This window comes from Amycolatopsis lurida (assembly GCF_900105055.1).
In the GTDB taxonomy this organism is placed as follows: Bacteria; Actinomycetota; Actinomycetes; order Mycobacteriales; family Pseudonocardiaceae; genus Amycolatopsis; species Amycolatopsis lurida.
The window spans coordinates 4,004,949-4,060,115 of the sequence record NZ_FNTA01000004.1; the positions used below are offsets into that span (position 1 = coordinate 4,004,949).

The window sequence follows — 55,167 nt, forward strand, 5'->3', positions numbered from 1 at the left end:
AGGAGATCACGCGCTCGCGCAAGATCATCGCGGCGTTCGAGGAGGCGCAGGCGGCCGGGCAGGGCGTCGTGACCGTGGACGGGCGGATGATCGAGAACCTGCACGTGGACAACGCGCGGCGGATCCTGGCGCTGGCCGAAGCGATCGGCGGCTAGGCGGGACGGGTGGCCAACAGCCGCGCGCATGAGCTGTTGGCCGCGATGTAAGCGGCGACTTGGGGAGAGATGAGCGCGGCGAGGTCTTGTACGTCCTTCCAGTGCCCCTGCAGGTCGACGGCGAGTAGGGGCTCATGGTGAGCCACTCGGTTGCGAAGCCGGTGCAAGCGCTCGACGTGCTTGTCGACGTCACGGCGATCGGCACCGGCTCGAAAAGCCAGGTGCAGGTAAGGAATCCACAGCGGGTCGTGGTGACGTCTCGCGGAGAGATATCGCCAGAAGCCGAAACTCAGCTCGGCGATCACCTTTCCTGGCGACGGTGACGCATTCGCGGCGCAGGGACGTTTGGCCTTCGGGGTTGCGTTCTTGATGGCCTCGGCCAGCAACCTCCGGCTCGTCTCGTTGACGTCGTACCGCGTACCGTTCGCCGCCTTCTGCCACCGCGACGGGAAGAGCGTCGTCGCTTGGAAGACCCAGTGTGGCTTCCCTGCCGGGACAGCGCGGCCCAATGCCCGGTCGTAGGCGTTGCGCAGGGCCACCTCCAGGTGGCACAGGTCGTGGTGGAACGCCGCGGATAGCGCCGTGTTCCACTCGTACAACCGCATGGCCTGCTCCCGGTCCTGATTCGCCGCTTGCAAGTAGACCGCGAACCTCGGCTTCGACAACCAGGCCTCGATCCAATCCCCCGCGCGAGCGCTGGTCACTCTCGTAGCTCCTCTGCTAAGCTGACCGACGAATAGCCCCGGATGGCCCCTGACCTGTTGGTCATGTCACCGGGGCTTTGATCTTTCTGATGCCGGTCGGCAAAGCAACTGACTCATGGTCAGGGCCAGGGGCGTGGAGTGGGCCGAAGGGTTTCGTAGGCGGCAGCGGCGCGAAGGACGTCGAGGTCGGCGAAGCGGCGGCCGCTGATCTGGAGGCCGATGGGCTGGTCGTCGCTCGTGTAGCCGCAGTTGATCGAGACGGCGGGCTGGCCGGACATGTTGTACGGCACGGTGAACGCGATGTGCTCGAACGGGCGGCGCGGGTCGTTGGTCGGCGAGGGCCATTCGGCGGGCGGGGCCGAGACCGGGCAGGTCGGGGACAGGACGACGTCGAAGCGTTCGGTCGCGCGCAGGGTCGCGACGGCGATTGCGTCGATCTGCGCGAAACCGCGGTAGGCGTCGACTCCGCTGACGTCGGCGCCGCCGGCGGCCCAGTCGGCGATATACGGCAGGACCTTCGCGCGGCGGTCTTCGGGCAGGGCCGCCATGTCCGACCAGGCGCGGACGCGCCAGAAGGTGTCGAGGCCGTCGAGCATTTCGCGGCGCAGGAACGGCGAAACCGGCTCCACGACGGCGCCCGCGGCCTCGAAGACACGCGCGGCTTCGGTGACGGCGGCGATCGTCTCCGGCAGCACCGGAAGCCCGACACCGGGATCGAGGTGCAGCCCGATCCGCAGGCCCTTGACCTCGGCCGCAAGGGAAGACCAGTCAAGAGACGATGGTGGCAGCGAGAGGTGATCGCGACCGTCCACACCGGACAGAACGCTCATCAGCAACGCGGTGTCGGCCACGGTCCGCGTCATCGGCCCGGCGACGCGGCCGAGGAACGGCGGATCCACCGGTACCCGGCCGAAACTCGGCTTCAGCCCGACCAGGCCGCACCAGCCGGCGGGCAGCCGGATCGAGCCGCCGATGTCGGTGCCGACGTGCAGCGGGCCGTACCCGGCGGCGGCCGCCGAACCGGCACCGGCGCTGGAGCCGCCGGGCGTACGCGTGGTGTCCCACGGATTCCGCGACGCGGTATGGAAACTCGACAACCCGGACGTCAGCATCCCGTAGTCCGGCATGGTCGTCTTGCCCAGCAGGACCCCGCCGGACTCGCGCACGCGAGCGCCCGCCGGGGCGTCTTCGGGCGCGGGTGCCAGCGAGGAGGCGGCCGTGCCGAGCGGGACCGGGGTGCCGCGAGTCGCGATGTTCTCCTTGAGCGTCAGCGGAACGCCGTCGATCGGGCCGAGCGGTTCCCCGGCGTGCCAACGGCTTTCGGATGCCTTCGCGTCCTCGCGTGCGCCGCTCGGGTCGTACGCGTAGAGCGCGTGCAGCTCGGATTCGCGCGCCTCGATACGCGTGAGGACGGCTTCGGTGACCTCGACCGGCGACAGCGTCCCGGCCCGGTACTGCGCGACCAGTTCGACAGCGGTCAGATCAGGCAACTCCGGCACAGCGGGCCTCCTCAAGTCGCGGGTGGTTCGAAGCGGCCGTCGACCGCGGTCCAGCCGCCATCCACCGCCAGCACGGAGCCGGTGACGAACGACGCCGCGTCCGACGCCAGGTAGACGACGGCGCCCGCGAGTTCGTCCGGACGCGCCCATCGGCCGAGCGCGCCTTTGGTCGCGTACGCGTCGTACCAGGCCGGGTCGGCCTTGATCTGCGCTGTCAGCGGGGTCTCGACGACACCGGGCGCGATCGCGTTCACCCGCACCCCGGCCGGGCCGAACTCCGCCGCGGCCGTGCGGAACAGCTGCACCAGCCCGGCTTTCGTCGCCGCGTACGGCCCTTGGCCGGGCTCGACGGTGGTGCCGCGGATCGACGAGAACCCGATGATGCTCCCCCGCCCGCGTTCGACCATCCCGGCGCCGAACGCGCGGACGACCTCGAAGGTGGCGCCGAGGTTCAGCGCGATCACCCGGTCGAATTCCTCGCGCGTGTACTCCAGCAGCCGTTTGCGCACGTTGGTCGCGGCGGTCAGCACCACGATGTCGATCTCGCCGAGTTCCGCCGCCGTGCGCGCTGCCGCGCCGTCCGAGAGCAGATCGATCTCGTACGCCTCGCCGACGCCGGTTTCCTTGGCCGCGGCGACGTCGCGGTCCGCGACGATCACTTCGGCGCCGTGCGCGGCCAGCGCCTTCGCGGATTCGCGGCCGATCCCACTGCCGCCACCGAGGACGACGGCTCGTTTTCCGTCGAGCCGGAACAGATTCTCGTAGCTCACGGGCGCAGCACCGCCATCCTCGTCACGGTCAGTTCTTCGACCGCGAACCGCGGCCCTTCCCGCCCGATCCCGGAGTCCTTCACGCCGCCGTACGGCATGGTGTCGGACCGGAATCCGGGCACCTCGTTGACCACCACACCGCCGACTTCGAGCTCGTCGAGCGCACGGAACGCCGTCTTCAGGGACGTGCTGAACACCGAGGCGTGCAGTCCGTAGCGCGACGCGTTGACCGCGTCGAACGCTTCGTCCACAGAGGACACAGTGCGGACGCAGACCACGGGACCGAAGATCTCTTCGTCCCAGCATTCGACACCGTCGGGCACGTCGAGCAGCACGGTCGGCCGGATCACCGTGCCGTCGACACCGCCCCCGACCAGCCTCGCACCCGCCGAAGTCGCTTTGTCGACCCACTCCTGGACGCGCCTAGTGGAGCCCGGGTCGATCAGCGCCGAGACCCGCGTCTTCTCGTCTCGAGGGTCGCCGATGACGACCTCGCCGAGCCGCGCCAGCACCCGTTCGGTGAATTCCTCGGCGACCGCGTCGACGACCAGCACGCGCTGCACCGAGATGCAGGCCTGCCCGGACGCGTAGAACCCGCCGCGCAGCACGGCGTCCGCGGCCGCGTCGAGATCCGCGTCCTCGGAGACCACCAGAGCGGCGTTGGAACCCAGCTCCAGCAACGTCTTCGTAGGCGCGGCGTCGCGCGCGATCCGGTGCCCGACCAGCGCGGATCCGGTGAACGACACCGCACCGACCCGCCGGTCCGTGACCAGCGCCGAGCCGACGGCCGCGTCGCCGGTGACCAGCTGGACCATCGCGGGCAGGTCGGTCAGCGAGCGCACCAGATGCACGAGCCACAACGTCGCCAGCGGTGTCTGCGGCGCGGGTTTCACCACCACCGGGCAACCCGCGGCGATGGCGGGCGCGATCTTGTGCGACGCCAGCAGCAGCGGATAGTTGAACCCGGCGATGCCGACCACGACACCGATCGGCTTGCGTTTCCAGAACCCGACCAGCCCGTCGCCGGACGGCAGCAGGTCGAGCGGCACGGTCTCGCCGTGCAGCCGCGAGACCTCCTCCGCGGCGGCCTGCCAGGTGACGATCGTGCGCGCGACCTCGACCCGGCAGTCGACCAGCGGCTTGCCGGTCTCGAGGACCAGAAGCTGCTCGAAGTCCGAGCGCCGCGCCTCCAGAGCCGCGGCGACGTCGTTCAGGAGCGAACGCCGGGTCCGCGACGGCATCGCCGCGACCTGCTTGAACACCGCGATGGCCTCGTCGATCGCCCGCGTGGCCAGCTCCGGCGTCCCGACCGGCGACCGGCCGATCTCGCTCCCGTCATACGGGAAGCTCACCGACGAATAGTCCACTGTGGACACCCAGTCGCTACCGATCGGCAGTCCCTCCGGGTATTCAGCCATCGTCCCCTCCCCGCAGCCTTGCCAGCTCGGCCCGCAGATTCGGCGCGGCCGCCAGCAGTTCCCTGGTGTACTCGTGTTCCGGCGCGTCGTAGACCTGGCCGACGTCTCCGATCTCGACGATCTCGCCGTGCCGCATCACCGCGACCCGGTCGCAGACGTGCCGCACCACGCCGAGGTCGTGCGAGACGAAGACCAGCGTCAGCGAGTACAGCTCCACCAAAGACGCGAGCAGGTCGAGGATCTGCTTCCGCACCGAGACGTCGAGCGCGCTCACGGGCTCGTCCGCGATGAGGACGCTCGGTTTCGGCGCGAGCGCCCGCGCGATCGAGATGCGTTGCCGTTGCCCACCGGAGAACTGGTGCGGATAGCGGCCGGCGGCGTCTTCCGGCAGGCCGACGGCCTTCAGCAGCTCCGAAACCCGCGAAGGATCCCGGCGGCCCAACGGTTCGGAGATGATGTCGCGCACCCGCATCCGCGGATCGAGCGAACCCATCGGGTCCTGGAAGACGATCTGCAGTTCCGACCGCAGGAAGCCGAGCCGGCGTTCGGGCAGGTTGTCGATGCGCCGGCCTTGGAACGAGACGCTGCCCGCCGTCGGCTTGTCCAGCGCGGCCAGCAGTCTGACCAAAGTGGACTTTCCGGAGCCCGACTCGCCCACGATCCCGAACCGCTGACCTGCTTCGACGTCGAAAGTGACACCGCGCAAGGCGTGCACATCGCGACGCGTGTAGCGGCGCTCCAGGTCCCGTACGGAGATCATCATCGGCTCGCCTCCAGATCCGAAGCGGCCAGAAGCTTCTTCGTGTACTCGTGCTTCGGCTCGGTGAGCACCTCGCGGGTGGTGCCTGCTTCGACGATCTCGCCGTCCAGCATCACCAGCACCCGCTCGCAGACCGACGCCACGACGGCGAGGTCGTGCGTGATGAACAGCAGCGCACTCTCCCGCTCCCGCACGCCGTCGAGGATCAGTTCCAGGATCTGCGCCTGCACGGTGACGTCGAGCGCCGTCGTCGGTTCGTCGCAGATCAGCAGCTTCGGGTCGTTGGCCAGCGCGATCGCGAGGACGACACGTTGCCGCTGCCCACCGGACAGTTGGTGCGGATACGCACGAGCGACGCCGGGCAGTCCCACGGATGCCAGCAAAGCCTCGGGATCCTTCCCGCCTTTTCGATGGATTCGCATCGGTTCGGCCACCTGCGCGCCGACCCGCATCGCCGGGTTGAGCGCGGTCATCGGTTCCTGGAACACCATCGACATCTCGTTGCCGCGCAGCCGCGACAGGTCCTTCTCCGGCGCGCCCAGCAGTTCGCGTCCGTCGAGTGTCACCGATCCGGACGCCGCGAGTTCTTCGGGCAGCAGCCCCATGATCGACAGCGCCGTCAGCGACTTCCCGGAACCCGACTCGCCGATCAGCCCGACCCGCTCACCGCGTGCGATACCGAACGAGACGCCGCGAACCAGGCCGCCGATACCGAGACCGTGTACTTCGAGTGTCATAGCCGGGCCGCCAATCGGGGATCGAGACGATCGCGGAGGCCGTCACCGAGCAGGTTGAAGCCGAGGACGGCGATGGCGATCGCGACGCCGGGCACGAGCGCGAGCCTCGGGTGCAGGGTCAGGAACATCTGCGATTCCTGGAGCATCCGGCCCCACGACGGCGTCGGCGGCCGCGTGCCGAACCCGAGGAACGACAGCGCCGCTTCCGCGAGCACGGCGATCGCGAACGACACCGACGCCTGCACGATCAGCAACCCGGAAATGTTCGGCAGTACGTGCCGCGCCGCGATGTTCAGCCGCGAACGCCCGGCCGACCGCGCGGCCAGCACGAACTCGCTGCTCATCACCTGCAACGTGCCCGAACGCGCGATCCGCGCGAACGACGGGATGGTCGCGATGCCGATCGCCACCATCGCGGTCAGCGTGTCCGCCCCGAACACCGCGCCGAACATGATGGCCAGCAGCAACGCGGGGAACGCGAGCACGAGATCGTTGACCCGCATGACGAACTCGCCGAGCCAGCGCGACGACATCCCCGCGAGGATGCCCAGCGGGGTCCCGATCACCGCGGCGATGCCGACCGCGACCACACCGACGTACAGCGTCGTCCGCGCGCCGACCATGAGCTGGCTGAGCACGTCGCGGCCGAAACTGTCCGTGCCCAGCGGATTGGCGCCGCTGAAGTCGTGCAGCCGGTTGGCCGCGTCGACCTTCACCGGGTCGAACGGCGTCCACACGAACGAAAGCAGCGCGGCGACGACGATCAACGCGACGAGCACACCACCGATCACGAGACTGCGGCTACGCATCAGGAACCCCGCAATCTCGGGTCGAGCACCGTGTAGAGGACGTCGACCACGAAGTTCACCAGCAGCACGCCGACCACCAGGACCAGCACGATCCCCTGCACGGACAGCAGATCCCGCGACGCCACCGAATCGAGCAGCATGCTGCCGAGCCCCGGCAGGACGAACACGCGCTCGACGACGACGGCGCCGATCAGCAGGGTCGACAGTTGCAGGCCGAGCACCGTCACCACGGGCACGGCGGCGTTGCGCAGACCATGGCGGAACAACGCCGGGAACGGCCGCAGGCCCTTGGACCGCGCTGTGCGCAGATAGTCCTGGCCGAGCGTGTCGAGCACCGCGGACCGGACATAGCGCGTGAGCACGGCGCCCTGCACGAGTCCCAGCGACAAGGCGGGAAGAACGAGTCCGCGGAGGAATTCGCCCGGGTCCTGCACGGGCGGTGTCCAGCCGCCGGAGGGCAGCCAGCGCAGCTGCACCGCGAAGATCTGCACCAGGATGATGCCGGCGAGGAACGCGGGGATCGCGACGCCGATCTGCGACAGCCCGGAAACCGCGGTGCCGTCGGCACTCCGATGCCGCACCGCGGCGAACGTCCCGGCCGGGACGGCGATCAGCAGCGCCACCAGCATCCCGGCGCCGACCAGCCACAACGTCACGCCGAGGCGGTCGGTCAGCGCGGGCCCGATCTCCTCGCGCGTGACGTACGAGCGGCCGAAGTCGCCTTGCAGGACACCGCCGATCCAGTCGAAGTACTGCGTCACCAAGGGCCTGTCGATACCGAATTCGGCGCGTGTCTTCGCGACCAGCTCCGGAGTCGCGTTGACGCCGAGCGCGACCTGCGCCGGATCACCCGGCAGCACGGCCATGAACAGGAACACCACGATGGACGCGACCAGCACACTGGCCACGAGGATCCCCAGGCGGCGGAGCACCTTGACCGTCATCGCGGCGCCAATCCCGTGAGATCGAAGGACTCGCTGACCTGGTTGCGGACGAACCCGGTCACCTTGTTCTTCGCCACGATCACGTTGGGGAACAGGAAGAGCCAGTCCGCGGCGGCGTCCTCGGTCAGCCGCCGGGCGACCTGGCGCATCGCGTCGACCTGCTCCTGGGGCGTTCCGGCGTCGGCCTTCGCGAGGTTCTGCTGAACGGGCTTGCTGTCGTAACCCCAGTAGTACTTCGGCCTGCCGAAGGTGACGATGTCGCGCGCCTCGACGTGCTGGATGATCGACAGGTCGTAGTCGCGGTCGGTGAAGACCTGCTTGAGCCACACCGCCGGGAAGTCCAGCGGCTCGATCGTCACCGTGACCCCGACGTCCGCCAGCTGCGACGCCACCACCTGCGCGGACGAGACGGCGTACGGCAGGTTGGGAATCCTCAGCCGCAGCGAGGGATTGGGCTGCCCTGCTTCGGCGAGCAGCGCTTTCGCCTTCGCGGGATCGAACGGGTACGCGTTCGAAAGGTCCTCGTACCAGGGATCCGTCGGCGGGACCATACTGCCGATGAGCGTGCCGCGACCGCCCCAAGCCGTGTCCAGCAAGGCCTTCCGGTCGATGGCGTACGACAGCGCTTTTCGTACCCGGACGTCGTTCAACGGCGGGCGCGAGTTGTTGAACGCGAGCGTGACCTCGCTGTTCGTCGTGCCTTCGACGACGGTGAACCGGTCGTCGCTCTGGAACTGCGGGATCGAATCCGGCACGGTGATCGCGGAGATGACGTCGATCCCGTTGCTGAGCAAGGCGTTGTTGAGCGCCGTCGGATCCTTGATGTACTTGAGGACCACCGTCGAGTAGGCCGGTTTCCTGCCCCAGTACGCGGGATTCTCCTTGAGCACGATCGAATCGCCACGCCTGCGCGAGGACACCGTGTACGGCCCGGTGCCGATCGGTTCGTTCGCCAGATCCGCGACACCGGTACGGCTGAACATCGCGCCGAGACGGCTGGTGAGGCTGAACAGCCAGCCGTTGCTGGGCTTGGTGAGCACGACCCGCGCGTGGTCCGGGGCCACGACGTCCACCCGGTCCACGACGTCCATTGTGGACTTGATCGACACGGTCCAGTCGGTCTTCACGCGCATCAGCGAGAACTTGACGTCCTCGGCGGTGAACGGTGCTCCGTCGCTGAACATCGCGTTCTTCCGGAGCTTGAAGTCGTAGGTCTTACGGTCTTCCGAGACCGTCCACGATTCGGCCAGCAGCGGCACGATCTTCGCGTCCGCGTCGAGTTTCACCAGGCCCTCGTAGACGTTGTAGAGCAAGGCCTGCGGGATGGCGGCGCCGTCCGTGCGGGTGAAGTCGAAGTTCGCGGGTTCGGCGGTGTAGCCGATGGCGAGCGTGCCGGGATCCTTGGCGACCGTGGCACTCGATCCGGCGGAGCAGCCGGACGCCACCAGCAGTAACGCCCACACTGCCGCGTGAATCCGGGCTTTCATCCTGCCCCCTGACCGGTAGACTGGTCTGACCAGTAAACCAGACGAGACGGCAGGGTCAAGATGGAATTCGAGCCGGTCGCCCCTGTCCGCGCGTACCAGCGTGTCGTCGAACAGATCGAGGAAGCCGTGTTCAGCGGCCGGATCAAACCGGGCGACCGGCTGCCGAGCGAACGCGAGCTGATGGTCCAGTTCGACGTCGGCCGCTCGACCGTGCGCGAGGCTCTGCGCGTGCTGCAAGCAGCGGAAATGATCCGCTCGCGCCCGGGCGACCCGCGCGGGCCCGAGGTACTGGCCGCCTCCCCCGCCGCGTTGCACCGGTCGATGCACCGGCTCGCGCGCGCCGACCACATCGGCCTTTCCGAGCTGTTGCAGTTCCGCATGGTCCTCGACGGTTCGGCACATCTGCTCGCCGCGCAGCTCAGGACCGATGACCATCTCGCCGAGCTCGGCGCGGCGCTGGAGGCGATGGGCGAGGGCGTGTCGAAGGGGTTCGCTGAGTTCTCCCACGCGGACGTCACGTTCCACGAGGCCATCGCCCGCGCGACCGGGAATCCGCTGCTGGTGATCAGCGGCGAGGTCGTCCGCGGTGTCGTACTGGAACTCATCGAGGACAAGCTGGAACACGCCGACGACCGGACGGCACTGATGCGCAACTGGCTGGCGCACCACGAAGAGGTGCTGGGAGCCATCCGCGACTCCGACGGCGAGCGTGCGTCGCGTCTCGCGAAACAGGCGCTGTACGACAACTACGCCGAGTACGTCCCCGAAGAGCAACGTCGCCTCTTGCGCCCATTGCTCGCTTGACCCGCCTCTACACTCGCTCAGGTGGGGGATGTCAAAAAGCCTTCGACAGCACGCCAAGGTGTCGGTCTCGCCCTGTCCGGCGGCGGTTACCGCGCGATGTTGTTCCACACCGGGGCCCTGTGGCGGCTCAACGAACTCGGCTGGCTGTCGAAGATCTCGACGTTTTCGAGTGTCTCCGGCGGCTCGATCGCCGCAGGCGTGCTCGCGTACGCGTGGTCGGACCTGAAGTTCGAAAACGGTGTCGCGGACAACTTCTCCGACAAGGTCGTCGCGCCGGTCCGGAACCTGGCACGCACCCGGCTCGACATCCCGGTCACCTTGCTGGCCATGGCGATTCCCTGGCGGAGCGCCGGCGAGGAACTGGCGCGGGTGTACGCGAAGCACCTTTTCGGCGACTGTTGCCTCAAGGACATCGACCCCGCCGGCCCGCAGTTCGTCTTCACCGCGACGAACCTCCAGGACGGCGCGCTGTGGTGGTTCTTCCGGCAGAACGGACCGCACGGGAACATCCCGCTCGCGACCGCGGTGGCCGCGTCTTCCGCGTTCCCGCCCATCCTTTCGCCCGTCGTGATCCAGGATCCGCATTCGGACGACCGGAAACGCAAGATCGTGCTCAGCGACGCCGGCGTCTACGACAACCTCGGCCTGGACCCGGTCGAGGGGCACGCGACGGTGCTCGTCAGCGACGCGGGCAAGCGGATGAAGGTCAGGCGGAAGGTCCCCCGCGACTGGGGGCGGCAGCTGCTGCGCGTCCTCGACGTGATCGACAACCAGGTGCGCGAGCTGCGGCGGGGCGCGCTGCTGAAGTCCTATGTGGAGAAGGATTTCGGTGGCGCCTACTGGGGTGCCTACGTCGATCTGGAGAACTTCGAGCTCAAGGATTCGTTGACGGCGCCGGTGGATCTCACGCACAAGCTGGCGGAGACGCCGACGCGCCTCACGAAACTGCCGGAAGTGCTGCAGGAGCGGTTGATCAACTGGGGTTACGCGGCCTGTGACGCGGGGATGCGGAAGTGGGTCGACACCGAGGCGGCCGCTCCCGACGGGTTCCCGTTCCCCGCTGCGGGCCTGGGCTGAAAGCGTCCTTCACCGCGTCAGACGTGACGAAAGGGCCCTTCACCGCATCGGATGCGGTGAAGGGCCCTTTCAGCCCACGTCAGGCGACGAGGTTCGCGTAGACGATGATGTTGTCCTTGTAGCTGTGCTCTTCCTGGTCGAAGACACCGCCACAGGTGATCAGCCGCAGCTGCGGCTTGTCCGTGTTGCCGTAGACCGCTTCCTCGGGGAACTGGTCCTTGGGGACCTGGTCCTTCTTCTCGACCACGAACTTCAGGCTCTTGCCGTCGCTGCGGTCGACGAGGACCTCGTCACCCGGGTTGACGTCCTTGAGCTTGTAGAAGATGCCCGGCTGCTTGTTGCCGTCGACGTGGCCGAGCAGGATCGCCGGGCCGACGTCACCCGGCACCGGGGAGAGCTGGTACCAGGCTGCCTGCATCGGCTTCTTCGCCGAGGGGACGGCCATCTTGCCGTCCTTGTTGACCGCGACGGCGATCAGGTTCGACTCCGCGCCGATCTTGGGGATCTTCACGTTCGTCGGCCTGGTGCCGCTGAAGGGCTTCGTGACCGGGACGGTCGATTCCGCCGGAGCCTGCTGTGCCGCGGGCGCCGGGTCGTCGGAACCACAACCGGTCAGTGCGAGGGAAAGGACCAGGGTGGCCGCGACCGCGCGGCCACCCCTCCTCAGGAACTTCATCGACATCGATCAGGCCGCGGTGGCGCCGAAACCGGTCTCGATGCCGCCCTTGGGGGCGTACTTGACCTGCTTCTCCGGCTTGCCCGGGGTGGCCGCGCCGCCGCCGATGGGCGCCTCGAACTCGATGTCCGCCTTGCCCGGCTTGCCGTCGCAGGTCCAGGTGAAGGTGCTGGAGTTGCCCTTGAAGGACTTCTTGACCTTCACGATGTAGACCCAGTACCGGCCGTCGTCCTCGGCCTGGTTGCCGTACACGGTGTCGAAGTCCGGCGCCGAAACGTTCGTCGGCTCGCCCGACTCGCAGGCGATGACCAGCGCGCCGATACCGTTCTCACCGATGTAGCCGGCGCCGACGTTGTCGACGTAGGGCTCCTCCGGCGGGGCGGTGGTGGTGGTCGGCTTCTCCGAGGTGGAGGTCGGCGACGGCTTGCCGGAAGTCGGCTTGCCGCTGCTGGTCGGCGTCGGCTCGTGCGAGGACGACGAGGCCGGGGCGCTCGACTCCGTCGGCGTCGAGGTCACGTCGCCACCCGGCGACGAAGGCGAGGGCGCCGAGGAGGGCGCTTCGCTCGACGGAGCCGGAGGCGTGGTCGTCGATTCGGTCTGCGCCATCGCGACCGGCGTCACGGCCAGCGAGATGACGGCGCCGGCCAGCACCGCGCCCGCGAGGCGGCCCAACGTCTTCTTCAAAGTGATCTCCCAGTGGAAACATCGCAACACAGGGTGACCCCCACCCTGCGACCACCCGAAAGGAATCCCACGTTCGGGTGACAGCGTGATCCTGCCGGAAAAGTACAGCGGGCCGTAGCGGAAAAGTCGTGACAAGAACCACGGGGAAAACCGGTAACACGGGAATGTCCCAGCTCGATACAGGGGCCCGAAAGTCGCTCAGCAGAAGGAAATCCCGCAGCGCTGAAGGAATGTTAACACCCGGAGGGCCCGAACGGTTGCAGTGCGGAAGTATTTTTTCGCCGACCGAGGACCGGCCTGGAATCGCCGGTTTTCCTGGCCGGGTCTCCCTTTTTCGAAGACTCTCCGCAGGCGCGCCACCGAAGGTTCACACGTTCGGACCACGTTTCGGTGAAGTTCTGACCATTCATTGCCGGATATCGGTGCCGGGCAACCCGAAGGTCACGATCAGAACACCAGGAACAAGGCCACGGCGAGGGAGAGCGCTCCGAGAAGGCCCGCGCCGAACAGCCAGGCCTTCGGCGACGTCCGGTTCCGCACCGCCCGGCCGCCGCCCACGACCGCGATCAGGAGACCGAGGCCGAACCCGATGGCGGGCAGGAAGGTGGCGAAGGTCCGGTTTTCCGCGGCGCAGGCCCAGACCGTGTCGCTCGGGCAAGGCGACGCCGCGAGTTCGGCCAGCAGGCCCGCCGCGACGATCGCGAGGAAGCCGAGCACCAGGAGCCAGAACAGGCCCCACAGCAACTGACCGAGCCGCCGCGGTGGTTTCGTCTCGTCCACGTGCTCAAGCTAGCCGAGCGCCGAGGCCAGATCCGTCCACAGATCTTCCGGATCTTCGAGCCCGACGCTGAACCGGACGAGCCCGGCGGGCACGTGGGCGTCACCTGCCAGCCACGCCCGCCGCTCGACCAGGCTCTCCACGCCGCCGAGGCTGGTGGCGGCACGGATCAGCCGCAGCGAACCGATGACCTTGTCCGCGATCTGGGCGTCCGGGAGTTCGAACGCGATCATCGTGCCGGAGCCGGGATAACGCACCCGGGTGACGGCAGGGTGGTCGACCAGGCGCGCCGCCAGCAGCGCGGCCGTGCGCGTCTGCTCGGCGAGCCGGACCGGGAGCGTCCGCAGCCCCCGCAGGGCCAGCCACGCTTCGAGCGCTCCTGGCGTCGCCCCCAACCTGGTGCGCGCGTCGCGCAGGTCCTTCGCGACGCCTTCGTCGGCCGCGATGGTCAGGCCGAGCAGCAGATCGCTGTGACCGCCGATGAGTTTCGTCGCGCTGTGCACGACGATGTCGGCGCCGAGCTCCAGCGGCCGCTGCCCGAGCGGGGTGGCGAACGTGTTGTCCACGGCGACCAGGCCGTTCGCGGCGGCGGTGATCGTCTCGATGTCGATGACGTCGAGCGTCGGGTTGGTCGGCGATTCGAGCCAGAGCAGGTCGGCGTCCGCGGCGGCGACCCACGCGGCCGTGTCGTCCGGCGCGATCTCGGTCACCACCAGGCGTCCCGTGCGCTGCGCGTGCGCGAGCAGGCCGCGTGACCCCGCGTAGGAGAACGTCGGGACACAGACCCTCGCGCCGACCGGCAGGGTGTCGGCGACCGCGCTGAGCGTCGCGATCCCCGAGGCGAACGCGGTGGCGTGCCCACCTTCGAGCGCGCCGATCGCGGCTTCGAGGGCCTCCCAGGTCGGGGTGCCGTCCTCCCTCGAATACGCGCGATCGGCGCCGGCGTCGAAAGTGCTCGCGGCGACGATCGGCACGTTCAGCGGTTCGCCGGGGCCCTCCGGGCGTCCGGCGGCGACGGCGAGGGTGCGGGGTGACCAGTCGTTCGTGTCCACCCCGCCACCGTAACCTTCCCCCGCTAGTGGGCGTACACCTCGAACTCGTAGAGGGAGTAGCCGTACTTCGTGCCGCGCTGGACACCGGCCATCCGGACATGGCGGGCGTCCACGGCTTCGAAGGCGACGTTGTCCTGTCCGCCGTCTCCGTCCACTATGGACGCCACGTCCCGCCAGTTCGTCCCGTCGGACGAGACCTGCACCTTGTACGCCTTGCCGTACGCCGATTCCCACCGCAGGACCACCCGGGAGACGCGCTGCACCGAGCCGAGGTCCACGGTGATCGACTGATCGTCGCTCCAGCCGCTGGCCCAGCGCGTCGACAGGTTCACGTCGATGGCGTTGGACGGCGGCGAGTTGTACCAGCCCGTCTCGTGGCTGGTCGCGCTCACCGAGCGGCCGGTGGCGAGATTGGCGATGTTGTCGCCGCGTTTCGCCGGGAATTCGACGACCTGCTGGAAGGTCGGCCGGTTCTGGGTGCTGATCTTGTCCTGCGTGATGCCGCCGAGGGCGCGGTGGATGATCGTGTCGGCGCACCACTGATCGCCCGCGGCGCAGTCGCCGTCACCGGGGTAAACGGTGTTGGCCGGCTGCGCGGCCGCCTGCGTCAGCGAGTCGAGCAGCACCTGACGGCAGGCAGTGACGTCACCACCGCCGCAGTACTTCACGGCGAGCGGACCGGCGACGGGCTGGCCGAGCACCGAACGGATGTCCTTGTGGACGTAGCCCCACCAACCCGCCTGGTACGACGAACCCGCGTGCGACTGGCCGACGTGCTTGCCGGGGACCTCGTTCTGCCAGCCCGACGGCGACTCGTTGATCTTCAGCACCCCGACCATGGCGCCGTAAGCGTCGCCCATGCCGGGTTTGAACTGGGCGTTCACCAGCAGGGGCCACCAGGCGTCCATGATGCGGATCGCGTCGGCGTTGGCGTAGACCTTGCTGCCCGGCGAGGTCTCCGACCGCAGCCCGCCCGCCGCGAGCCAGGTCTTCAGCTTCGCCACCGCGTCCGCGGCCGGACCCGTCACCGGCGCCTTGTCGATCACCTTGAACAGTTCCGGCAGCACCTTCTCCGCGCGGAGGTCGGCGAGCGCGGCCTCCTCCATGGCCTGCGTGAGGTTCACCCGCGTCACCTTGGTGCCGCTGGAGATCATCTTCTTGACCCGCGCGTCGATCAGATCGCCGCGGTGCACGGAACTCTTGTCCGCGCCGCTGGCCGCGTACCCGTTGGCCTGCGCGTTGTTCCAGCTGATGTAGTAGTCCTGGTTGATCGACTGCGGATGCTGCGACGACGGCGTGTAGTTCGCGAGGTTGCCGTCGGGGTTCCAGCCCTGCCAGTCGAATCCGGCGTCGCCCCGCACCGGCATGGCCGGGTCGACGTTCGGATTGCGGACCGGGTTCGAGCCCGAGTTGAAGTACGCGACGTCACGGGAGTCGGCGTAGAACCAGTTGTAGGTCTGGTTGACGTCGGCCGCCGCGGCCTGGAAGTCCTGCGCGGATTTGATCGCGTCCGGATCGTTGAACTTCTGGAAGCCGATGATCGTGTCGATCTCGTGCTGGAACGTCGACCGCAGCGAGGCGTACGCCACCGGCTTGCCACCGACCAGCGCCCGGCTCGTCACCGGCCCGTATTTGGTCCGGAAACTGCGCAAGGTGTACGAACCCGCCGCCGTACCGTCGGCGACGGTGGGCTTCCAGGCGTTCTTGCGTTCGACGATCTCGAACGGCAGGCACTGGCCGCGGAACCGGTAGAAGTTGGAGTTCTTCGTCGGCACGGAACCGTTCTGCTCGCACAGTTCGACGGCGTAGGTGTCGACGATGTCCTGCGACGCCGAGGTCGCGCTCCACGAGTAGTCCTTGCCGCGGCCGAGCAGCACGTACATGCTGATCCCCGCGAACGAGGCACCGCGGGCACTGATGCCCGGACCCTGGATTTCCTGCAGCATCAGCAATTGCGGCGCGAAATAGCCGGCCTGCGGGCCGAAGACGGCGACCGGGTGACCACTCGCGGTCTTGGCGCCGGAGACCACCAGTGCGTTGGACATGCCGTGCTTCTCCGACAGCATGTTTCCCGGCAGGACGCCGTCGTCGAAGATGCCGCGGACGGCCTTCTGGTCCTCGGGGGCGGGCACGTCCACCTTGGCGGGTGTCGCCGTCCCGGCGGAACCGGTCGGATCGAAGACCAGCTGCTGCCCGGTGACCGAACCCTTGTCCGGCATCGCGGCGCCCTGCGGGTTCGACGGCGCCTTGCCATAGTCGAAGGTCTGTCCATTGTGGAGCGTCTTGACGGTCTCGGGGTCGTCCTCGGACCGGAGGCTCTTCCAGACCTTGTCGCCCTGTTCGAGACCGTACTTCTCCTGCATCGCCAGCTTCGCGATGGCGTTCTGCACCTCCCCGCCGCCGCCGGCGCCGAACTGCGCTCCGACGACCGCGGCGAGGACGACGAGGTCGGTGAGCTTGAACGGCTCGATGGTCCCGGCGTTCGTGATCGCGTCGACGTGCCCGGTGAGCACGTACTCGCCGGGGAAGTAGCGGCCGCCGTGCGCGTCGGAGATGTACTTGTTGACGCCTTGGACGTAGGCCTCGGCGTCGGCCTTGCCCTGCGCGCCGCGCGGACCGCTGGCCGCGGCGTTGTCGATCTGCTTCTGCAGTTCCTGTTCGGTGTACGGCGCCGAGGAGAAGAAACTCTGCTCGAGTTCGCGGTTGCCCTGGGCGCCCCCGGCGAACGAGGTCAGCTGACCTCGGCCGACGCGGCGCATGATGTCCATCAGCCACAGGCGGTCCTGGGCGGCGGCGTACCCGGCGCCGTACATCGTGCCCGGCCGCGTCGTGCCGACGATCCGGGGCACGCCGGTCGCCTTGTCGCGGGTGATCGTCACGTCCGACCGCGGTTTGATCGTGCTCTCGACCTGCCCGGACGGAATCCCGAACGAAGCATCGTTGAAGAACTGGTTGATCTTGTCCGTGGTCAGCGTCTTGTAGCCGTCGGCGAGCGAGGCGTATTTGCCGAGCTGATCGGCCGAATGCGCGGGCCGGGTGCCGAACGCCTTGTGCGCCAGGATCTCCGCGAGGGTGGCGTTCCCCTTGGTGCCGGGCGGGAGGATGTCACCGCACTGGCCGCCGCAGTAGTCGTCGAGCGCGGCCGCCACCACCGAGTTCGGTGGTGCTTCCGCGGCGTTCGCCTGAAGTGCCGGGACGGTGCCCGCCACCAGCGTCAGCCCCGCCAGCGTCGTCAAGACCCGTATGCCTCGTCGCATGAAAGACCTCCGTCGTCGGAGAGTGACGAGGCGCACACTACCCACGGGTATCCAAATTTGTGAAGACTATTCGCGTTCTTGCCACCGTTCGGCGGAACACTCGACCTGCGGACCCCGGACCTGCACAGGTAGCTTGTGGGCATGTCTTCGCAGAAGCCCCAGATCGACCGCCCCGAGGGGCCCGCACCCTCCGAGCTGGAGACGACCGACATCTCCGTCGGCGACGGCCAGGAGGCCAAGTCCGGCGACACCGTCACGGTGCACTACGTCGGCGTCTCGCACTCGACCGGCGAACAGTTCGACGCGTCGTGGGACCGCGGCGAGCCGCTTCGCTTCGGCCTCGGCGCCGGCCAGGTCATCCCCGGCTGGGACCAGGGCGTGGCCGGAATGAAGGTCGGCGGCCGTCGCAAGCTGACCATCCCGCCGCATCTCGCTTACGGCGAGCGCGGCGCGGGCGGCGTCATCAAGCCGAACGAAACCCTGATCTTCGTCGTCGACCTCGTCGGCGTGAACTGACCCACACCCCCGCACCACCAAGACCCGGCCCCCGGCCGGGTCTTTCTTATTTGAAGCCCCCACCATGCCAACCCCAACCGACCGCACCGTGGGGGGACCGGGGGGCTCGGCCCCCCGGGTACTGACGACCGACGACCTCACGAAAGAGGCCCCCGTCGCGGAGCGAGGGGGGCCTCGAACAAGAGTGGGCGAGGAGGGAGTTGAACCCTCACGTCCTTTCGGACACACGGACCTGAACCGTGCGCGTCTGCCATTCCGCCACTCGCCCGAGTGCTTCGTTCTCTGACAGCTCGCAAAGCTTAGCAGGCGGATTTCACGGGTTTCACCGGGGGCCGTGTCCGACTGGCCGTACCCGGATAGGATCGACGGGGAAGCACACGTGTGAGGAGGTTGCCCGGTGGGCCGCGTTGAGCGCTTTGATAGGCGGCTCGAGAACCTCGTGGGCAATACCTTCGCGCGCATGTTCGGTGGCAACGTCGTCACGCAGGAAGTGGCGGTGGCGCTTGAGCGCGAGAGCGAGGAGAACGTTCGTGAGCTGGCCGGTGGTCGACAGCTCGCTCCCAATCACTACATCGTGTCGTTGGGGCAAGCTGATCACGAACGTATGGCCGGCGACGAGCGTCGGGTCACCACGGTGCTGGCGGAGGCGGTCAAGGAACACCTCGCCGAGCACGGATGGGACACCTATGGTGACGTCGTAGTTTCGCTCGAGCGCAACGAGGCGCTGCATACTGGACAGTTCAAGACCCGTTCGTCCGTCGATCCCGACGTCAAGCCCCACGGCGCCGAAGGTTCGCCACGGTCGGCACGACCCAGCAACGCAGGAGACCCAGCAATGAGCCAGCCCCCCGGCTACGGCCAATACGACCAGGGTGACCCGTACGGCCAGCAGGGCCAGTACGGCTACGGACAGCAGGCTGGCCAGCAGCAGCCCGGGTACGACCAGGGTTATGGCGGCCAGCAGCAGGGCGGCTACGACCAGGGTTACGGCGGCGCGCAGCAGCCCGGCTACGACCAATACGGCGGTGCCCAGCAGCCCGGCTACGACCAGGGCTACGGCGGCGGCGCCGCGCAGCAGCCCGGCTACGACCAATACGGCGGTGCCCAGCAGCCCGGGTACGACCAGGGTTATGGCGGCGCGCAGCAGCCGGGTTACGACCAGTACGGCGGCGCCGCGCAGCAGCCCGGGTACGACCAGGGTTACGGCGGTGCCGCGCAGCAGCCCGGCTACGACCAGTACGGCGGCCAGCCGCAGCAGGGCGGGTACGACCAGTACGGCGGTGGCCAGCAGCAGTACGGCCAGCCCGCCGCGGACCCGTACGCGCAGGGCGGCGGTTACGGCGGCCAGCCGGCGGCCGGTCGTCAGCTCTCCGCGAGCCTCCAGCTGGACGACGGCTCGAACCGTTCGTACTCGCTGAAGCAGGGCGGGAACGTCGTGGGCCGCGGCCAGGACGCCGACTTCCGGCTCCCGGACACCGGCGTCTCGCGCCGTCACCTGGAGATCACCTGGGACGGCCAGAGCGCGACGCTCGCGGACATCGGTTCGACCAACGGCACGACCGTCAACGGCACCCCGGTGCAGACCTGGCAGCTGGCCGACGGCGACGTGATCCGCGTGGGCCACTCGTCTCTCGTGTTCCGTACGCAGGGCTGACCGGCGGCGTCCGGAGGGGGTATCGCAGAATTGCGGTGCGGGACCTGTGGTGGATCGGCACCTCGGGTCGTACGCGGAGAGCAGCGCTGTCCGGAGCCGACCATCCCGGACGGCACGGGCTCTCCGCGGCGTACAGGAGAAACGGGAGCGGACACAACAAGTGCCAGAGCTGGTCGTTCAACTCACCAGGGTGGGCTTTCTCGTGCTGCTCTGGCTCTTCGTGTTCGCCGCGTTGCGTGTCGTCCGGTCGGATCTGTACGCGGCCTCCGGGCTGCGAGTCGCCGTCCCGACCTTCGGCCGCAAGAAGAAGAAGGAAACCAAGAAGCCGCGCGGCGGGAAATCGCCGCAGCAGCTGCTCGTGACCCATGGTGCGCTGGCAGGAACCAGGATCGCCTTGGACGGCAGGCCTATCCTGATCGGCCGCGCCGACGACTCGACCCTGGTGCTGGACGACGACTACGCGTCGACCCGCCACGCCCGGATCGCCCTGCGCGGGGAGGATTGGTACGTGGAAGATCTGGGCTCGACGAACGGGACGTACCTCGACCGGGCTAAGGTCACGGCACCCCTCCGGGTCCCGCTCGGAGTCCCCATCCGGATCGGCAAAACGGTGATCGAGCTTCGCCCATGACTCTCGTCCTCCGCTACGCGGCTCGCAGCGACCGGGGCCTGGTGCGTTCCAGCAACCAGGACTCCGTGTACGCCGGTCCCCGCCTGCTCGCCCTCGCCGACGGCATGGGCGGTCACGCCGCGGGTGAGGTGGCCAGCAAGGTCGTCATCGCCTCCCTCGCCCCACTCGACGACGACGATCCGAGCGACGACCTTCTCGCTCAACTGCGCGAGGCCGTCCAGAACGGCAACGCCGCCATCGCCGAGCTCGTCCAGCAGGACCCGGACCTCGACGGGATGGGCACCACCCTGACCGCCGTGCTGTTCGCCGGTTCGCGGATGGGTGTCGTGCACGTCGGCGACTCGCGGGCGTATCTGATGCGCGGCGGTCAGTTCTCGCAGATCACGCGGGACGACAGCTTCGTCAACGAACTTCTCGAACAGGGCCGGATCACGCCGGAAGAGGCCGCGGTGCACCCGCAGCGGTCGCTGCTGCTGAAGGCGCTCACCGGGCACGAGGTCGAGCCGAGCCTGACCGTGCGCGAGGCCCGCGCCGGTGACCGATACCTGATCTGCTCGGACGGCCTGTCCGGCATGGTCAGCGACGAGACGCTGTCCGAGGCGATCCAGATCCCGGATCCGCAGGCCTGCGCCGACCGGATGATCGAGCTGGCGCTCAAGGGCGGCGGCACCGACAACGTCACGGTGATCATCGCCGACGTCGTCGACGTCGACTTCGGTGAGGACGCGCCCATCGTGGGCGGCGCCGCCGGGGACGGCAGTGACGAGTTCCACCAGGGCGACTCCCCCGCCGCCCGTGCCCGCGCGCTGACCCAGCCCGCGCCGCAGCCGCGGCCCGAGGTCCAGCCCCAGCAGGAGGACCCGAAGGTCAAGCGCCGGAGGCGATTTCGCTGGCTGGCGGGAGCTGTGGTCGTCCTGATCGTGCTGGCCGCGGCGGCGATCGCCACGCGGTATTTCGTGCTGAGCCAGTACTACGTCGGCGAGGGTCCCGGCGAGGAGGTCGTGATCTACCGCGGCGTCCCCGGCAGCGTCCTCGGCATCGACCTGCACGCCTTCGAGCAGGGTTCGTGCCCGCCGGGCGGGCTGTGCACCGACAAGCTCTTGGTGCCGGCGCTGCAGGAGGACGCGCGGATCGCGGTGAAGAACGGCGTCAAGAAGGACAACCTCGACGACGCCCGCAAGTACATCGACGACTTCCTGCGGCCGCACAAGCAGCTGGCCGACTGCAAACCCAACTCCAGCTCGACTTCCACGCCGCCCACCGAATCGGCCGCCCCTTCTACCCCCGCCTCGCCGAGTTCGGCGAATCAGCCAGCGGGGAGGGACTGCTCGACGCCGACCACGGCAGCACCAGGGGGCGGTAACTGATGAGCACGCCGCTCGCCGATCCGGCTTCGGCCCAGTTCGCCACGAACCCTCCGCGCGAGCTGCCCAAGCGGCGCGGCACCGAACTCGTCCTCCTCGCGTTCGCGACCTTCATCGTCACCGTCGCGCTCGTGCTGGTGGAGGCGAACCAGGAGCAGGAACTCACCAGCTCGATCATCTGGCTGGGACTGTCGTACCTCGCGGTGCTGACGGCGGCGCATCTGGCGGTCCGCCGCTGGGCGCCGTACGCGGATCCGGTGATCCTGCCGTGTGTCGCGCTGCTGAACGGGCTCGGCCTGGTGATGATCCACCGGATCGACCTGGCGCTCGCGGAACGCGCGATCCAGCAGGGCAAGGAGTACACGCCGGACGTCACCAAGCAGGTGCTGTTCACGGCGATCTCGCTGGTGCTGTTCGTGGTGGTGCTGGTCGTGATCAGCGATCACCGCACGCTGACCCGCTACGGCTACACGTGTGGCCTGGTCGGGATCGTGGCGCTCGCGCTGCCCGCGGTGCTGCCGTCGAGTCTGTCGGAGGTCAACGGCGCGAAGGTCTGGATCAAGCTGCCGTTCTTCTCGATCCAGCCGGGCGAGTTCGCGAAGATCCTGCTGATGATCTTCTTCGCCTCGTTCCTGGTGACGAAACGCGACCTGTTCATGGTCGCGGGCAAGCGGATCGTCGGTGTCGAGCTGCCGCGTGCCCGTGACCTCGGCCCGATCCTCATCGCGGCGGCCGCCTGCCTCGGCGTGCTGGTGTTCGAGAAGGACCTCGGCACGTCGCTGCTGTTCTTCGGTGTCACGCTGGTGATGCTGTACGTCGCCACCGAACGGGTCATCTGGGTCGTGCTGGGGGTCGGCTTCTTCGCCGCCGGCGCGATCATCGCCTACAACCTGTTCACGCACGTCCAGCAGCGCGTCCGGAACTGGATCGACCCGCTGGCCACCTACGACGACCCCGGCGGCGGCTACCAGGTCGCGCAGGGGCTGTTCGGGCTCGGCACCGGCGGCGTCGGCGGAACCGGCCTCGGCGCCGGACGGCCGGACATGGTCCCCGAGGCCAAGACGGACTTCATCACCACCGCGATCGGCGAGGAACTCGGCCTCATCGGGCTCACGGCGATGCTGATGTTGTACCTGATCCTGGCGATGCGCGGGATGCGCAGCGCCCTCGCCGTGCGCGACACCTTCGGCAAACTCCTCGGTGGCGGTCTGTCGTTCGCCCTGGTCATGCAGATCTTCGTCGTCGTCGGCGGTGTCACGAACCTGATCCCGAACACCGGGATCACCGCCCCGTTCCTCTCCCGCGGTGGTTCTTCACTGCTCGCGAACTACATCCTGGTGGCCCTCCTGCTCCGAATCTCCGACGCCGCCCGCAAACCCGCCGTGCGGCCGAAGCCGCAGCAGCCGCAGGCGCCGCTCGCCGAAGCGCACACGGTGATGGTCCAGCGGCCGCCCGCGACCGGTGAGGGGAGCCCCTCGTGAACACCCCGCTCCGCAAGGTCGGTGTCGCCATGCTCGTCATGGTGGTGCTCCTGATGGCCAACGCCACCTACATCCAGGTGGTCAAGGCCGACGACTACCGCACCGACTCGCGCAACGTGCGCGTGCTCTACGACGAGTACTCCCGCCAGCGCGGGCTGATCGTGACGCCCGACGGCGCCGCGCTCGCGAAGGTCGACCCGTCGAACGACAAGTACAAGTTCATCCGGACCTACGCCGACGGCCCGATGTACGCGCCGGTCACCGGCTACTACTCGATCAACTACGGCTCGGGCGGCCTGGAGCGGTCCGAGGACGACGTCCTCAACGGTTCCGACCCTCGGCTGTTCGTGCGGCGCCTTTCGGACATGGTCACCGGCCGCGACCCGCGCGGCGGGAACGTGCGGCTGACGATCAACCCGGCCGTGCAGAAGGCCGCGTACGACCTGATGACGCAGAAGGGCTACACCGGCGCGGTGGTCGCGCTGGAGCCCAAGACCGGGCGCATCCTCGCGATGGTGTCGACGCCGTCGTTCGACCCGAACAAGCTGGCCTCGCACACCACGAAGGAGCAGGTCGCGGCCTGGTCGCAGTGGCGCGACGATCCGAAGAAGCCGATGCTGAACCGCGCGATCTCGGAGACGTACCCGCCGGGTTCGACGGCCAAGCTGCTGGTGACCGCGGCCGCGCTCGAGGACGGCAAGACCGCCGACATGCCGGTCAACACCGCGCCCAACGTCAAGCTCCCCGGCACGCAGACGACGCTGGAGAACTACGGCGGCGCGGCCTGCAAGGGCAGCACGCTGAAGGAAGCGCTGCGGTACTCGTGCAACGTGCCCTTCGCCGAGATCGCGGGCGAGCTCGGCAAGGACAAGCTGAACGCCACGGCCAAGAACTTCGGCATCGGCGAGGATCTGACCGTGCCGATGCGGGTCGCCGGCTCCTCCCTCGGCCCGCTGGAATCGAAGGCGGCCCTGTACCAGAGCGCCATCGGCCAGCGCGACGTGCGGCTGACCCCGATTCAGGACGCCCTGCTTTCGGCGACCATCGCGAACAACGGGATGGCGATGAAACCGCAGCTCGTGCAGTCGCTGCTGGCGCCGAACCTGTCGACCATCGAGGACTACACCCCGACCGAACTGACCGGTGACGCCGCGATGTCCAGCGCGAACGCCGCGATCCTGCGCGACATGATGCTGGCGTCGGAAGAGAACACGAAGGGCGCCGGCAAACGCGGCGACATCCAGATCGCCTCCAAGACCGGCACCGCCGAGCACGGCAACGACCCGAAGAACACCCCGCCGCACGCCTGGTACACCGGGTTCGCGCCGGCGATGGACCCGAAGATCGCCGTCTCGGTGATCGTCGAGTCCGGGGGTAACCGCGGGCTCGAAGCGACCGGTGGCACCGTGGCCGCGGAAATCGGCCGCGCCGCCGTCAACGCCATGCTCGGGGGTGGATAGCGGATGCTGTCCTCGGGTCAGCTGCTGGCCGACCGGTACAAGCTGACGAACCGGATCGCCGTCGGCGGGATGGGCGAGGTCTGGCAGGCCAGTGACACGCGGCTGGACCGGACGGTCGCGATCAAGATCCTCAAGGCGGAGCTGTCCGGCGACGCGGAGTTCCTGCACCGGTTCCGGACCGAGGCGCGGATGACGGCGTCGCTGAACCACCCCGGCATCGCCGCGGTGCACGACTACGGCGAGACGGTCGCGGACGAGCTGTCGATCGCGTATCTGGTGATGGAGCTGGTCGAAGGCGATCCGCTGGCCGCGATCATCTCCCGCGAAGGACGGCTGAACGCCGAGCGCACCCTGGACATCCTCGAGCAGGCCGGTAACGCGCTGCAGGCCGCGCACGAAACGGGTCTCGTGCACCGCGATGTCAAACCGGGCAACATCATGGTGACCCCGGCCGGGCAGGTGAAGATCACGGACTTCGGTGTCGCGAAGGCCGCCGACGCCGCCCCCGTGACCAGGTCCGGCATGGTGATGGGCACCGCCCACTACATCGCTCCCGAGCAGGCGCTCGGGCACAACGCCGAACCGGCGAGCGACGTCTACTCGCTGGCCGTGTGCGGCTACGAATGCCTCACCGGGCACCGGCCGTTCCTTTCGGAGAACGCGGTGACCGTCGCGATGATGCACATCCGCGACCTCCCGCCGCCGTTGCCGCCGGACGTGCCACCGGGTGCCCGCGCGGTCATCGAAGCGACCCTGATCAAGGATCCGAGACAGCGGTACAACAGCGGTGGCGAGTTCGCCGCCGCGGTGGCCGCGGTCCGCGCCGGGCTTCCGCTGCCGACCCCGTCGGGGCTGGTGAATGTGGCGTACTCGGCGGGACAGCCCGTGCTGCCGCAGCAGGTGCCGCCCGGCCCGCATTCGCCGCCGAACCCGATGGTGGCCGTCGGGCCGGCGTCGCATCCGGCGATGCACCCGGTCGGGGGCCCGCCGCCGATGGCGGTCAGCCGTCTGCCGGGCAGACGGCCACAATGGGGCTGGTGGCTGCTGCTCGCGGTGATCCTGATCGCAGTACTGGTGGCAGGAGCCTTCCTCATCGTGAGACTGGTCGGTTCGGGCAACGGACCGCAGTCGGGCGGCGTGGAAACGAGTGAACAGGTGCCGGCTCCGGGTAAGAAGTCTGAAGGTCCTCCGCCGACATCCGCATACCCAGCGGTGCCGACGGAGGGCGGCACCGAGGAGCCGGCCGGACAGGCGAATCCGGGAATGATGAGCAGCAAACCTTGGACGGAATGGAACGGCACGCAGAGATGAGCACACCAAGACTGCTCAGCAACCGCTACGAGCTGGGCGAAACGCTCGGCTACGGAGGCATGTCGGAGGTCCACCACGGCCACGACGTGCGCCTGGGCCGGGAGGTGGCGATCAAGATCCTGCGTGCCGACCTGGCGCGGGATCCCCAGTTCCAAGAACGATTCCGTCGCGAGGCACAGAACGCGGCGGCACTGAACCATCCGGCGATCGTCGCCGTCTACGACACCGGCGAGACGAACACCGAGTTCGGCCCGCTGCCCTACATCGTCATGGAGTACGTCGAAGGACGGACTCTGCGCGACATCGTGAAGACCGAAGGGCCGATGTCGCAGAAGCGGGCGATGGAGGTCATGGCCGACGTCTGCGCGGCACTGGACTTCTCGCACCGGCACGGCATCGTGCACCGCGACGTCAAACCGGCGAACGTGATGATCACGAAGAACGGCGCCGTCAAGGTGATGGACTTCGGCATCGCGCGCGCCATGCACGACGGGCAGTCGGCGATGACGCAGACCGCCGCGGTGATCGGCACGGCGCAGTACCTCTCGCCGGAGCAGGCGCGCGGTGAGTCCGTCGACGCGCGTTCCGACGTCTACGCCGCCGGTTGCGTGCTGTACGAACTCGTCACCGGCGAGCCGCCATTCACCGGCGACTCGCCCGTGGCGGTGGCGTACCAGCACGTCCGGGAAGACCCGAATCCGCCGTCGTCGGTGAACCCCGCCGTGGCGCCCGAGCTCGACGCCGTCGTGCTCAAGGCGCTCGCGAAGGGCCCGGCGAACCGCTACCAGTCGTCGGCGGAGATGCGTTCGGACCTGGTCCGGACGCTGTCCGGCCAGCGTCCGGCCGCGCCGATGGTGATGTCGGAGGACGAGCGCACCCAGGTCATGGACTCCGACCGCCGGGTGCCGCCGCGCTACGACCAGTACGAGGACGACGAAGAGGACCCGGCCGCGAAGAAGAAGCGGCGTGCCTGGCTCATCGCCGGTCTCGTGGTCTCGCTGGCCGCCGTGGTGCTGCTGATCATGTGGCTGTCGAACGCCTTCAACAGCACCGGCGCGGAGAGCAAGGCGATCCCGAAGGTCACGGGCCAGTCCGAGGCCTCGGCGAAGGACACACTCCGGGGTGCGGGGTTCAATTCGTTCGAGCCCACCAAGAAGATCCCTTGCACCGGTGAAGCCGTCAACGGTTTGCCCGCCTGCGACGAGAACATGATCGACAAGGTCATCGCGATCAGTCCGGCCGAGGGCCAGGTGGCGCCGACCACGGACAAGATCACGCTGACCGTCGGCGCGAAGCCGGGCAAGGTCAAGACCCCGGACCTCAAGGGCAAGAGCGTGGCCGAGGCCACGGCCGCGCTGACCGAAGCCGGTCTGAAGCTCGGCGCGACCACCGAGGAAGAGACCGAAGACACGAACGAGGCCGGCAAGGTCATCTCGCAGAACCCGGCTTCGCAGGCCGAGGTCGACCAGGGTTCGAAGGTCGACATCACGGTCGGCAAGTCCAAGGAACTGAAGACGGTCCCGAACTACAAGGGCAAACTCCAGTCCGAGGCCGAAGCCGGGTTGAAGGCGGCCGGGTTCACCCCGTCGGTCACCAACGTGGACTCCGACCAGCCCAAGGGCACGGTGCTCGAGCAGACCCCGAACGGCGGAAAGCTCGCTGTCGGCAGCGTGGTCAAGCTGTCGGTGTCGAACGGCAGCCAGGAGACCTTCGACATGCCGAACCTGAAGGGCATGACGGACGACCAGGCGATCCGGCAGTTGCAGCAGCTGGGGTGGTCGGGGCAACTCGACACTCAAGCCGACAAGAACGGTGACCGGGATCAGGCGGGCAAGGTCAGCAAGACCAACCCGCAGGCCGGGTCGAAGGTCGCGAAGAACGCGCCGATCACGCTGTTCATCGTCGAAGGCGATGAGACGCCGACGTCGACGTCGAGCTCACGGCTGTTCCCGCCTGGATGATCGATCTCTGAGCAAGAGGGCCCCGCACGGATTCCATGCGGGGCCCTTCTCACGCCGCCGGCGGGCAAGGGACACCTAGCACTCGCATGTCCGGCTATCGCACGGGTCGTGAGTGGCAAAGAGCGTTAGAACGACACTTGCCACTCACGACCCCGCCACGCTTGCCTCTCATCAGGACGTCAGGCTGTCGAGCAGTCCTTGGTAGGCCTCCTGAATCCGCCCGGCGCTGGTGTGCACCACGACCGCCTTCGGCCGCATCGCGATGAGCGCCACGAGCCTGTCGTACATGACCGCGAGCTGTTCGGGGTCGCCCAGCATCTCGTGCGCCTCGACGTGTTCGGGTTCGGCCGCGGCTCGGGTGCGCTCGGCGAACCGCCGGAGCACGTTGTCCTTGGTGTCGAGGAGGATGATCTCGTGGAACCCCGCGGCCGTCTCCCCGGCGAGCGTTTCCAGTCGTTCGAGGAACTCGGCGCGGCCGAGGAACTGCGGGACGATCACGTCGTGGTCCGCGAGCAGATGGGTCCGCGCGGCGCTCACGGCGAGTTCGCGGGCGAGCGTTCCGGCTTGCGCGGGGTCGTCGCGCCAGGCACCGAGGAGGCCGCGGATCCGGTCGATGTCGAGATTCAAGGTCAACGGGTGATCTTCGGCGTATCGCCGGGCGAGCGTCGACTTCCCGCAGGCGGGCGGGCCGTTGAGCACGATGAGACGCGGCATCAGGCGTTGCGCCGCAGCAGGTGCCCGACGGCCGTCGCGCTCAGCAGCAGGCAGGCGAACGCCGCCACCGCGGCCACCGTGAACGGGATGACCAGCGGTTCCTGCGAGGTCAGGGCGCGCAGCAGCGGGTTGGCCAGCGGCAGCCACTTGACCAGGAGCACGGCCGCCAGCGCGAAAATCGCCGCCAAGACCGACCAGCCGATGCGCGGGACCAGCAGCCGCGAACAGGGCAGGCCGATCGCGATCCCGAACAGCGCGCACAGCGCGTGCGCCGCGGCCCCGAGGGCGAGGGCGCCGATCGGGAAGCCGCCGGAGCGGAGGCCCGACCAGACCAGCGTGACGACAGTCAGCACCGCCGCGCAGCCGAAGACGGCGAGCGTGGCACCGGCGAGGACCGATCGCCAGCGTCGTGCGTGGCTGAAGGTCACCAGGCGCTGGACCGGGTCTTCGACGTCGAGCATCGCGATGGTCAGCCAGCACGAGACCACCAGGAGCGAACCGGCGCTGATCCCGTACTGCGGCAGCAGCGGCGACTTCGGATCCGTGTAGAGCACGGTGTTCACCGCGAGGTAGGCGAGGATCGCGGGCAGGTAGCGCTGGGAATGGCCGAGCAGCGCGAGGTAGTAGCGGGTCATGGCGAGCACGGCGCCACCTCCCGGACCGAGAAGCCGCGGTTGAGCGCGCGCAGCAGGACCGCGTCCGTGTGCCCGGCTTCGACGGTCAAGATGACTTTCCCGCCTTCGGCCACGGCTTGGCTGACGCCCGGTTCCGAGGACCAGTCACCGTCGGGCCCGTGCAGGACGATCCTTGTCGCGCCTGCTTCGACCGGGGTCAGGAGGCCGCCGTCCATCCGGTAGGCGACGTCGGCATGGGCGTGCACGACGGCCGCGCGGTGGTCGGTGAAGACCACGCTCGCACCCCGGTCCTTGGTCTCGGCGACGAGTTCGCCGAGCACCGCGTGGGCTTCGACGTCGAGCCCGGACCAAGGCTCGTCGAGGATCAGCAGTTCCGGCCCGGCGAGGACCGCTTGCGCGAGACCGACTTTCTGGGCGTTGCCCTTCGACAGGGTCCGCAAGGGCGCGTCCGGCCCGCCGACCAGCGCCAGCCGGTCCAACAGCGGGTCGATCGCCGACAAGTCGACATGACCGTCGATGCGAGCCATATGCCGCAGGTACGCCCGGGCGCTCATCCGCTGTCCCGCCGGGAAGCGGTCCGGCAGGTAGCCGACCCGCGGGCTGCCCACGACGTTTCCCGAAGTAACCCGCGAAAGTGCCGCGAGGATCCTGAGCAGCGTCGACTTTCCCGAACCGTTCGAGCCGAGGACACCGATCACGCGACCGGCAGGGACGTCGAGGTCGACGTCGACGAGCACGGGTTCACCGCGGCCGTAGCGCTTACCGACTCCTTCGAGCCGGATCAGCGTGGTCACGCAGCAGCGGCCTTCTGCAGCGCGCGAGTCGCCTCTTCGAGTTCGTTGACCGTGGCGTCGGGGACCGGGTGCCCGGCCGCAGCCATCCAGTTCGCCAGCATCCGGTGCCCGCCCTGGGTGAGCACGGATTCGGGATGGAACTGGACCCCTTCGAGCGGCAGCTCGCGGTGCCGCATGCCCATCACGACCCCGGAGTCCGTGCGACCTGTGATCTCGAACACGGCTTCGTCGATGGTTTCGGGCAGAACGGTCAGCGAGTGGTACCGCGTGGCGGTGAATTCCGCGGGGAGCCCGGCGAGCACTCCGTCGCCCGAATGGTGGACTTGACTGGTCTTGCCGTGCAGCAGTTCCGGGGCGCGGTCGACCGTGGCGCCGAAGACGACGCCGAGGGCCTGGTGGCCGAGGCAGACGCCGAGCATCGGGATGCGCTTCTCCGCGCATTCGCGGATGACGTCCATGCTCTGACCAGCGCGTTCCGGGGTTCCGGGGCCGGGAGAGACGAGTACCGCGTCGAACTCGCCGAGCTTGCCGACGTCCACCACGTCGTTCCGCCAGACGGTGCAGTCGGCGCCGAGCTGGGCCAGATACTGGACCAGGTTGTAGACAAAACTGTCGTAGTTGTCGACGACGAGCACGCGCATGAAGCCAGCTTAGCGGCTCCCACCAGGTGGACCGTACGCCAGATCACAATGATTGTTAGGGCTGCCTAACTTACCGTGGTAGGAGTGAGCCGTTCTCTTCGTGTAGCCATCGTGGGTGCCGGTCCGGCCGGCATCTACGCCGCCGACATCCTCGACAAGTCCGACGCCGACGTGACGATCGACCTGTTCGAGCGCATGCCGGCGCCGTTCGGGCTGATCCGGTACGGCGTCGCGCCCGACCACCCCCGGATCAAGGGCATCGTCACCGCCCTGCACAAGGTCCTCGACAAGCCGAACATCCGGCTGCTGGGCAACGTCGACTACGGGACCGACCTGAAGCTCGACGACCTGCGCCAGTTCTACGACGCGGTGATCTTCTCGACCGGCGCCATGGCCGACCGCGCGCTCGACATCCCCGGGATCGACCTCGACGGCAGCTACGGCGCCGCCGACTTCGTCTCCTGGTACGACGGGCACCCGGACGTGCCGCGCACCTGGCCGCTGAACGCGACCTCGGTCGCGGTCCTCGGGGTCGGGAACGTGGCGCTCGACGTGGCGCGGATCCTCGCGAAGACCGCCGACGAGCTGCTCAGCACCGACATCCCGGACAACGTCTACCAGGGTCTGAAGGCCAGCCCGGTCACCGACGTGCACGTGTTCGGCCGCCGCGGCCCGGCACAGGCGAAGTTCACGCCGCTGGAGCTGCGGGAGCTGGACCACTCGCCGAACGTCGAGGTCATCGTCTACCCCGAGGACATCGAGTTCGACGAGGGCAGCATCGCCGCGCTGCGGGCGTCGAAGCAGATCGACATGGTCGTGAAGACGCTGCAGGAGTGGGCGATCCGCGACCAGGGCGACCGGCCGAAGCGGCTCCACCTGCACTTCCTGCACTCGCCGTGCGAGATCGTCGGCGAGGACGGCAAGGTGACCGGTCTGCGGACCGAGCGCACCGAACTGACCGGTGACGGCAACGTGCGCGGCACCGGCGAATTCCACGACTGGGACGTCCAGGCCGTCTACCGCGCGGTGGGCTACCTGTCGTCGCATCTGCCGGAAATCCCGTTCGACCACACCACCGGGACCGTGCCGAACCAGGCGGGCCGGGTGCTGGACATCGACGAGGAGCAGGTGCCGGGCGTCTACGTGACCGGCTGGATCAAGCGCGGTCCGGTCGGCCTCATCGGCCACACCAAGGGCGACGCGGCCGAAACCATCGCGAGCCTGCTGGCCGACGCCGACAACCTCACGGCCCCGGCCGTCGAGGACCCTGATGCGATCCTCGGTTTCCTGACCGAACGCGGCGTTCCCTTCACCACTTGGGAAGGCTGGGGCAAGCTCGACGCCCACGAGAAGTCGTTGGGCGCCCCGCACGGCCGTGACCGCGTGAAGGTCGTGGAACGCGACGAGATGACCCGCATCTCGCGCTCCTGAAAACTGCGCGTGAAGGCCCCCTTCCCTCGGCTGAGTCGAGGGAAGGGGGCCTTCACGCGCTTTGGTCAGGAGCCCAGGTAGGCCAGGACCGCCAGGACGCGGCGGTTCGTGTCGTCCGAGGCGACGATGCCGAGTTTCGCGAAGATGTTCGCGGTGTGCTTCCCCACCGCACCCTCGCTGAAGTGCAGCCGCGAAGCGATGGCGGCGTTGGAACAACCCTCGGCCATGAGCCCGAGCACCTCGCGTTCGCGCGGGGTCAACGCCGCGAGGGGGTCGGAGGCGTTGCCCGCCACCAGTTTCGCGATCACTTCGGGATCCATCGCGGTCCCGCCGCCCGCCACTCGCCGCACCGCGTCGATGAACTGGCCGGCGTTGAAGACGCGGTCCTTCAGCAGATAGCCGATCGCGCCCGCGCCGTCGGCGAGCAGCTCACGCGCGTAGAGCTGCTCGACGTGTTGTGACAGAACGAGAATCGGCAAGCCGGGGATATCCCGCCGCACCGCCAGCGCGACCTGAAGCCCCTCGTCGGTGAGCGTCGGCGGCATGCGGACGTCGACGACCGAAACGTCGGGCCGGTGTGTGCGCAGCGCCCGGTCCAGTTCCGGCCCGGTGCCCACCGCCTCGACGACGTCGAAACCGTGCGCGGTCAGCAAATGCGTCAAGCCGTCTCGGAGGAGGTACTGGTCCTCGGCGACGACGCAACGGGGTCGAGCTGGCACGGGAGCTCCATGATCGCCTTCGTCGGCCCGCCGAGCGGGCTGGTCAGGGCAAAAGTACCGTCGAACGCGCCCAGCCTGCGCTCGATCCCGCGAATCCCGCTCCCCCGCGCCGCGTTCGCGCCGCCCTTCCCGTCGTCGGTCACCTCGATCCGCAACAGACCGTCGTCGTAGTCCAGGTCGATCGACACTCGCCGCGCCTCGCCGTGCTTCGCCGCGTTGCCCAACAGCTCGCTGATCGCGAAGTACGCGCACGCCTCCGCGGGCTGCTCCAGCCGAGGCAGGGCGCCGTTCACCGAGGCCCGCAGCGGACTGTCGAGCGCCATCGCCCGCACCGCGTCACCGAGCCCGCGCTCGGACAACACCGGCGGGTGAATCCCGCGCACCAGCAGCCGGAGCTCGGTCAGCGTCTCGGACGACGTCTGCCGAAGCTCGGCCGCCAGCCGTTTCGCCGCGGCCGGATCGCTGTCGATCAGCGCTTCGACCGCCCCCAGCTTCATGCCCATCGCGACCAGCCGCGACTGGACGCCGTCGTGCAGATCGCGCTCGATACGCCGCAGCTCGGCGGCCTGCGCGACCGACGCGTCGGTCCGCGTCTGCTTCAGCCGTTCGACACGCTGCGCCAGCCGCGAAGCCTCTGTCGGCCCGAGAAGCAGCTTCGCGAAGCGCGCTCCCGAGCGGGCCAGCCACGGTGTCGCAAGTAGTCCGGCGATGGTCGCGGCCACCGCGACGGGAGTCAGCGCGAGCGCTTGCCCGAACGGACGCGAGATCCAAAGGGCGGCCAAGCCTCCGATACCGCCGAACACCAGCGCCGCCGTCGGCACCACCATCAGCAGCAGCACCACGGAGTTGACCACCGCGGCCGCCAGGTCACGCCAGGTCGCGCGGTCGAACATCGCCCAGCGGAAGCGCGCCAGCCGCGCCGGCCACCACGGCGTGTCGTACAGCTGCCGTCCGTGCTGGTACATCCCGTCTGCTCGGGGGACGGGGAACGGCGGCTCCGGCAGGTACGGGCGGTCGATCCGCACACCGGTCCAGATCTTGGCCTCGCGGCGCAGGGTGTCGGTCACCGAGCGGCCGGCGACGACCATCGTCGGGAACAGCGGCGACGGCCAGATCAGGCTGAGCAGCGTCGGGATCGCCATCCCCAGTTGCGCGACCGAAAGCGCGAACAGGCCCAGCTGGAACCCCAGCGCCTTCAGCCCGCCTTTGACCCGGCCGTCCCTGGCGCGGGAGGGGCGAGGTCCGAGCCACCAGCGCGTCCACTTCCCGTACAGCCGGAGCGCGCGCGGCCCGGTCAGCAGGACCGCGGGCACCAGCAGCAGGCCCGCGAGCGGATTCCACAGCTGCCAGCCGAGGTCGCGGCCGGTCGCCGGATCGTCGGAGATCCACTCGAACCGTTTGGTCCACTTGATGAACCACGACCGCTTGAACAGGCTGTTTCCGTCGCGGTACCAGCCGTCGCGCTCACGTTCGGGCTCCGGCGGCGCCGGCCGGTAGGGCGGTTCGACGTCGACACCGCACCAGCGTCCGGCCAGCCGCCTGGTGAGCGCGGCGCGCGGACGCGTTCCTTCGAGCGCCAGCGTGTAGGCGAAGACCAGGCCGACACAGAGCAGGCAGAAACCCACCAGTTCGAGCAGCAGGTCCAGCCAGCTCACCAGCGCCAAGCCCGCGAGCGCGAAGCCCCGGCGCACTGAGGTGAGGTAGGTGCGGATCATGCGACGAAGTCTTCCCCACCGCCCCGGCCCGCCACAGTGACCGCAGACCCCCGATCAGGGTGGGTCCAGCCCCACCCCGGTTGTGGGTTCAGCGCCATTCTGGCCAAGTCCGTTGCGCCATAACGTTTTTCGCATGCCACTCATCGAAGTCAGCAACCTCCGCAAGACGTACGGGGAGCACGTCGCGGTCGACGACGTTTCGTTCCACGTGGAACAGGGCGAGATCTTCGGGATCCTCGGGACCAACGGCGCGGGCAAGACCACCACGGTCGAATGCCTCCAGGGCCTGCGGACGCCGGACTCCGGCACCATGTCGGTCCTCGGTCTCGACCCCGGCAAGGACCACACCGCGCTGCGGCAGCGCCTCGGCTCCCAGCTCCAGGAGAGCCGACTGCCGGACAAGATCAAGGTCCACGAGGCGCTGGAGCTCTACGCGTCCTTCTACGCGAACCACGCCGACACCGGTGACCTGCTCGCGAAGCTGGGTCTCACCGGGCAGCGGGATCAGTACTTCGGCAAGCTTTCCGGCGGGCAGAAGCAGCGCGTCTCGATCGCGCTCGCGCTGGTCGGCCGTCCCGAGGTCGCCGTCCTCGACGAGCTGACCACCGGACTGGACCCGCATGCCCGCCGCGACACCTGGAAGCTCGTCGAGACCGTGCGCGACACCGGCGTCACCGTCCTCCTCGTCACGCACTTCATGGACGAGGCCGAACGCCTCTGCGACCGCCTGGCGATCTTCGACGCCGGCCGCGTGGTCGCCACCGGCACCCCCGGCGAACTTCGCGACCGCGCCGGTAAATCCACTTTGGATGAAGCCTTCGTGGCCCTGACCGGCCGCGACCGAGAGCAGGAGACGAAATGAACACGCTCGCCAAGATCACCCTCACCGAAACGAAAATCGCCCTCCGCACGCCGGGATTCGTCATCGGCGGGCTTCTCCTGCCGACGGCCATCACGGCCGTGCTCGGGGCGATCCCCGGCATTCGCGCGGAGAGCGGGACGACGACGGGCATGCGTTTCCTCGACGCCTGGGTGCCGTCGATGATCGTGCTCACCATGGCCATGATGGGCCTGCAGGCGATCCCCGGGATCATCGCGTCCTACCGCGAACAGGGCATCCTCCGCCGCTTCGCCACCACCCCGGTGCACCCGGTCCAGTTGCTGCTGGCGCAGCTGATCATCAACGTCACCGTGACGATCGGCGGGGTCGGCATCCTCCTCGTGACGGCGGGCGTCGTCTTCGACGTCCCCAGCCCACGTCACCCGCTCGGCTTCCTGCTGACGTTCGTCCTCGGCACGATCGCGATCTTCGGCCTCGGCCTGATCGCCGCGGCGGTCGCCAAGACCAGCCGCGCCGCGGGCGGGATCGCGCTGATCGCCTACCTCCCGGTCATGTTCCTCGGCGGCGTCTGGTTGCCGCGTCCGTTGCTTCCGGAGGTCATCCGGGACCTCGGCGCGTACGTCCCGCCGGGCGTCAAAGCCCTCGAAGACGCCTGGACCGGCACTGGCGCCCAACCGCTGCAACTCGCCGTTCTGGCGGCTTTCGCGCTGGGCAGTTGTGTCTTGGCGGCGAAGCTTTTTCGCTGGGAGTGACGGCCGCTTCCGCCAAAGTGGTGATGATGATCGTTTTCTCTTGTGGCTCGGGCCGAGGGTGAGTAGTCAGGTAGATGGCCCACGTTCACCGTGTCTCTCTCGGAGGTTCGATGTCTCTGGATGTATCGCCCGCGCTGCTGGAGAAGGCCGAGCGCGGGGAGGTCTCCGACGCCGAATTCGTCGCCTGTGTCCGGGAGTCCCTGCCCTACGCCTGGACCGTGATCACCGGTGTCATCGCGGAGGCCGAAGGCGCGGCCGACGGGTTCGCCGACAACGAGACGCCGCCGCCGAGCGAGGCCGAACGCGGCCAGCTGCTGCGGGCGCTGGCCTCGGACTCCATCCGCGGCGGACTGGAACGGCACTTCGGGGTGAAGCTGGCGTTCCAGAACTGCCACCGGGTCGCCGCGTTCAAACCGTCCCAAGTGGACAGTGACCGCTACCGCGCGTTCATCTCGGTGCGCGGCCAGCTGCTGAACCAGAGCCCGGAACTCCGCGACTGCTAACCCCTGCGCAGCGCGGGCAGGACCTCTTCCCCGATCCGCGCGATGTTCTCGAGCGTTCCCTCCGGCGTACCGGACGCTTCCACCATCATGATCACGTGGGAGACCCCGGTACGCCGGATGCTCGTTCCCAGCCGGTCGACGCAGTACTCCACGCCGCCGATCGGGTGCATCTCGCACAGCCGGTCGGTGTAGGAGACCGGATCCTTGTCGAGCCCCCGCTTGCCGTCGAGGTACACGTGTCCGGCGAAGCCCTCCTTGAGGGAGCCCGGCAACGCGGACCGCACGACGTCCAGCGCGTCGTCTCCGACCTGGCACATCACCGTCGAGACATGCCCGGCGGCGGAATCGCCGTACGCGGCAAGGGTTTCGATCTTGCCGTCGTCGTCGGTGTGCAGCCCGAGCAGCATCGGCAGCCCGCGATCGGCGGCGAGCCGGACCGCGCGGGAGCCGGCGTCCCCGCAGGCCACGACCATGCGCGGAGCCCGCTCCGGCCGCGGCACCATCGGCACCTCGCGGAACGCGAAGTGCTCCCCCTCGGCCGAGACGGTCTTCGACGTCATCGCGGCGAGTAGCAGGTCGAGGCTCTCCTCGAACCCGGTTTCGTAGCGGGACGCGCCGGTGCCGAAGATCTCCAGGTCCTGCCACGGCCCGCCCCGGCCGACGCCGATCCGCAGCCGTCCGCCGGAAACCGCGTCGAGCAGCGACCACTGCTCGGCGAGCGCCACCGGATGCGCGACCGACAGCACGCTCACCGCGGTACCGACGGCGATCCGCTCGGTACGGCCCAGCACGTGCGCGGCGAGGGTGATCGCGGACGGGCAGACGCCGTACGGCATGAAGTGGTGCTCGGCGAACCACACGTCGTCGAACCCGGCCCGCTCCGCGGCGATGGCGGCGTCGACCGACCGGCGCAGGACATCGGCGTCCTCCTGGCCCGGAAACCGCCCGGAGACCAGGAAGACGCCGAACCGCGCGTCTACTGGACGCTCACTTCGTTGAACCACAGGCGCGGTTCCAGCCACGGGAAGACGACGAACATCAGCAGCGCCACGATCCCCAGCGCCAGCACGACCGCCGTCACCAGCTTCACCGCGAAGGGGCCCGGCAGCTTGCGCCAGATCCAGCCGTACATCAGCGCGCCTCCGAGATCTTGGGCAGGAGTTCGGCGTAGGTGCCGACCTGGTTCTTCGGCACCTGCTGAGCCAGCACCGCGTGGATGATGAGCCGTTCCTTCGCCGAGAACTTCGGGTGACACGTCGTCAGCGTGAGCAGCGAGACCTGATCGGCCTTCGGCAGGATGTCCGGGTCCTTGTACGGCACCGGGTTCACCGTGTCGCCCTTGGTCGGGAACACGATACGGCGGCCGTTGGTCTCGCCGTAGGCACCGCCGTCGGCGGCGTTCGGGTCACGCAGCGTCCCGACGTTCTTGCACTTCGGCTGCGCGCCCTTGCCCGCGGCCCAGCCTTCGACCTCGTCCTTGTACGGCAGCACCTTGTAGATGTAGAAGTCGGTCTGCGTCTCGATGATGATCTGGTCGCACGAGCTCAGGTTGTCCAGATCGTTGAACGGCGCGCCCTTGCCGACCCGGTGGCCCGCGATGGCGAAGTTGCCCGGCTCGCCCGGCAGCGCCGTGCCCTTGTAGTGACCGGGGCCGACTTCGAGCGCCGCCTCGGTGGTGCCTTCCTGGATGGTGAAGTTGAAGTCGGCACCGAACACCGGGATGTGGATCCTGGCGAACGCCTTCCCGTCGACCAGGTCGGGATGCAGCTGCCGGTCCTTGCCCCACTCACCGTCCAGTTCCGAACTCGCCTCGGACTGCTTGCCCGCGGAGAAGAGGTCGGTCACGTAGACCTCGTAGACCATGAACAGCAGCACCACCAGGCCCGCGGTGATGAGGAGCTCGCCGACGGTCCGGATGGCGGCGCCGCCCTTGCCCAGTTCATGCGGAGGCGGCCGTTCCTCGGTCGCGGTGCCACCGCCGACCGGTTCGAAGATGACGGTCTCCTCGGTCGACCCCGGCGGCGGCGCGGGACGACGGCGCGGCGGCGGCGCGTCCGCCCGGCGGCGCGGCGGAGGTCCGTCGTACGCCCTTCCGTCCGGCGGCCTCCGTCGAGGCGTCGGCGCCTCTCCCGGGGCCCGGCGCGGCGGAATTGCGTCCTCCGGCCTACGCCGGGGGGCCGGACGGCCCCCACCGGGCGGTCGTTCGGAGTACCGCCGCCGGTCTCCGCCCGGCTCTTCCCGATCAGCCACCACGCAAAGCTCCTCAGTCTCGGACCAAGCCGCAGTATCGAACCGGCACAGTGTGTCGAACCGTGTGTGACACCATTGTCACAGTGCGGGAAATCGACCGGTCCCGGACGGTGCCCAGCGGCGCTCGTTTACGTTAACGTGTGCACGTGGCGCTGGTTGCGCACCCGAAAGCGGGTCATCGCCACCAGGGAAGCCGAACAGTACGCGAGGAACACGATGCCGAAGTCCAAGGTCCGTAAGAAGACGGCGTACACCCCGCCGACCGACCGCCGCACCCCGGTGAAGGTCAAGGCCGCGGGCCCGTCGAACCTGTTCTACAAGATCGTGATGTTCGGCCTCATGTTGATCGGCCTGATGTGGCTGGTCGTCAACTACATCGCGGGCGACAAGATCCCCTTCATGGCGGATCTGGGCAACACGAACTTCGCCATCGGCTTCGTGCTGATGATCGCCGGGTTGCTCATGACGATGCGGTGGCGGTGAGCATTACCCCGGATGGCGGCTTGACGCCTAATTACACCGGTGTGACTCATCCCCAGTGTGGATAACCCCTGTGGATAACTACCCCACCTCTTGGGCGCCGCAGCAGAACGTTGTGGTAGTGGCCTGGATGATCACCCTGTTCTTGCTGGCAGGCGTGCTGTGGCTGGCCATCGGCGGGGACACCGGCGGCACGATCCTGACCGGACTCGCGATGCTCTCCGTGGGCGCGCTCGCGCTGCACGGCACCCTGCTCCGTCCCCGGCTGGCCGCCGGACCCGACGGAATCCTGGCCAGGACCGTCGGCGGAGCGCGCCGCTACTCCTGGTCCGAAGCCCGGCTGCGGGTGCGCACGACGCGACGGCTCGGCCGGGACAGCCTGACCCTCGAGGTCGAATCCGGCGACCACCTGCTGGTGTTCGGCCGGATCGACCTCGGTGAGGACCCCAGGGACGTCCTGGAGGTCCTCACCGCCCTCAAGGGTCAGGCGTTGTCGTAGTAGTGGACGTCGCCGTTCGGGCCATGTGACCAGCCCGGAACCGCCGGGCCGACCGCGGGCGGCGCGTACTCCCCGAAGATCTCGTACGGCGCGGCCGGCGAGCAGATCGGGTTGATCTTGACGACGCAGGTCCGCAGCGACCCGCTGAACTTCGCTTTGACGTGCCGAGGCCGCTGGTCCTCGACCACGGCCGGGCCCGCGGTGATCTCCCAGCCGGTGGCCGCACCCGGCCCGGTGGTGCCGACGGTCTGCGTCGCCGCCGCCGAAGTGACCCCGGGATCACCGAAGCAGATTTTCAACGCCGCGTCGACGTAGGCGACACGCAGCGTGATCGCGCTGCCGGAGCCGAGGAAATAGCGTTTGGTGTAGGTCTGGCAGGTCTCGGCGGCTTGCCCTGCCTGCGCGACGGACGGCGCCAAGGCCGACGCCATCAGGGCGGCGGCGGCGAGAGCTGCTGCTTTCCGGATCTTCATCTCAACCCCCAAGTTGATGATGTCAATGATCAACTCGAAGGTACCCGGACCTGTTGCTTCTCCACCGGGTATTCGGATAACCCACTCGGGGGGACCGGGACTACTCCGGGTAGCAGACGTACGTGGGCGCGCCCCGGCTGGTGGTGAGCTCACAGGACGCGGAAATCGTCTGCGAGTCCTTCCAGACGATGAGCCCGATCATCGCCACCACGACGATCACGATCCCGCCGAGCTGCCACTTCAGCCGGTTCTTTTCCGGGGCGTACAGCAGCGCGAAGGTGGCCACCAGACCGGCGACGAAGCCACCGGCGTGGCCGAGGATCGAGATGCCGGGTACCTGGAAGGTGATGAAGACGTTCAGGCCGAGGATGATCAGCAACCAGGTCGGATTGAGTCTCAGCTTGATGATGATGACCGTGTACGCGCCGATGAGCCCGAAGATGGCACCGGACGCGCCGACGACCGGGCGGGCGTCGAGACCGTTGAAGACCAGGTTCGCGGCCGAGCCACCGAGCATCGAAACGAAATAGAGCACCGTGAACGGGACGCGGCCGAGCGCGGTCTCCAGCGGGCGGCCGACGAACCACAGCGAGAACGCGTTGCTCGCGATGTGCAGCAGGCCGTACTGCAGGAAGCCCGAGGTGACGATCCGCCACCATTCGTCGCCGGCCAGCGTGGCCGGATTCCACAGGTGGCCGAGCTGGAAGAGCTCGGAGAAGTTGTTGTTCACGATGCTGCCGGACTGGGCGACCGTGATGAAGAAGATGATGACGTTGAGCGCCAGGAGAACAGGCGTCACGACAGCCGTTCGAACGGGCTGGGCGCCCGCGAGGGTGCGCGCGCCGTAACCCGCGTCGCGGTACTGCTTCTGCTGGGCGCGGTCCTGTTGACGCCCTGCCTGGACGCAGTCGGTGCAATGGAAGCCGACGGCGGCTTCGCGCAGGCAATCCGGGCAGGCCGGACGCTCGCAGCGTGAACAGCTCAGCCCGGTCGGCCGGTTCGGGTGCCACCAGCAACCGGGCATGGCGGCCTGCTGGTACTGGGGATTCGGTGGTTGGCTCACGATGCCACCAACCTACCGAAATCCCCCGTAACCGGCTCTACGGTCAGCCCTCGCGGCTGATGCTGACCTTCTCGATGACGATGTCCTGCAGCGGACGGTCGGCCGGACCGGTCGCCGTGCGGCCGATGGCGTCGACGACGTCGCGGGAAGCCTGGTCCGCGACCTCACCGAAGATGGTGTGCTTGAAGTTCAGGTGCGTCGTCGGCGCGACGGTGATGAAGAACTGCGAGCCGTTGGTGCCGGGTCCGGCGTTGGCCATGGCCAGCAGGTACGGCTTGGAGAACTGGAGCTCCGGGTGGAACTCGTCGCCGAACTTGTAGCCGGGGCCGCCGCGGCCGGTACCGGTCGGGTCGCCGCCCTGGAGCATGAAGCCGTCGATGACGCGGTGGAAGATCGACCCGTCGTAGAACGGGCCCGAGTTCGTGCCCTGCGCGTTGGGCTGGGTGTACTCCTTGCTGCCCTCGGCGAGCCCGACGAAGTTCGCGACCGTCTTCGGCGCGTGGTCGGGGAACAGGTTCAGGTTGATGTCACCCTGGTTGGTGTGCAGAGTGGCCTTCAGCGCGCCACCAATGAGGGATCCCTTGCTTTCAGTCACGAGCTTCATCGTGCCATCTACGGCAAGATCTGGGGAAAAGGGGCACGATAGGTTACAAGCAACGAAGCAGAATCAAAACGATTGATGAGGTGAAGGCCATGACCCGGGCCGCAGATTCGGTGAGCGAGTCGGCGAAGGCCGGCGCGCTCGGCCTGCGCAAACGTGCCGTCGAGGCGGGTAAGGAAGCCACCGCCCACGCCGTCGAGGTAGCCGAGCAGAAGCTCTCCGAGAGCGCCGGTGAGATCGCTAAGACCAGCCGTCGCGCGCGCAAGAAGCTCGCGAAGAAGACGGAACTGACCCGCAAGGAGCTCAAGCGCAGCTCCAAGGCGGCTCGCAAGGAGGCGATGGCCAGGATTTCCGAGATGCGGAAGCCGGGCCGCAAGGCCCGCAAGGCCGCCATCCAGGCCGCGAAGTCCGCCGGTGAGTCCAAGCGCCGGGGCAAGAGGGACTTCAAGGCCGCGAAGAAGGACTTCAAGGCCGCGCTCGTCGAGGCGAAGGCGGCGGCCAAGGGGACGCGCAAGCGTCGTCGCTGGCCGTGGGTGATCGGTATCGCGGTCGTCGGCGCCGGTGCCGCGTACGCGCTGCGTTCCAAGCAGGAGCCGCCGGTCGCGCCCGCGCCGCCGAAGGCTCCGCCCGCTCCGCCGGCCAAGCCCGCTGCTCCGGCCGCGGCCGCGCCGACACCCGCACCGGCGAAGCCGGCCGCTCCCGCGAAGCCCGCTGCTTCCGGTCCGGCCGGAGGTTCAGGTGCGGCGAAGCCCGCGGCTCCGAAGAACGGGCACCAGGCTTCGAACGCCAGCTCCGCCGACAAGAAGAACTGACGCCTCACTCTTTTCTGCTTGTCGCGAAGGGTCGCCCAGGACCACTCATCGGTCCTGGGCGGCCCTTTCACGTTTTGGGGACGAACTCGTAGCCCGCTTCTTCGACCGCGACGCGGACGACCGCGACGTCGAGGACTTCGTCGCTGGTGACGGTCACCGTCCCGGACTCGACGTCCACGGCCACGCCGGTGACGCCCGCGATGGTCTCGAGTTCCTCGGTGACGAAAGCCGCGCAGTGCCCGCAGGCCATTCCGCGCACGACGTAGGTGCTCGCGCTCATGTCGCCGGCACGGTGCGGGTCAGCGTATGTCCCCGGCGCATCCGGCCGTCGGCGGCGAACTCCCCGAAGAAGTAGACCTCCATCGCCGTTCGCCATCGCCTCGTGTACTTCCATCCGACCGGTGGGCCGGTTCTTGCCGACCGGGCGGGTGTGCGCGATGAGCTTGTCCCGGTTCATCCGGTGCCCGTCGGCGATCTGCACGATGTCCGGCGTGTGATAGCGGTCGACGATCACGCCCGCGTCTTCGTCGCTGTTCATCAGTTCGTCGTGGAAGGACTCGTGGAAGTCCGCGATGAACTTCTTCGGATCGGTGCCGTGAAAGGGCCTCATCGTGCTCCCCAAGCCGCCTGAGTTAACTCTTACACGGCGTAAGATATCTACGGAGCACTAGTTCTGACAAGGTGTCAGAACTACGAAGAGGCGCCGCCGCTCCCGACTTGATGTCGAGAGCGGGCGGCGCCCCTTCGGGTGTTCGGCTCAGCGCGTGGCTGAACGGGTCACGCGTTCGCGGCGTGCTTGTCGATCAGCTGGCCGAGGCGGGGAAGGGCCTCCTCGACGTTCTTCTTGCCGTTCGGGCGCAGCTTCGAGTAGACCTTCTTGATGCTGTCGCGGCTGCTCTTCTCGGCGCGCGAGTCGGTGACCGACAGGAGCGCGTCCGAGGCCTCGTCGCTGCGGCTGACCAGGTAGGCACCGAAGTCGTTGCCGCCCTTGGCCTTGTAGTCGCCGTAGAACGGCTCGAGCGCACCGGTGAAGTCGTCGAGCAGGGTGTCGACGGCGGCGGGGATGATGCCCGGCTTGATCTTCTTGACGGCGGCGAAGCCGGTCTTCACGACGGCACCCGAAACGCCGCCCTTGTCCGAGACCTCGGCGTCGACGAGACCTTCGAAGTCGCTCACGACCGCCGGGCGACGGCTGGAGTCGAGCAAGATTTCCTTGAGGGTGTCAGCCACGAAACCTGTCCTTTTGTCTTATGGGGAGAAATGATCTTTTGTGCCGCCGAGCCACACCGCAAGGCGGCCTCCGCCGGATCTGGCGCCCGCGCTGGTCCCGCGAAACCTCGCGCGTGCGGCACAGGGTAGTACAAGATCAACTTCACTCTGACGTGTGGATACCACTACCTAGAGCTTCAGCTCACCGATAGCCTCCTTCGCCACCGTACGTGCTTTGATGCTCTGCTTCTGGTTGGTGGTCACGACTACCGCGTTCCCACCTTTCGCGACGGCGTAAACGGCGCCGTCGCCGGAAGGCTGGTAGCCGCCCTTCCAGCCCGCCGGTTCGTCGGCCGGGTTCGAGGTGTCGATGGGCGCGGCCTGGTCCACCAGCGCCTTGGCCACGGCGGGTTCGCCGACGTACACGCGCACGGTGAGCTGCAGTTTCCCGCTCAGCGCATAGAAGAAACACGTCGGATGCGGCTGATCGGCCGAGGTCTTGACCTTGGAGACCTTCTGCCCGTTGGCGTCCGAGACGAAGTCGGTGCCGAGATACGGGCACGGGCCTTTGCCGGTGGGTTCCGGGGCGGGCGGGATGCTGGGCGCCGCGGTACTCGACGGCGCGGGCGAACTCGCCGCGGGCGGCGGCTGTTCCGTCGGCCCGCAGGCCGCCAGCAGCGGCACGACGAGCGGCAAGATCAGAAGACGTCGCATAGTGGCGTCCAGTGAAGCAGATCGCCGTTTTCGTGCGACGATGGCGCTGCGCGAGGAGTCTTCGGGAGGGTCAGTGCTCAGCAAGGAGCAGTACCTGGGTGCGGTGGCAGAGCGTATCCAGCGCAGCGGGGGCAGGCTGAACACCGTCCAGATCGGCCCGAGCGCGGCCGTCGTGGGGCTGTTCACCGAGTCCGTGATGATGTCGACGATGAACTACTGCGTGGTCGCCGCGGCGATCCCGGAGGTGACCGCGCCCGCGTTGTACGACTTCACCGGGCTGGCGACGCAGCACGCGCGCGCGAACGTGATGGGCACGGTCGGCTGGACGGCCGCTTCGGTGGTCATCGCCGGGCTGATCGGCGACCGCGTGTACCCGGACGCCGCACAGGCCGCGTCGGCGAAATCCGGCAACCAGTTCGGCGGCGAGACGCGCATGGTGGCCGTCGACGTTTCGGCGGCGCAGATGTACGCGTTCGTCGGCGGGAAGCTGTGGGGCGCGGCGGTACAGGGTTCGGTCAACGCGAAGCTGACGTTCTGTTTCCCGCAGCCCGCCGAGGTCTATCAGCAGGTGCAGTGGGCGCAGTCGCAGGGCCAGCAGCCACCCATGCCGCCTGGGCCGCCGATGCCGCCGCCCGGTCAGCAGCCGCCTCCCGGCTGGCAGCCGCAGCAGCCACCGCCGCCGCAGTACCCGGTCGGGCCGCCGCCCGCGCAGGGTCCGCCGCCGGGGCAGCATCCGCCGCACTATCCGCCGCCCGCGCCCGGTTATCCGCCGCAGCGCCCGCCGGGGTACTGATGAACCGCACGTTGCGCGGCTGGCCGTCGTTCCCCGAAGAACTCCCGGAGTTCGACATCGAGGCCGCACCGGCGACCCCGCGCGAGCTTTTCCTGGAATGGCTCGATGAAGCGGGCGAACACGTCCTGGCGCCGCATGCCGTCACTCTGTCCACAGTGGACGAAGACGGGGTGCCGGACGCGCGGGTCGTGATCCTCAAGGACGTCGCCGGGGACACCTGGGCGGTCGCGACGAGTTCCGAAAGCCCGAAAGGTGTTCAGCTGGCGAAGAATCCGTTCGCCGCGCTGACCTTCTTCTGGCCGGGGCGAGGCCGTCAGGTGCGCCTGCGCGGTCCGGTCTCGGCAGCCGATCCCGAAGTGTCCGCCGCCGATTTCACCGCCCGGCCGCCGGCGTCCCGGGTGGAGGCGTTCATCGGCAGGCAGTCCCAGGTGCTCGAAGATCCGGCCGATCTCGGCCGCGCGGCCGCGGAAGCGGAGCGGTGGGTCGAGAAGAATCCCGGCGTGGCACCGGAAACCTGGACCCGCTACCTGGTGACACCGTCCGAAGTGGAGTTCTGGCAGGCGAGCCACGACCGGCGGCACAAGCGGCTCCGCTACCGGCGCGAGCACGGAAGCTGGCACAAAGAACGCCTCTGGCCGTAAACGGTAACTGGGAACGACGATCGTCGGGTTGTCGTGGATGATTCACTTCGGCGACGGTGAACGCCCACCTTGTCCCCAGATCGTTCGGAGGCGAAATGTCCACACGCCGTCGCATCGGGGGCGCCTTGGCCGCCACAGGGCTCGTCCTGCTGGCCGTCACGACGCCCGTCGCGAGCGCCCAGACCGGCGACCCGGCGAGAGGGCTGTACTCGGTGGAGGGCGCGTCCACGCCGGACGAACGCACCGCGGTCGCTCGTACCGGCGTCGACGTCGCGGGCTCGCGCGGCGGCGCGCTGACCGTCGTCGCCACGCCTGGGCAGGCCGCCGCCCTGCGCGCCGGCGGCTTCGGCCTGAAACCGCTCGGAGACTTCGACAGCATGCTGAAACAGCGGAGCGCTCGGGCGGGCACCGCGGCGGTCGCGGGTGACTTCCCGCCGGGCGACGAGGCGTACCACACCTATGCCGAAACGACCGCTGAGCTGCAGAAAGCCGCGAAGGACCACGGCGACATCGCGACGCTGTCCAGCGTCGGCAAGTCCCACGAGGGCCGTGAGCTGAACCTGCTGAAGATCAGCGACAACGCGGGCACGGACGAGAACGAGCCCGAGGTCCTGTTCACCTGCAACCAGCACGCGCGCGAACACCTCACCACCGAGATGTGCCTGCGGATCGTGCAGCGCTTCACCAGCGGCTACGCGACCGACGCGGCCATCAAGAAAATGGTCGACGAGCACGAGATCTACGTGATCCCGAACGTCAACCCGGACGGCTCCGAGTACGACATCACCGGCGGCGAGTACCAGGGCTGGCGCAAGACACGGAAGCCCGTGCCGGGCAGCAGCGCGATCGGCACCGACCCGAACCGCAACTGGGACTACAAGTGGAACTGCTGCGGCGGGTCGAGCAACAGCCCGTCCGCCGAGGACTACCACGGTCCGTCGGCCTTCTCCGAGCCCGAGACCAAGGCGGTCGCGGACTTCGTGGACTCCCGCGTGGTCGGCGGCGCGCAGCAGATCAAGACGCACATCGACTTCCACACCTTCTCCGAGCTGGTGCTCTGGCCGTACGGCTACACGAAGGCCGACACCGACACGGGCCTGAGCGAGGAGGAAGCGAAGCGCTTCGCCGACGTCGGCAAGCAGATGGCCGCCACCAACGGCTACACGCCGGAGCAGTCCAGCGATCTGTACGTCACCGACGGCGACGTCAACGACTGGGCGTGGGGCAAGCACAAGATCCTCAGCTACACCTTCGAGATGTACCCGAAGGACGGCGGGATCGACGGCTTCTACCCGCCCGCTTCGGTGATCCCGGAGCAGACCGCCCGTAACGACAAGGCGGTCGACATCCTGATCAACGAGGCGAAAGCCTGAGATCGGCCACTCGCGACGCCCGGCTCTTCGGCGAATCCAAGCTGAAGCTCCGGGCGTCGCCCAGTTGGTCACGGACGAACTCCTCGGTCCGCGCGATCGTCTCGCGCAGCGCGGCGTCTTCATCGCCGAAGAACCGGTGGACGATCTTGCCCGCCTCGGTGTCGAACTCCCACAGGCCGGCGATGCGGCCCCGGTCGACGATGACGTGACTCGGCGGGTCCGCCTGCCCGCCCAGCGTCTCCCCCGCGCGGCCTCCCGGTACCGGCCGTTCGACGTCGGCGTCGGCGAGCAGTCGCGGCAGCTCTCGGTGCAGAAGGTGGATGCCGTCGATTCCGGCGAGCAGTGCGTACGACGGCTCGGACGGCACGGTGAACGCGGCGAACTCGTCGGCGATCTCCTTGGGCAGCAAGAGATCGGTGCCGTCGAGTGGCACGAGTTCCAGCTGTTCCGCGATCTTCTTCGCACTGGCGGCGGTGAAACCGGAGAACCATCGGAAATGCTTCAGCGACGCCGGGGCCGCCCACGAGAAGTACCGCCGGGCGAGTTCCGTCCGCGCGGTGTCCATATCGGACAGTCCGCCGCGCGGGGACGGCGTCCAGCGGACGTAGCCGTAGCGCTGCCGGTCCAGCCGTCCGTCGACCGGGACCCGGCGGATGTCGCCGCGGGCCTGGAGCAGGCCGAGCGCGAGCGGCAACGTCGTGGTGGTGCCGCGTTTGCGGCCCGCTTCCCCGAGGTTGCGCACCGCCGATCCGGCGGCGTCCTTGATCGCGGCCGGGCTGAGCGGCTCGCCGGAGCCGTCGAGCAGATCGGCGACGGTGACGCACAACTGCTCGATCTCGGCCTGCGTGACGCCGAGGTACTTCTCCGCGGCCGCGAGTTCACCGGCGGGCGCCGCGGCCCCGACGGTCAGGCCGAGCTCGAAATCCGCCGACGGCAGGACGTAGGTGCAGCCACGCGCCGAAGGCAGTTCGTGGATGGCGAGCCGCGCGACATCCGCGTCGACCGTCTCGCGATCGAGGCGGGCTCTGGCGAACAACCCGAGATAGGGCGCCGATCCGCCGACCGAGCGCATCCAGCCCGTCCGCTCCAGCACGGCGGCCGCCGAGGATCCGTGCAGCGTTCCGTCGAGCCCCTGACGATGTGCCCACCACGCGCGCAGCTTGTCGGTCGCCATGACTCCACGGTATGGGTATCGGGCGGCACCCCGCAGCCTGGCACGATGACCGGATGCTGGTCGAACTGGCCATAGGCGACGCGTACGGAGGCTCCTTCGAGCACGCGTACCCGAGCTTCGTCGCCGAACACAACAAGCTGACCGGGTACGTGCCGCATCACGGGCAGCCCGGCGCCCCGGCCGGCCGCTACACCGACGACACGCAGATGACGATCGCCATCGCCGAGGTGCTCGTGTCGGGACGGCGATGGACGCCGCTGCTGCTCGCCGAGCAGTTCGTGCGCGCGTATCACCGCGATCCGCACGACGGCTACGCGCCGCGTTTCCATCAGCTGCTCAGCGAGGTCCGGGACGGCGAAGAGCTGCTACGGCGGCTTCAGCCGCAGAGCGACAAGAGCGGTGCGGCCATGCGCGCCGGGCCGATCGGGCTCCTGCCGACCGTCGACGACGTCCTCTACCACGCGAAACTGCAAGCCAGGATCACCCACGACACCCCGGCCGGGATCGCCGCGGCACAGGCCGCCGCGTTGGCCGTGCACTACTGCCATCATCGGGTGGGCCCGCTTTCCGAGGTCGCGCGGTGGATCGACGGCATCCTTCCGGAGGACGTCGGGCACGGTGGCTGGGCGCTGCCGTGGTCCGGCAAGGTCGGGCCGCAGGGGTGGATGAGCGTGCGCGCCGCGCTGACCACGCTCGCGACCGGCCGGAGCCTGAGCGGGATGCTCCACTCCGCCGTCGCGCTCACCGGCGACGTCGACACCGTCGCGACGATCGCGCTGGCCGCCGCGTCACGCTCGCCCGAGGTGGCGCAGGATCTGCCGCCGGCGCTGTGGCGCGACCTGGAGAACGGCGAATTCGGCCGCGACTATCTGGCCGGTCTCGACGAGCGGCTGCTGCACATCTGACGTAGGCGGCCTCCACGGAACGCGGACGCGCGCGCCTTCCGCTTTCGGCAGACTGGGCGGGTGAAGTGGCTGATCAGGGGCGGAGCCGTCGCCGCTTGGCTCGCGGTGAGCGCGCTGCTCGTCGTCGGCACGGCGAATCTCGAACCCGGGCAGGGGGAACACCCGGTCGACGCGGTCGGCTTCGCGGTCGTCGCGGTCGCTTGTCTCGCGCTCACCGCCGCGTGGCGGCTCCCGGCGGCCGCGGCCGGGGCGGAAGCGTTTGCGCTCCTGCTCTACCTGGGGTTCGGCTATCCCGACGGTCCGGTGTTGTTCGCCGGTCTCGTGCCGCTGTTCGCGCTCGGAACCCTGCGGCCGCGGCGGCTCGCGTACGCCGTCGCGGGCGGTATGGCGGTGATCGTCGTCGGCGCGAACCTGGCCACCGGTGGGGCGGGCGTCCTCGATCTGGTCTTCGTCGGCTGGGCCGGCTTCGCGGTCTTCGCGGCCGACGCGCTTCGAGCCCGGCGGGAGCGGGTAGCGGCCGCCGAACAGGCGGAACGCGATCGCGTCCTCGGCGAGCGGCTGCGTATCGCCCAGGATCTGCACGACAGCGTCGGCCACGCGATGGCGGTCATCAACGTCCAGTCGGGATTGGCCGAGCACGTGATCGACGATCACCCGGAAGTGGCGAAGGAAGCGCTCGGAGTCGTCCGCACGGTCAGCGGAACGATCCTGGACGAGCTGAACGCGATGGTGCGGCTGCTGCGTGACGACTCCGCCCCGCTCCGGCCGTCACCGGGAATGGCGGACCTTCCCGCGCTGGTCGCTTCGGCGAATCAGGCGGGCCTGGCCGTCACGCTGGACCTGGACGCTCCTGGGATCGGACGGCCGGTCGGCGGCGCGGTGTACCGGATCGTCCAGGAATCCCTCACGAACGTGGTGAAACACGGAGCGTCTTCCGCCGAGGTGACGGTGCGAGCCGACGAGAGCGGTCTGTGGCTTGACGTGATCAACGAGGTGAACGAGGTCCGCACGCCTGGTCCGGACCTTCCCGGTGCCGGGATCAGCGGAATGGGTGAACGGGCCAGGGCGACCGGGGGCGCACTGACCGCGGGCCGCGAGGACGGGAGGTTCCGGGTGAGCGCGCGATGGCCGTGATCAGGGTGGTGCTCGCCGACGACCAGCTGCTGGTCCGGTCCGGGTTCGCGGCGCTGCTCCGGGTGGAAGCCGGAATCACCGTGGTGGGGGAAGCGGACGACGGCGAGACGGCGGTGGCCGTCGTCGCGGAAACCGTGCCCGACGTGGTGCTGATGGATATCCGGATGCCGGGGACGGACGGGCTGGAAGCCACCCGGCGGATCATGGCGGACGAACGGCTTTCCGGTGTCCGCGTCCTCATGCTGACGACGTTCGACCTCGACGAATACGTCTTCGACGCGCTGCGCGCCGGAGCGAGCGGCTTCCTGCTCAAGCACACCAGGCCCGCCGACCTGATCCAGGCGGTCCGTGTCGTGGCGGCGGGAGACGCGCTCCTCTCCCCGAGCGTGACCAGACGCCTGATCGCGGAATTCACCGCGCGACCGGCACCTTCGCTGCCCCGTGCCGACGGCTCGGCGTTCACCGAACGCGAGCATGAAGTCGTTCTTCGCGTGGCGCGGGGAATGTCGAACGAAGAGATCGCGCGGGAGTTCGTGATCAGCGCGGCGACCGTGCGGACCCATGTCAGCCGGGCGATGACCAAGGTCCATGCCCGCGACCGGGCCCAGCTCGTGGTCTTCGCCTATCAGAGCGGGATGGTGCGCGCCTGACGTAGCCGCCGATCCCCACACCGGCACGACGACGCGACCCCGGGCCGCGAGCGACGCTTTCGCCATGAAATTCCTCGCGAAAGCCGCTCTGCTCACCACCGCGTTCCTCTCCCTGTCCGGAACGACCGCGATCGCCTCGGAACGCCCGGCCCGCTGTGCCGAACAACGCTTCACGGTCCAGGTGAACGGAGAACGCCAGACGATCGCGGGCGAGCTCTGCGTCCGGGGGAAACTCACCCCGCGTACGCCGGTCCAGGTCCTGTTGCACGGCGGGACCTATGACCGCGCCTACTGGGACTGGCCGTACCAGCCGCGTCGATACTCCTATGTGGACAGTGCGACCCGCGCGGGCTACGCGACGCTCAACCTCGACCGGCTCGGCTACGGCCGTAGCAGCCGTCCGAATCCGGATACGCTCGACTTCGACGCCGGCGGCGAAGCCGTCCACCAGGTCGTCCGGCAGCTTCGCCCGCGGTTCCGCACTATCGTCCTCAATGGACACTCGATGGGAGGGCTCGTCGCGGAACGGGCCGCCGGACGGGGCGGCGTCGACGCCGTGATCGTCAGCGGTATCCCCCGCGACCGGCCCGGCGCGCGGACCGAGGCCGCGTCGCCGTTCCATCCGGCCGAACTGGACCCGAAGTTCGCCGGAAAGCCTTGGGCCCGCGGCTATTTCACGACACGTCCCGGCACCCGCGCGCAGACCTTCCACCACCCCGGCACCTACGACCCGGCGATCATTCCCGTCGAAGAAGCCCTCAAGGACACGCTGGCGTCGGCGGAACTCCGTTCGGTGGGCCCCGGCGCGGCGAACCGATCGGCACCGAAGGTCCCGACGGCGTACGTCCTCGGCGAGCACGACACGCTGGTCTGCGGAAACGGTGACTGCGGGGCCGACGAGATCGTGCGGGGCAGCGGTCACTCGATCAACACCAGCCTCGCGGCGCCGGCCTTCTACCGCTGGACCTTCACCTGGCTGGCTCGAAAGTTAGGGTGACCTAACCTACACTGGTCGTATGGATTCCTTGACGCCGGTTCGCGAAGCCGCCGACCATTTCGGGCTGGCGATCTCGACCCTCCATTACTGGGAACGCCGCGGGCTCATCACGGCCTTCCGCCACTCAGGGCAGCGGTACTACGACGACGACCAGCTGTATCGCATCGCGCTGATCAAGCACTGGCGGCGGATCGGCGGGCTCGGCCTGACCAGGATCTCCGAGCTGCTCGCCGAACAGCACCGCTGGCGGGAGGTGGTGACGGGCAGGCTCGCCGAGATCGAACGGGAGCGTGCGCGGCTCGACACCGCGCACGACTACCTGGTCGAGCTCCTCACTTGCCGCCGCGAGGGGAACCTTGAGGGCTGTCCTTGGTTCCGTGAACGGGTCGACCTGCCCACCCACGCCGCGGCGAGCTGAGCCCCGGCATCGCCACCGCCGCGACCACCGCGGCGGCCGCGAGGCAGGCGGCGGAGGCGAGGAACGCGGCGGTGTAGCCGTGAACCAGCGCCTCCCCCTTCGGCAGGCCGGACGGCGAACTCGCGGTCACGGCCGCCGCGAGCGCGGTCAACGCGGCGAGACCGAGCGCGCCGCTGGTCTGCCGGACCGTGTTCAGCAGGCCGGCGGCCAGGCCGTTCTGGCGTTCCGGCACGCCGCTGGTGGCGGCCACGGTGATCGGCGTGAAGGCCGCGGCCGTCCCGAAGCCGAAGACCATTCCCGGCACCAGCACGGAGACGACGTAGGAAGAATGCGCACCGGCCAGCACCGCGAGCCCGGCGAAACCCACCGCGCCGATCGCGCAGTACAGCGCCGCCGCCCGCCGGGGGCCGATTCGCACCGACAACCCGCTCGCGGTCCGCGCGCCGGCGAACATCGCCACACCCAGCGGCAGGTAGGCCAGTCCGGCTCGCAGCGGCGAGTAACCGTGGACGTCCTGCAGGTACAGCGAAAGCAGGATCGGGCTGGCGAGGAAACCCAGCCCCAGCAGGAAGATCACCGCGTTTCCGCTGCTGACCGAACGCAGCCGGAAGATCCCGAGCGCGACGAGCGGTTCGTCGGCCCACCGGTGCTGGTGCAGCACGAACACACCGAGCAGGACGAGCCCGCCGACCAGCGGGAGCAGCACGGATCCGCTTCCCCAGCCATCGGCCGAAGAACGCATCACCGCATAGACCACCCCGACGAGTCCGGCCACCGACAACACCGCGCCGAGCACGTCCAGCCTGCCGTGAAGACGGCTTCGGTCCCGGAGCGGCAACACCGCTCCGGCGACGAAAACGGCCACCACGCCGATCGGGACGCTGACGAAGAACACCCAGCGCCAGCCCGCCCACTGGGTCAGCAAGCCGCCGATCACCGGCCCCGCCGCGGCTCCGGCCGCGCCCACCGCGCTCCACGTGCCCAACGCCCGCGCGCGACGGGCGGGTTCGGTGAAGGTCGTGGTCAGCAAGGACAACGTCACCGGCATCAGCAGCGCGCCACCGAACCCTTGCACCGCACGGGCGACGAGCAGCGTTTCCGGTGAACCGGCCAGCCCGGCGGCGAGCCGCGCGACGGTGAACAGGCTCATCCCGAGCACGAAGATCCGCCGGACCCCGAACTCGTCGCACAATCGTCCGCCCAGCAACAGGAAACCGGCGAAAACGAGCGTGTACGCGTTCACCACCCAGGTCAACGCGCCGTCGGGGAAACCAAGGCCGAACCGGATCGCGGGCAGGGCGACGGAAACAATCGTCGCGTCGAGGATGACCACGAACGCTCCGGCGCAGGCCAAGGCGAGCACGATGCCTTCACGTTTCATACCGTCACCCTCCGCCTCCGGCGGCGGATGATCTTCCGCCGCCGGGCCAGCGTGCACGCTGAAGCGCGCTTGAGGGCAAGCCGTATCACCAAGAAGGCCGGTACCGCAGACCTTGCTCGTAGTACTGATCGTCGGATTCCGCCGGTTCGGGCAGTTCGTCCTCGGCGGGCCCGGCCGGTTCCTCCGAACGGTCCTTGAGCACCACGTTCTCGGTACTCGCGGGCGGGCGGCGCGAGACCGGCGCGACGGTTTCCCCCGCCTCCTGGAACGAAGGGGTGAACCCGAGTCGCCAGCGGAGCCTGTCCGTGATGTACCCGGCGTTGCCGATCGGCGCCATCAGTTCCGCACTGCGTTTCGCGGATCCTTGCTGCGCTTCCTGGTAGGTCCGCATGACGGTGTCCGCGATCTCGGCGGGCGACATCCGCGACACGGCTTCGCTCACCCTGAGCCGCGTCATCACGCCGTCGGTGTTGACCGAAACGGAAACGGCACCGTCCGGCGAGGACGCGTCCACCGAGAGGGCGGCCAACGCCTCGAGCATCGCTTGCCGGTCGTTGGCCGGCTTCTTGGGTGCCGGTTTGTCAGCCACGATCCTCCGTCAGTCGACCGGGAGCGGCGACAGTTCCCTCGGCGGTTCCTGGAACTTGCCGTCGTTCGAGATGTCGACGTTCTTGTCCCGGACCCGCTTTTCCGTTCCCTTGTCGGTGTTCTCCGTTTCGAAGTTGCCGGGATCGAAGGTCTCGCCGGGGCTGACGTCCGGCGGCTCGGGAATGATCGGCAGGTTGTTGATCTCGGTGTTGATCTTCGAGATCAGCGACTCCGCCGCGCGGAACATGCTCTCCCTGATGTTGACGACGCCGTCGTGG

General features: G+C 68.6%; 59 protein-coding genes and 1 tRNA gene (2 of these 60 running past the window's edge). 26 read left to right on the plus strand and 34 right to left on the minus strand.

The window, feature by feature from the left end:
- Positions 1-155: the final stretch of an HpcH/HpaI aldolase/citrate lyase family protein gene (locus BLW75_RS24085; protein ID WP_034324279.1), read on the plus strand. It extends 700 nt beyond the left edge of the window; the window shows 155 of its 855 coding nt (coding positions 701-855); its start codon lies beyond the left edge, outside the window; its stop codon occupies positions 153-155.
- Here BLW75_RS24085 and BLW75_RS24090 read toward each other — a convergent pair.
- From BLW75_RS24090 to BLW75_RS24130, 9 genes are all read right to left on the minus strand, one after another.
- Entirely contained in the window at positions 152-859 is a 708-nt protein-coding gene (locus tag BLW75_RS24090) for an Abi family protein (RefSeq protein ID WP_034324276.1), read from the minus strand. The genes BLW75_RS24085 and BLW75_RS24090 overlap by 4 nt on opposite strands.
- Before the next feature lie 119 nt (positions 860-978).
- Positions 979-2,358, minus strand: coding sequence for an amidase (locus BLW75_RS24095; RefSeq protein ID WP_034324274.1), 1,380 nt, complete (start codon positions 2,356-2,358; stop codon positions 979-981).
- An 11-nt stretch (positions 2,359-2,369) separates the two neighbouring features.
- Positions 2,370-3,128 carry an SDR family NAD(P)-dependent oxidoreductase gene (locus BLW75_RS24100; RefSeq protein WP_034324271.1) on the minus strand — a complete coding sequence of 253 codons (759 nt, stop codon included), beginning with the start codon at positions 3,126-3,128 and terminating at the stop codon, positions 2,370-2,372.
- Complete coding sequence (locus tag BLW75_RS24105; RefSeq protein WP_034324269.1) at positions 3,125-4,546, minus strand: aldehyde dehydrogenase family protein; 1,422 nt, start codon at positions 4,544-4,546, stop codon at positions 3,125-3,127. The genes BLW75_RS24100 and BLW75_RS24105 overlap by 4 nt, the downstream gene beginning before the upstream one ends.
- Entirely contained in the window at positions 4,539-5,309 is a 771-nt protein-coding gene (locus BLW75_RS24110; RefSeq protein WP_198935864.1) for an ABC transporter ATP-binding protein, read from the minus strand. The genes BLW75_RS24105 and BLW75_RS24110 overlap by 8 nt, the downstream gene beginning before the upstream one ends.
- The gene (locus BLW75_RS24115; protein WP_034324267.1) at positions 5,306-6,043 is read right to left on the minus strand and encodes an ABC transporter ATP-binding protein; all 738 of its coding nucleotides are present in this window, start codon (positions 6,041-6,043) and stop codon (positions 5,306-5,308) included. Before BLW75_RS24115 ends, BLW75_RS24110 begins: the two co-directional genes overlap by 4 nt.
- On the minus strand, positions 6,040-6,852 hold the full coding sequence (locus BLW75_RS24120) for an ABC transporter permease (protein ID WP_034324262.1): 813 nt from the start codon (positions 6,850-6,852) through the stop codon (positions 6,040-6,042). The genes BLW75_RS24115 and BLW75_RS24120 overlap by 4 nt, the downstream gene beginning before the upstream one ends.
- Positions 6,852-7,796, minus strand: a complete 945-nt coding sequence (locus BLW75_RS24125) for an ABC transporter permease (protein ID WP_034324258.1) — start codon at positions 7,794-7,796, stop codon at positions 6,852-6,854. Before BLW75_RS24125 ends, BLW75_RS24120 begins: the two co-directional genes overlap by 1 nt.
- On the minus strand, positions 7,793-9,283 hold the full coding sequence (locus BLW75_RS24130) for an ABC transporter substrate-binding protein (RefSeq protein ID WP_034324256.1): 1,491 nt from the start codon (positions 9,281-9,283) through the stop codon (positions 7,793-7,795). The genes BLW75_RS24125 and BLW75_RS24130 overlap by 4 nt, the downstream gene beginning before the upstream one ends.
- A 60-nt stretch (positions 9,284-9,343) precedes the next feature.
- On the opposite strand from BLW75_RS24130, the gene BLW75_RS24135 reads away from it, so the two are divergent.
- Entirely contained in the window at positions 9,344-10,087 is a 744-nt protein-coding gene (locus BLW75_RS24135; RefSeq protein ID WP_034324254.1) for a FadR/GntR family transcriptional regulator, read from the plus strand.
- 21 nt (positions 10,088-10,108) lie between these two features.
- Positions 10,109-11,164: a patatin-like phospholipase family protein gene (locus tag BLW75_RS24140; RefSeq protein ID WP_034324252.1), complete on the plus strand. Its 1,056-nt coding sequence runs from the start codon at positions 10,109-10,111 to the stop codon at positions 11,162-11,164.
- A gap of 79 nt (positions 11,165-11,243) precedes the next feature.
- On the opposite strand, the gene BLW75_RS24145 is transcribed toward BLW75_RS24140, so the two are convergent.
- The 5 genes from BLW75_RS24145 to BLW75_RS24165 form a co-directional block, all read right to left on the minus strand.
- The gene (locus BLW75_RS24145; protein WP_034324249.1) at positions 11,244-11,846 is read right to left on the minus strand and encodes a class F sortase; all 603 of its coding nucleotides are present in this window, start codon (positions 11,844-11,846) and stop codon (positions 11,244-11,246) included.
- A 3-nt stretch (positions 11,847-11,849) separates the two neighbouring features.
- Positions 11,850-12,524 (minus strand): hypothetical protein, encoded by a 675-nt coding sequence (locus tag BLW75_RS24150; protein ID WP_034324247.1) that lies wholly within the window; start codon positions 12,522-12,524, stop codon positions 11,850-11,852.
- Between the two features lie 447 nt (positions 12,525-12,971).
- On the minus strand, positions 12,972-13,304 hold the full coding sequence (locus BLW75_RS24155) for a hypothetical protein (RefSeq protein ID WP_034324245.1): 333 nt from the start codon (positions 13,302-13,304) through the stop codon (positions 12,972-12,974).
- Between the two features lie 9 nt (positions 13,305-13,313).
- Entirely contained in the window at positions 13,314-14,354 is a 1,041-nt protein-coding gene (locus BLW75_RS24160) for a trans-sulfuration enzyme family protein (protein WP_034324244.1), read from the minus strand.
- A 23-nt stretch (positions 14,355-14,377) separates the two neighbouring features.
- Positions 14,378-17,611, minus strand: coding sequence for a penicillin acylase family protein (locus BLW75_RS24165; protein ID WP_198935863.1), 3,234 nt, complete (start codon positions 17,609-17,611; stop codon positions 14,378-14,380).
- A 141-nt stretch (positions 17,612-17,752) separates the two neighbouring features.
- Between BLW75_RS24165 and BLW75_RS24170 the strand changes: the two genes are divergently transcribed.
- Positions 17,753-18,127 (plus strand): FKBP-type peptidyl-prolyl cis-trans isomerase, encoded by a 375-nt coding sequence (locus BLW75_RS24170; RefSeq protein WP_034324241.1) that lies wholly within the window; start codon positions 17,753-17,755, stop codon positions 18,125-18,127.
- 185 nt (positions 18,128-18,312) lie between these two features.
- Here BLW75_RS24170 and BLW75_RS24175 read toward each other — a convergent pair.
- Positions 18,313-18,395, minus strand: a tRNA-Leu gene (locus BLW75_RS24175).
- Positions 18,396-18,524: 129 nt separating this feature from the next.
- Here BLW75_RS24175 and BLW75_RS24180 point away from each other — a divergent pair.
- The 7 genes from BLW75_RS24180 to pknB all read left to right on the plus strand — a co-directional run bounded on the left by BLW75_RS24180 (position 18,525) and on the right by pknB (position 27,989).
- Positions 18,525-19,781: a DUF3662 and FHA domain-containing protein gene (locus BLW75_RS24180; protein ID WP_091598244.1), complete on the plus strand. Its 1,257-nt coding sequence runs from the start codon at positions 18,525-18,527 to the stop codon at positions 19,779-19,781.
- Positions 19,782-19,941: 160 nt separating this feature from the next.
- Positions 19,942-20,412, plus strand: coding sequence for an FHA domain-containing protein FhaB/FipA (locus tag BLW75_RS24185; protein ID WP_034322017.1), 471 nt, complete (start codon positions 19,942-19,944; stop codon positions 20,410-20,412).
- Positions 20,409-21,779, plus strand: coding sequence for a PP2C family protein-serine/threonine phosphatase (locus BLW75_RS24190; RefSeq protein WP_034322013.1), 1,371 nt, complete (start codon positions 20,409-20,411; stop codon positions 21,777-21,779). The genes BLW75_RS24185 and BLW75_RS24190 overlap by 4 nt, the downstream gene beginning before the upstream one ends.
- Complete coding sequence (locus tag BLW75_RS24195; RefSeq protein WP_034322009.1) at positions 21,779-23,257, plus strand: FtsW/RodA/SpoVE family cell cycle protein; 1,479 nt, start codon at positions 21,779-21,781, stop codon at positions 23,255-23,257. The genes BLW75_RS24190 and BLW75_RS24195 overlap by 1 nt, the downstream gene beginning before the upstream one ends.
- Positions 23,254-24,717: a peptidoglycan D,D-transpeptidase FtsI family protein gene (locus tag BLW75_RS24200; protein WP_034322005.1), complete on the plus strand. Its 1,464-nt coding sequence runs from the start codon at positions 23,254-23,256 to the stop codon at positions 24,715-24,717. The genes BLW75_RS24195 and BLW75_RS24200 overlap by 4 nt, the downstream gene beginning before the upstream one ends.
- Positions 24,718-24,720: 3 nt before the next feature.
- The gene (locus BLW75_RS24205; RefSeq protein WP_034322002.1) at positions 24,721-26,028 is read left to right on the plus strand and encodes a protein kinase domain-containing protein; all 1,308 of its coding nucleotides are present in this window, start codon (positions 24,721-24,723) and stop codon (positions 26,026-26,028) included.
- Positions 26,025-27,989: a Stk1 family PASTA domain-containing Ser/Thr kinase gene (gene pknB, locus BLW75_RS24210; RefSeq protein WP_034322000.1), complete on the plus strand. Its 1,965-nt coding sequence runs from the start codon at positions 26,025-26,027 to the stop codon at positions 27,987-27,989. Before BLW75_RS24205 ends, pknB begins: the two co-directional genes overlap by 4 nt.
- Positions 27,990-28,160: 171 nt before the next feature.
- On the opposite strand, the gene BLW75_RS24215 is transcribed toward pknB, so the two are convergent.
- From BLW75_RS24215 to BLW75_RS24230, 4 genes are read right to left on the minus strand one after another with little or no spacing between them, the layout of a single operon-like run.
- Positions 28,161-28,703: an AAA family ATPase gene (locus BLW75_RS24215; protein ID WP_034321998.1), complete on the minus strand. Its 543-nt coding sequence runs from the start codon at positions 28,701-28,703 to the stop codon at positions 28,161-28,163.
- Positions 28,703-29,347 carry a hypothetical protein gene (locus BLW75_RS24220; protein ID WP_034321991.1) on the minus strand — a complete coding sequence of 215 codons (645 nt, stop codon included), beginning with the start codon at positions 29,345-29,347 and terminating at the stop codon, positions 28,703-28,705. Before BLW75_RS24220 ends, BLW75_RS24215 begins: the two co-directional genes overlap by 1 nt.
- Positions 29,335-30,132 carry an ATP-binding cassette domain-containing protein gene (locus BLW75_RS24225; protein WP_091598247.1) on the minus strand — a complete coding sequence of 266 codons (798 nt, stop codon included), beginning with the start codon at positions 30,130-30,132 and terminating at the stop codon, positions 29,335-29,337. The genes BLW75_RS24220 and BLW75_RS24225 overlap by 13 nt, the downstream gene beginning before the upstream one ends.
- A complete protein-coding gene (locus BLW75_RS24230; protein WP_034321986.1) occupies positions 30,129-30,773 on the minus strand; it encodes an aminodeoxychorismate/anthranilate synthase component II in 645 nt (214 codons plus the stop codon). Before BLW75_RS24230 ends, BLW75_RS24225 begins: the two co-directional genes overlap by 4 nt.
- Before the next feature lie 111 nt (positions 30,774-30,884).
- Between BLW75_RS24230 and BLW75_RS24235 the strand changes: the two genes are divergently transcribed.
- Entirely contained in the window at positions 30,885-32,204 is a 1,320-nt protein-coding gene (locus BLW75_RS24235) for an FAD-dependent oxidoreductase (protein ID WP_034321983.1), read from the plus strand.
- Between the two features lie 65 nt (positions 32,205-32,269).
- Here BLW75_RS24235 and BLW75_RS24240 read toward each other — a convergent pair whose 3' ends face one another.
- A complete protein-coding gene (locus tag BLW75_RS24240) occupies positions 32,270-32,923 on the minus strand; it encodes a response regulator (RefSeq protein ID WP_034321981.1) in 654 nt (217 codons plus the stop codon).
- Complete coding sequence (locus tag BLW75_RS24245; protein WP_034321977.1) at positions 32,863-34,638, minus strand: sensor histidine kinase; 1,776 nt, start codon at positions 34,636-34,638, stop codon at positions 32,863-32,865. Before BLW75_RS24245 ends, BLW75_RS24240 begins: the two co-directional genes overlap by 61 nt.
- A 133-nt stretch (positions 34,639-34,771) precedes the next feature.
- Between BLW75_RS24245 and BLW75_RS24250 the strand changes: the two genes are divergently transcribed.
- From BLW75_RS24250 to BLW75_RS24260, 3 genes are all read left to right on the plus strand, one after another.
- Positions 34,772-35,500 carry an ABC transporter ATP-binding protein gene (locus tag BLW75_RS24250; protein ID WP_034321974.1) on the plus strand — a complete coding sequence of 243 codons (729 nt, stop codon included), beginning with the start codon at positions 34,772-34,774 and terminating at the stop codon, positions 35,498-35,500.
- Positions 35,497-36,231, plus strand: a complete 735-nt coding sequence (locus BLW75_RS24255) for an ABC transporter permease (protein ID WP_034321970.1) — start codon at positions 35,497-35,499, stop codon at positions 36,229-36,231. The genes BLW75_RS24250 and BLW75_RS24255 overlap by 4 nt, the downstream gene beginning before the upstream one ends.
- A gap of 110 nt (positions 36,232-36,341) precedes the next feature.
- Positions 36,342-36,734: an SCO5389 family protein gene (locus tag BLW75_RS24260; protein WP_034321968.1), complete on the plus strand. Its 393-nt coding sequence runs from the start codon at positions 36,342-36,344 to the stop codon at positions 36,732-36,734.
- Here BLW75_RS24260 and BLW75_RS24265 read toward each other — a convergent pair.
- From BLW75_RS24265 to BLW75_RS24275, 3 genes are read right to left on the minus strand one after another with little or no spacing between them, the layout of a single operon-like run.
- Positions 36,731-37,738 (minus strand): LLM class flavin-dependent oxidoreductase, encoded by a 1,008-nt coding sequence (locus tag BLW75_RS24265; protein WP_034321965.1) that lies wholly within the window; start codon positions 37,736-37,738, stop codon positions 36,731-36,733. The two genes, BLW75_RS24260 and BLW75_RS24265, sit on opposite strands and share 4 nt — an antisense overlap.
- The gene (locus tag BLW75_RS24270) at positions 37,711-37,866 is read right to left on the minus strand and encodes a hypothetical protein (RefSeq protein ID WP_091598250.1); all 156 of its coding nucleotides are present in this window, start codon (positions 37,864-37,866) and stop codon (positions 37,711-37,713) included. The genes BLW75_RS24265 and BLW75_RS24270 overlap by 28 nt, the downstream gene beginning before the upstream one ends.
- Positions 37,866-38,984, minus strand: a complete 1,119-nt coding sequence (locus BLW75_RS24275; RefSeq protein ID WP_338400009.1) for a class E sortase — start codon at positions 38,982-38,984, stop codon at positions 37,866-37,868. Before BLW75_RS24275 ends, BLW75_RS24270 begins: the two co-directional genes overlap by 1 nt.
- A 216-nt stretch (positions 38,985-39,200) precedes the next feature.
- Between BLW75_RS24275 and crgA the strand changes: the two genes are divergently transcribed.
- Complete coding sequence (crgA, locus tag BLW75_RS24280; RefSeq protein WP_034322048.1) at positions 39,201-39,467, plus strand: cell division protein CrgA; 267 nt, start codon at positions 39,201-39,203, stop codon at positions 39,465-39,467.
- Between the two features lie 118 nt (positions 39,468-39,585).
- Complete coding sequence (locus BLW75_RS24285; protein ID WP_091598253.1) at positions 39,586-39,963, plus strand: PH domain-containing protein; 378 nt, start codon at positions 39,586-39,588, stop codon at positions 39,961-39,963.
- Here the strand turns inward: BLW75_RS24285 and BLW75_RS24290 are convergent.
- The 3 genes from BLW75_RS24290 to BLW75_RS24300 form a co-directional block, all read right to left on the minus strand.
- Entirely contained in the window at positions 39,948-40,436 is a 489-nt protein-coding gene (locus tag BLW75_RS24290) for a hypothetical protein (RefSeq protein WP_034321959.1), read from the minus strand. The genes BLW75_RS24285 and BLW75_RS24290 overlap by 16 nt on opposite strands.
- A gap of 100 nt (positions 40,437-40,536) precedes the next feature.
- Positions 40,537-41,499, minus strand: coding sequence for a rhomboid family intramembrane serine protease (locus BLW75_RS24295; RefSeq protein WP_034321955.1), 963 nt, complete (start codon positions 41,497-41,499; stop codon positions 40,537-40,539).
- 43 nt (positions 41,500-41,542) lie between these two features.
- Positions 41,543-42,103, minus strand: coding sequence for a peptidylprolyl isomerase (locus BLW75_RS24300; protein WP_034321953.1), 561 nt, complete (start codon positions 42,101-42,103; stop codon positions 41,543-41,545).
- A gap of 89 nt (positions 42,104-42,192) precedes the next feature.
- On the opposite strand from BLW75_RS24300, the gene BLW75_RS24305 reads away from it, so the two are divergent.
- The gene (locus BLW75_RS24305; RefSeq protein ID WP_091599911.1) at positions 42,193-42,912 is read left to right on the plus strand and encodes a hypothetical protein; all 720 of its coding nucleotides are present in this window, start codon (positions 42,193-42,195) and stop codon (positions 42,910-42,912) included.
- Positions 42,913-42,979: 67 nt separating this feature from the next.
- On the opposite strand, the gene BLW75_RS44210 is transcribed toward BLW75_RS24305, so the two are convergent.
- From BLW75_RS44210 to BLW75_RS24325, 3 genes are all read right to left on the minus strand, one after another.
- Positions 42,980-43,522 (minus strand): heavy-metal-associated domain-containing protein, encoded by a 543-nt coding sequence (locus BLW75_RS44210; protein ID WP_395766715.1) that lies wholly within the window; start codon positions 43,520-43,522, stop codon positions 42,980-42,982.
- A 167-nt stretch (positions 43,523-43,689) separates the two neighbouring features.
- A complete protein-coding gene (locus BLW75_RS24320) occupies positions 43,690-44,142 on the minus strand; it encodes a DUF6918 family protein (protein WP_034321948.1) in 453 nt (150 codons plus the stop codon).
- A gap of 168 nt (positions 44,143-44,310) precedes the next feature.
- Complete coding sequence (locus BLW75_RS24325; RefSeq protein WP_091598256.1) at positions 44,311-44,835, minus strand: DUF2020 domain-containing protein; 525 nt, start codon at positions 44,833-44,835, stop codon at positions 44,311-44,313.
- A gap of 73 nt (positions 44,836-44,908) precedes the next feature.
- On the opposite strand from BLW75_RS24325, the gene BLW75_RS24330 reads away from it, so the two are divergent.
- The 3 genes from BLW75_RS24330 to BLW75_RS24340 all read left to right on the plus strand — a co-directional run bounded on the left by BLW75_RS24330 (position 44,909) and on the right by BLW75_RS24340 (position 47,642).
- A complete protein-coding gene (locus tag BLW75_RS24330; RefSeq protein ID WP_034321947.1) occupies positions 44,909-45,628 on the plus strand; it encodes a hypothetical protein in 720 nt (239 codons plus the stop codon).
- A complete protein-coding gene (locus BLW75_RS24335; RefSeq protein WP_034321946.1) occupies positions 45,628-46,269 on the plus strand; it encodes a pyridoxine/pyridoxamine 5'-phosphate oxidase in 642 nt (213 codons plus the stop codon). Before BLW75_RS24330 ends, BLW75_RS24335 begins: the two co-directional genes overlap by 1 nt.
- A 95-nt stretch (positions 46,270-46,364) precedes the next feature.
- On the plus strand, positions 46,365-47,642 hold the full coding sequence (locus BLW75_RS24340) for a M14 family metallopeptidase (RefSeq protein ID WP_091598259.1): 1,278 nt from the start codon (positions 46,365-46,367) through the stop codon (positions 47,640-47,642).
- Here the strand turns inward: BLW75_RS24340 and BLW75_RS24345 are convergent.
- Entirely contained in the window at positions 47,623-48,816 is a 1,194-nt protein-coding gene (locus BLW75_RS24345; RefSeq protein ID WP_034321945.1) for a DNA glycosylase AlkZ-like family protein, read from the minus strand. The two genes, BLW75_RS24340 and BLW75_RS24345, sit on opposite strands and share 20 nt — an antisense overlap.
- Positions 48,817-48,869: 53 nt before the next feature.
- Here BLW75_RS24345 and BLW75_RS24350 point away from each other — a divergent pair, with 53 nt between their 5' ends.
- The 5 genes from BLW75_RS24350 (at position 48,870) to BLW75_RS24370 (ending at position 52,920) form a co-directional block, all read left to right on the plus strand.
- Entirely contained in the window at positions 48,870-49,721 is an 852-nt protein-coding gene (locus BLW75_RS24350; RefSeq protein WP_034321944.1) for an ADP-ribosylglycohydrolase family protein, read from the plus strand.
- Between the two features lie 60 nt (positions 49,722-49,781).
- Positions 49,782-50,855: a sensor histidine kinase gene (locus tag BLW75_RS24355; RefSeq protein WP_091598262.1), complete on the plus strand. Its 1,074-nt coding sequence runs from the start codon at positions 49,782-49,784 to the stop codon at positions 50,853-50,855.
- Complete coding sequence (locus tag BLW75_RS24360; protein WP_091598265.1) at positions 50,846-51,505, plus strand: response regulator; 660 nt, start codon at positions 50,846-50,848, stop codon at positions 51,503-51,505. The genes BLW75_RS24355 and BLW75_RS24360 overlap by 10 nt, the downstream gene beginning before the upstream one ends.
- 64 nt (positions 51,506-51,569) lie before the next feature.
- On the plus strand, positions 51,570-52,502 hold the full coding sequence (locus tag BLW75_RS24365) for an alpha/beta hydrolase (RefSeq protein WP_158005429.1): 933 nt from the start codon (positions 51,570-51,572) through the stop codon (positions 52,500-52,502).
- 19 nt (positions 52,503-52,521) lie between these two features.
- Positions 52,522-52,920, plus strand: coding sequence for a helix-turn-helix domain-containing protein (locus tag BLW75_RS24370; protein WP_034321943.1), 399 nt, complete (start codon positions 52,522-52,524; stop codon positions 52,918-52,920).
- Here the strand turns inward: BLW75_RS24370 and BLW75_RS24375 are convergent.
- The 3 genes from BLW75_RS24375 to BLW75_RS24385 all read right to left on the minus strand — a co-directional run.
- Entirely contained in the window at positions 52,835-54,301 is a 1,467-nt protein-coding gene (locus BLW75_RS24375; RefSeq protein WP_034321941.1) for an MFS transporter, read from the minus strand. The genes BLW75_RS24370 and BLW75_RS24375 overlap by 86 nt on opposite strands.
- An 85-nt stretch (positions 54,302-54,386) precedes the next feature.
- Positions 54,387-54,890: a YbaB/EbfC family nucleoid-associated protein gene (locus BLW75_RS24380; RefSeq protein ID WP_034321937.1), complete on the minus strand. Its 504-nt coding sequence runs from the start codon at positions 54,888-54,890 to the stop codon at positions 54,387-54,389.
- Positions 54,891-54,899: 9 nt separating this feature from the next.
- On the minus strand, positions 54,900-55,167 hold the 3' portion of the coding sequence (locus tag BLW75_RS24385) for a hypothetical protein (protein WP_034321933.1). It continues 773 nt past the right edge of the window; only the last 268 of its 1,041 coding nucleotides appear in the window; the start codon falls outside the window, past its right edge; the stop codon is at positions 54,900-54,902.

Bases quoted from the DNA above. Each gene is read 5' to 3' on its own strand.
- BLW75_RS44210 (WP_395766715.1), bottom strand. From the start codon at position 43,522: ATGAGGCCCTTTCACGGCACCGATCCGAAGAAGTTCATCGCGGACTTC.
- BLW75_RS24170 (WP_034324241.1), top strand. From the start codon at position 17,753: ATGTCTTCGCAGAAGCCCCAGATCGACCGCCCCGAGGGGCCCGCACCC.
- BLW75_RS24370 (WP_034321943.1), top strand. From the start codon at position 52,522: ATGGATTCCTTGACGCCGGTTCGCGAAGCCGCCGACCATTTCGGGCTG.
- BLW75_RS24250 (WP_034321974.1), top strand. From the start codon at position 34,772: ATGCCACTCATCGAAGTCAGCAACCTCCGCAAGACGTACGGGGAGCAC.
- BLW75_RS24135 (WP_034324254.1), top strand. From the start codon at position 9,344: ATGGAATTCGAGCCGGTCGCCCCTGTCCGCGCGTACCAGCGTGTCGTC.
- BLW75_RS24215 (WP_034321998.1), bottom strand. From the start codon at position 28,703: ATGCCGCGTCTCATCGTGCTCAACGGCCCGCCCGCCTGCGGGAAGTCG.
- BLW75_RS24270 (WP_091598250.1), bottom strand. From the start codon at position 37,866: ATGTACGGCTGGATCTGGCGCAAGCTGCCGGGCCCCTTCGCGGTGAAG.
- BLW75_RS24350 (WP_034321944.1), top strand. From the start codon at position 48,870: ATGCTGGTCGAACTGGCCATAGGCGACGCGTACGGAGGCTCCTTCGAG.
- BLW75_RS24125 (WP_034324258.1), bottom strand. From the start codon at position 7,796: ATGACGGTCAAGGTGCTCCGCCGCCTGGGGATCCTCGTGGCCAGTGTG.
- BLW75_RS24120 (WP_034324262.1), bottom strand. From the start codon at position 6,852: ATGCGTAGCCGCAGTCTCGTGATCGGTGGTGTGCTCGTCGCGTTGATC.
- crgA (WP_034322048.1), top strand. From the start codon at position 39,201: ATGCCGAAGTCCAAGGTCCGTAAGAAGACGGCGTACACCCCGCCGACC.
- BLW75_RS24115 (WP_034324267.1), bottom strand. From the start codon at position 6,043: ATGACACTCGAAGTACACGGTCTCGGTATCGGCGGCCTGGTTCGCGGC.
- pknB (WP_034322000.1), top strand. From the start codon at position 26,025: ATGAGCACACCAAGACTGCTCAGCAACCGCTACGAGCTGGGCGAAACG.
- BLW75_RS24365 (WP_158005429.1), top strand. From the start codon at position 51,570: ATGAAATTCCTCGCGAAAGCCGCTCTGCTCACCACCGCGTTCCTCTCC.
- BLW75_RS24190 (WP_034322013.1), top strand. From the start codon at position 20,409: ATGACTCTCGTCCTCCGCTACGCGGCTCGCAGCGACCGGGGCCTGGTG.
- BLW75_RS24245 (WP_034321977.1), bottom strand. From the start codon at position 34,638: ATGATCCGCACCTACCTCACCTCAGTGCGCCGGGGCTTCGCGCTCGCG.
- BLW75_RS24105 (WP_034324269.1), bottom strand. From the start codon at position 4,546: ATGGCTGAATACCCGGAGGGACTGCCGATCGGTAGCGACTGGGTGTCC.
- BLW75_RS24145 (WP_034324249.1), bottom strand. From the start codon at position 11,846: ATGTCGATGAAGTTCCTGAGGAGGGGTGGCCGCGCGGTCGCGGCCACC.
- BLW75_RS24360 (WP_091598265.1), top strand. From the start codon at position 50,846: ATGGCCGTGATCAGGGTGGTGCTCGCCGACGACCAGCTGCTGGTCCGG.
- BLW75_RS24345 (WP_034321945.1), bottom strand. From the start codon at position 48,816: ATGGCGACCGACAAGCTGCGCGCGTGGTGGGCACATCGTCAGGGGCTC.
- BLW75_RS24340 (WP_091598259.1), top strand. From the start codon at position 46,365: ATGTCCACACGCCGTCGCATCGGGGGCGCCTTGGCCGCCACAGGGCTC.
- BLW75_RS24205 (WP_034322002.1), top strand. From the start codon at position 24,721: ATGCTGTCCTCGGGTCAGCTGCTGGCCGACCGGTACAAGCTGACGAAC.
- BLW75_RS24195 (WP_034322009.1), top strand. From the start codon at position 21,779: ATGAGCACGCCGCTCGCCGATCCGGCTTCGGCCCAGTTCGCCACGAAC.
- BLW75_RS24165 (WP_198935863.1), bottom strand. From the start codon at position 17,611: ATGCGACGAGGCATACGGGTCTTGACGACGCTGGCGGGGCTGACGCTG.
- BLW75_RS24375 (WP_034321941.1), bottom strand. From the start codon at position 54,301: ATGAAACGTGAAGGCATCGTGCTCGCCTTGGCCTGCGCCGGAGCGTTC.
- BLW75_RS24325 (WP_091598256.1), bottom strand. From the start codon at position 44,835: ATGCGACGTCTTCTGATCTTGCCGCTCGTCGTGCCGCTGCTGGCGGCC.
- BLW75_RS24260 (WP_034321968.1), top strand. From the start codon at position 36,342: ATGTCTCTGGATGTATCGCCCGCGCTGCTGGAGAAGGCCGAGCGCGGG.
- BLW75_RS24230 (WP_034321986.1), bottom strand. From the start codon at position 30,773: ATGCGCGTGCTCGTCGTCGACAACTACGACAGTTTTGTCTACAACCTG.
- BLW75_RS24305 (WP_091599911.1), top strand. From the start codon at position 42,193: ATGACCCGGGCCGCAGATTCGGTGAGCGAGTCGGCGAAGGCCGGCGCG.
- BLW75_RS24335 (WP_034321946.1), top strand. From the start codon at position 45,628: ATGAACCGCACGTTGCGCGGCTGGCCGTCGTTCCCCGAAGAACTCCCG.
- BLW75_RS24130 (WP_034324256.1), bottom strand. From the start codon at position 9,283: ATGAAAGCCCGGATTCACGCGGCAGTGTGGGCGTTACTGCTGGTGGCG.
- BLW75_RS24255 (WP_034321970.1), top strand. From the start codon at position 35,497: ATGAACACGCTCGCCAAGATCACCCTCACCGAAACGAAAATCGCCCTC.
- BLW75_RS24110 (WP_198935864.1), bottom strand. From the start codon at position 5,309: ATGATGATCTCCGTACGGGACCTGGAGCGCCGCTACACGCGTCGCGAT.
- BLW75_RS24290 (WP_034321959.1), bottom strand. From the start codon at position 40,436: ATGAAGATCCGGAAAGCAGCAGCTCTCGCCGCCGCCGCCCTGATGGCG.
- BLW75_RS24300 (WP_034321953.1), bottom strand. From the start codon at position 42,103: ATGAAGCTCGTGACTGAAAGCAAGGGATCCCTCATTGGTGGCGCGCTG.